This window comes from Aeribacillus sp. FSL W8-0870, from assembly GCF_037963755.1.
GTDB classification, from domain to species: domain Bacteria; phylum Bacillota; class Bacilli; order Bacillales; family Aeribacillaceae; genus Aeribacillus; species Aeribacillus composti.
Genome location: NZ_CP150165.1, coordinates 3,657,103 through 3,714,773, shown reverse-complemented (window position 1 = coordinate 3,714,773; position 57,671 = coordinate 3,657,103). Strand labels below are relative to the sequence as shown.

44 protein-coding genes, 1 pseudogene and 3 riboswitches (2 of these 48 only partly in view) are annotated in these 57,671 nt (G+C 39.3%); of the genes and pseudogenes, 39 read left to right on the top strand and 6 right to left on the bottom strand.

The features are described from left to right. From NSU02_RS17900 to NSU02_RS17790, 23 genes are all read left to right on the top strand, one after another. Positions 1-480, top strand: partial view of a DUF58 domain-containing protein gene (locus NSU02_RS17900; RefSeq protein ID WP_339195845.1) — the final stretch only. It extends 723 nt beyond the left edge of the window; the window shows 480 of its 1,203 coding nt (coding positions 724-1,203); the start codon falls outside the window, past its left edge; the stop codon is at positions 478-480. After that, on the top strand, positions 480-2,645 hold the full coding sequence (locus NSU02_RS17895) for a DUF4129 domain-containing transglutaminase family protein (RefSeq protein WP_339193461.1): 2,166 nt from the start codon (positions 480-482) through the stop codon (positions 2,643-2,645). Before NSU02_RS17900 ends, NSU02_RS17895 begins: the two co-directional genes overlap by 1 nt. Before the next feature lie 33 nt (positions 2,646-2,678). Continuing rightward, positions 2,679-2,780: riboswitch (purine riboswitch) on the top strand. Positions 2,781-2,894: 114 nt separating this feature from the next. After that, positions 2,895-4,415 (top strand): glutamine-hydrolyzing GMP synthase, encoded by a 1,521-nt coding sequence (gene guaA, locus NSU02_RS17890; protein ID WP_063388832.1) that lies wholly within the window; start codon positions 2,895-2,897, stop codon positions 4,413-4,415. Positions 4,416-4,453: 38 nt separating this feature from the next. Continuing rightward, a riboswitch (purine riboswitch) is annotated at positions 4,454-4,555 on the top strand. A gap of 137 nt (positions 4,556-4,692) precedes the next feature. Next, positions 4,693-6,018, top strand: coding sequence for an NCS2 family permease (locus NSU02_RS17885; RefSeq protein ID WP_063388831.1), 1,326 nt, complete (start codon positions 4,693-4,695; stop codon positions 6,016-6,018). Positions 6,019-6,841: 823 nt separating this feature from the next. Next, positions 6,842-6,943, top strand: a riboswitch (purine riboswitch). A gap of 164 nt (positions 6,944-7,107) precedes the next feature. Further along, entirely contained in the window at positions 7,108-7,596 is a 489-nt protein-coding gene (gene purE, locus NSU02_RS17880) for a 5-(carboxyamino)imidazole ribonucleotide mutase (RefSeq protein WP_066252098.1), read from the top strand. Further along, positions 7,589-8,710, top strand: a complete 1,122-nt coding sequence (gene purK, locus NSU02_RS17875) for a 5-(carboxyamino)imidazole ribonucleotide synthase (protein WP_186439341.1) — start codon at positions 7,589-7,591, stop codon at positions 8,708-8,710. Before purE ends, purK begins: the two co-directional genes overlap by 8 nt. 47 nt (positions 8,711-8,757) lie before the next feature. Beyond that, positions 8,758-10,056: an adenylosuccinate lyase gene (gene purB, locus NSU02_RS17870; RefSeq protein ID WP_063388828.1), complete on the top strand. Its 1,299-nt coding sequence runs from the start codon at positions 8,758-8,760 to the stop codon at positions 10,054-10,056. A gap of 90 nt (positions 10,057-10,146) precedes the next feature. Further along, entirely contained in the window at positions 10,147-10,878 is a 732-nt protein-coding gene (purC, locus tag NSU02_RS17865; protein WP_339193458.1) for a phosphoribosylaminoimidazolesuccinocarboxamide synthase, read from the top strand. Further along, positions 10,866-11,120: a phosphoribosylformylglycinamidine synthase subunit PurS gene (gene purS / locus NSU02_RS17860; protein WP_063388826.1), complete on the top strand. Its 255-nt coding sequence runs from the start codon at positions 10,866-10,868 to the stop codon at positions 11,118-11,120. The genes purC and purS overlap by 13 nt, the downstream gene beginning before the upstream one ends. Further along, a complete protein-coding gene (purQ, locus tag NSU02_RS17855; RefSeq protein WP_063388825.1) occupies positions 11,117-11,800 on the top strand; it encodes a phosphoribosylformylglycinamidine synthase subunit PurQ in 684 nt (227 codons plus the stop codon). Before purS ends, purQ begins: the two co-directional genes overlap by 4 nt. Further along, on the top strand, positions 11,784-14,000 hold the full coding sequence (gene purL / locus NSU02_RS17850; protein ID WP_339193457.1) for a phosphoribosylformylglycinamidine synthase subunit PurL: 2,217 nt from the start codon (positions 11,784-11,786) through the stop codon (positions 13,998-14,000). The genes purQ and purL overlap by 17 nt, the downstream gene beginning before the upstream one ends. Beyond that, a complete protein-coding gene (purF, locus tag NSU02_RS17845) occupies positions 13,985-15,394 on the top strand; it encodes an amidophosphoribosyltransferase (protein ID WP_063388823.1) in 1,410 nt (469 codons plus the stop codon). The genes purL and purF overlap by 16 nt, the downstream gene beginning before the upstream one ends. 26 nt (positions 15,395-15,420) lie before the next feature. Next, on the top strand, positions 15,421-16,461 hold the full coding sequence (purM, locus tag NSU02_RS17840; protein ID WP_311066580.1) for a phosphoribosylformylglycinamidine cyclo-ligase: 1,041 nt from the start codon (positions 15,421-15,423) through the stop codon (positions 16,459-16,461). Next, a complete protein-coding gene (gene purN / locus NSU02_RS17835) occupies positions 16,458-17,039 on the top strand; it encodes a phosphoribosylglycinamide formyltransferase (protein WP_066252087.1) in 582 nt (193 codons plus the stop codon). Before purM ends, purN begins: the two co-directional genes overlap by 4 nt. Then, complete coding sequence (gene purH / locus NSU02_RS17830; protein ID WP_339193456.1) at positions 17,036-18,574, top strand: bifunctional phosphoribosylaminoimidazolecarboxamide formyltransferase/IMP cyclohydrolase; 1,539 nt, start codon at positions 17,036-17,038, stop codon at positions 18,572-18,574. Before purN ends, purH begins: the two co-directional genes overlap by 4 nt. Positions 18,575-18,592: 18 nt before the next feature. Continuing rightward, positions 18,593-19,843, top strand: a complete 1,251-nt coding sequence (purD, locus tag NSU02_RS17825) for a phosphoribosylamine--glycine ligase (protein WP_339195842.1) — start codon at positions 18,593-18,595, stop codon at positions 19,841-19,843. 372 nt (positions 19,844-20,215) lie between these two features. Beyond that, entirely contained in the window at positions 20,216-21,955 is a 1,740-nt protein-coding gene (locus NSU02_RS17820) for an adenine deaminase C-terminal domain-containing protein (protein WP_339193455.1), read from the top strand. A 37-nt stretch (positions 21,956-21,992) separates the two neighbouring features. Beyond that, on the top strand, positions 21,993-23,030 hold the full coding sequence (locus NSU02_RS17815) for a DUF3048 domain-containing protein (protein WP_066250766.1): 1,038 nt from the start codon (positions 21,993-21,995) through the stop codon (positions 23,028-23,030). 3 nt (positions 23,031-23,033) lie between these two features. Next, complete coding sequence (locus NSU02_RS17810) at positions 23,034-23,339, top strand: YerC/YecD family TrpR-related protein (RefSeq protein ID WP_063388817.1); 306 nt, start codon at positions 23,034-23,036, stop codon at positions 23,337-23,339. A 211-nt stretch (positions 23,340-23,550) separates the two neighbouring features. Next, complete coding sequence (locus NSU02_RS17805; protein WP_066250770.1) at positions 23,551-24,237, top strand: heptaprenylglyceryl phosphate synthase; 687 nt, start codon at positions 23,551-23,553, stop codon at positions 24,235-24,237. 27 nt (positions 24,238-24,264) lie between these two features. Continuing rightward, on the top strand, positions 24,265-26,445 hold the full coding sequence (pcrA, locus tag NSU02_RS17800) for a DNA helicase PcrA (protein ID WP_339193452.1): 2,181 nt from the start codon (positions 24,265-24,267) through the stop codon (positions 26,443-26,445). 26 nt (positions 26,446-26,471) lie between these two features. Then, positions 26,472-28,475 (top strand): NAD-dependent DNA ligase LigA, encoded by a 2,004-nt coding sequence (gene ligA, locus NSU02_RS17795; protein WP_339193451.1) that lies wholly within the window; start codon positions 26,472-26,474, stop codon positions 28,473-28,475. Between the two features lie 15 nt (positions 28,476-28,490). Next, positions 28,491-29,642 (top strand): CamS family sex pheromone protein, encoded by a 1,152-nt coding sequence (locus tag NSU02_RS17790; protein ID WP_339193449.1) that lies wholly within the window; start codon positions 28,491-28,493, stop codon positions 29,640-29,642. Positions 29,643-29,726: 84 nt separating this feature from the next. Here NSU02_RS17790 and NSU02_RS17785 read toward each other — a convergent pair whose 3' ends face one another. After that, on the bottom strand, positions 29,727-29,885 hold the full coding sequence (locus NSU02_RS17785) for a YjcZ family sporulation protein (protein ID WP_082829587.1): 159 nt from the start codon (positions 29,883-29,885) through the stop codon (positions 29,727-29,729). Between the two features lie 272 nt (positions 29,886-30,157). Between NSU02_RS17785 and gatC the strand changes: the two genes are divergently transcribed. The 4 genes from gatC (at position 30,158) to NSU02_RS17765 (ending at position 34,565) form a co-directional block, all read left to right on the top strand. After that, entirely contained in the window at positions 30,158-30,448 is a 291-nt protein-coding gene (gene gatC / locus NSU02_RS17780) for an Asp-tRNA(Asn)/Glu-tRNA(Gln) amidotransferase subunit GatC (RefSeq protein WP_063388808.1), read from the top strand. 16 nt (positions 30,449-30,464) lie between these two features. After that, a complete protein-coding gene (gene gatA, locus NSU02_RS17775; protein ID WP_094244375.1) occupies positions 30,465-31,922 on the top strand; it encodes an Asp-tRNA(Asn)/Glu-tRNA(Gln) amidotransferase subunit GatA in 1,458 nt (485 codons plus the stop codon). Between the two features lie 13 nt (positions 31,923-31,935). Then, positions 31,936-33,366 carry an Asp-tRNA(Asn)/Glu-tRNA(Gln) amidotransferase subunit GatB gene (gatB, locus tag NSU02_RS17770; protein WP_063388806.1) on the top strand — a complete coding sequence of 477 codons (1,431 nt, stop codon included), beginning with the start codon at positions 31,936-31,938 and terminating at the stop codon, positions 33,364-33,366. Between the two features lie 269 nt (positions 33,367-33,635). Further along, entirely contained in the window at positions 33,636-34,565 is a 930-nt protein-coding gene (locus NSU02_RS17765; RefSeq protein ID WP_063388805.1) for a diacylglycerol kinase, read from the top strand. A 196-nt stretch (positions 34,566-34,761) separates the two neighbouring features. Here NSU02_RS17765 and NSU02_RS17760 read toward each other — a convergent pair whose 3' ends face one another. Continuing rightward, positions 34,762-34,917 carry a Fur-regulated basic protein FbpA gene (locus tag NSU02_RS17760; RefSeq protein ID WP_082829588.1) on the bottom strand — a complete coding sequence of 52 codons (156 nt, stop codon included), beginning with the start codon at positions 34,915-34,917 and terminating at the stop codon, positions 34,762-34,764. Between the two features lie 180 nt (positions 34,918-35,097). On the opposite strand from NSU02_RS17760, the gene rlmD reads away from it, so the two are divergent. The 10 genes and pseudogenes from rlmD to NSU02_RS17710 all read left to right on the top strand — a co-directional run bounded on the left by rlmD (position 35,098) and on the right by NSU02_RS17710 (position 49,760). After that, entirely contained in the window at positions 35,098-36,471 is a 1,374-nt protein-coding gene (gene rlmD, locus NSU02_RS17755) for a 23S rRNA (uracil(1939)-C(5))-methyltransferase RlmD (RefSeq protein ID WP_339193446.1), read from the top strand. Between the two features lie 391 nt (positions 36,472-36,862). Next, positions 36,863-38,170, top strand: a complete 1,308-nt coding sequence (locus tag NSU02_RS17750; protein WP_339193444.1) for a DNA methyltransferase — start codon at positions 36,863-36,865, stop codon at positions 38,168-38,170. Between the two features lie 3 nt (positions 38,171-38,173). After that, complete coding sequence (locus NSU02_RS17745) at positions 38,174-39,310, top strand: DUF262 domain-containing protein (protein ID WP_339193443.1); 1,137 nt, start codon at positions 38,174-38,176, stop codon at positions 39,308-39,310. Continuing rightward, on the top strand, positions 39,297-40,007 hold the full coding sequence (locus NSU02_RS17740) for an MAE_28990/MAE_18760 family HEPN-like nuclease (RefSeq protein WP_339193441.1): 711 nt from the start codon (positions 39,297-39,299) through the stop codon (positions 40,005-40,007). The genes NSU02_RS17745 and NSU02_RS17740 overlap by 14 nt, the downstream gene beginning before the upstream one ends. Positions 40,008-40,674: 667 nt before the next feature. Beyond that, on the top strand, positions 40,675-42,132 hold the full coding sequence (locus tag NSU02_RS17735) for a class I SAM-dependent DNA methyltransferase (RefSeq protein ID WP_339193439.1): 1,458 nt from the start codon (positions 40,675-40,677) through the stop codon (positions 42,130-42,132). 7 nt (positions 42,133-42,139) lie between these two features. Then, a complete protein-coding gene (locus NSU02_RS17730) occupies positions 42,140-43,297 on the top strand; it encodes a restriction endonuclease subunit S (protein ID WP_339193437.1) in 1,158 nt (385 codons plus the stop codon). A gap of 48 nt (positions 43,298-43,345) precedes the next feature. After that, positions 43,346-46,687, top strand: coding sequence for a DEAD/DEAH box helicase family protein (locus tag NSU02_RS17725; protein ID WP_339193436.1), 3,342 nt, complete (start codon positions 43,346-43,348; stop codon positions 46,685-46,687). A gap of 177 nt (positions 46,688-46,864) precedes the next feature. After that, positions 46,865-47,120 (top strand): annotated as a pseudogene (locus NSU02_RS17720) (transposase); the annotation flags it as partial. A gap of 261 nt (positions 47,121-47,381) precedes the next feature. Next, positions 47,382-48,659: a HEPN domain-containing protein gene (locus tag NSU02_RS17715; protein WP_339193434.1), complete on the top strand. Its 1,278-nt coding sequence runs from the start codon at positions 47,382-47,384 to the stop codon at positions 48,657-48,659. Positions 48,660-49,205: 546 nt separating this feature from the next. Further along, positions 49,206-49,760 (top strand): hypothetical protein, encoded by a 555-nt coding sequence (locus NSU02_RS17710; RefSeq protein WP_339193432.1) that lies wholly within the window; start codon positions 49,206-49,208, stop codon positions 49,758-49,760. 291 nt (positions 49,761-50,051) lie between these two features. On the opposite strand, the gene NSU02_RS17705 is transcribed toward NSU02_RS17710, so the two are convergent. After that, positions 50,052-51,198 (bottom strand): IS3 family transposase gene (locus NSU02_RS17705; RefSeq protein WP_339193430.1). Its coding sequence is split into 2 segments (ribosomal slippage): positions 50,052-50,927 and positions 50,929-51,198, totalling 1,146 coding nucleotides; the frame shifts between segments, so codons are not numbered across the junction. 195 nt (positions 51,199-51,393) lie between these two features. Between NSU02_RS17705 and NSU02_RS17700 the strand changes: the two genes are divergently transcribed. Both NSU02_RS17700 and NSU02_RS17695 read left to right on the top strand, forming a co-directional pair. After that, positions 51,394-53,439 carry an AAA family ATPase gene (locus NSU02_RS17700; RefSeq protein WP_339193428.1) on the top strand — a complete coding sequence of 682 codons (2,046 nt, stop codon included), beginning with the start codon at positions 51,394-51,396 and terminating at the stop codon, positions 53,437-53,439. Continuing rightward, positions 53,436-55,181, top strand: a complete 1,746-nt coding sequence (locus NSU02_RS17695) for an ATP-dependent helicase (RefSeq protein ID WP_339193427.1) — start codon at positions 53,436-53,438, stop codon at positions 55,179-55,181. The genes NSU02_RS17700 and NSU02_RS17695 overlap by 4 nt, the downstream gene beginning before the upstream one ends. Before the next feature lie 561 nt (positions 55,182-55,742). Here NSU02_RS17695 and NSU02_RS17690 read toward each other — a convergent pair. The 3 genes from NSU02_RS17690 to NSU02_RS17680 all read right to left on the bottom strand — a co-directional run. Beyond that, positions 55,743-56,498, bottom strand: coding sequence for a hypothetical protein (locus NSU02_RS17690; RefSeq protein ID WP_339193425.1), 756 nt, complete (start codon positions 56,496-56,498; stop codon positions 55,743-55,745). 121 nt (positions 56,499-56,619) lie between these two features. Then, positions 56,620-57,432: an ImmA/IrrE family metallo-endopeptidase gene (locus tag NSU02_RS17685; RefSeq protein ID WP_339193424.1), complete on the bottom strand. Its 813-nt coding sequence runs from the start codon at positions 57,430-57,432 to the stop codon at positions 56,620-56,622. Further along, positions 57,422-57,671: the 3' portion of a hypothetical protein gene (locus tag NSU02_RS17680; RefSeq protein ID WP_339193423.1), read on the bottom strand. 191 nt of this gene lie beyond the right edge of the window; 250 of the gene's 441 nt are visible here — the last part of the coding sequence; the start codon falls outside the window, past its right edge; the stop codon is at positions 57,422-57,424. The genes NSU02_RS17685 and NSU02_RS17680 overlap by 11 nt, the downstream gene beginning before the upstream one ends.

Genomic DNA, 57,671 nt, shown 5'->3' with positions numbered 1-57,671 from the left:
TGTTTCATCGATCGAACAAAGTCATCGTCATTTGAAGAGCTTATCTCATTTACAGCTTCGTTCTCTAAAGCAGTGCTCAAAAACGGTTCCAAGCTCGGGGTAGTTTCGGTTGGGAAAACGAAGAAAGTTTTTCCTATATCAAATCATGAGCATCATTGGAAGCATATCCTGTATCATTTGGCAGTGGCGGATTGCGATGGTGAGGACGAGTTTATCAACCAGCTTTTAGAGGAATTGAACAAATGGGGACAGCATTCATTTATCATGATTATGACAAGTCATTTACACCCTTCCTTGATTGACAAGCTTCTAGCGTTTCCGAAGCCGCGTCATGTCACCATTTGGCATGTGACAAAAGCGGTTGAAAAGCCGAGAAGAGATCAAGAACTAATAGATAAATTGCGGCGGCATTCGATAACTGTCCGCACTGTTGACGCCGGCATGTTCCGAGATGCAGCGCAAAGGGTGGGAAGCCGATAATGAAACAGCAAATCGTTAACTTTTGTTTATATTTGCTATCGTTTATTTTGCTGTGGGAATGGCTGCGGCCGCTTGAATATTCGACTGATTCTATCTATACCGTTATTTTCGTTATATTTATCGGAATTTCTCTCTTTTTTACATTTATGCAGCTAAAATGGTATATCTCGTATCCGGTTAAATTATGTTATATTTTCTTTTTTATTCATCAGCTGTTTTACAACGGCTCTGTTTTTGAAATAGGATGGATATTAGAATTTATTCATGATCTTCGCTATAACTTAAACTTGATCACCGAAAGGTATTTCGGCGGAATGACTCCTCCATTCCGGACGTTTCTTTTCTTTGTATTATTGTGGCTGCTTGTCTATTTATTAAACTATTGGATTATTCAGAGAAAAAGAATTTTATTATTTTTAATTTTAACTATTACGTATGTGGCAGTATTAGATACGTTTTCGCCATATGATGCAACTTATGCGATTATACGGTTAGCGGTGGTTGGATTTTTCCTTTTAGGTCTTCTGTATTTTGAAAGGATGATTTTTACGGAGAAAATTCCGTTTAGGTCTATTTTGTATTGGAAATGGATTGTGCCGCTTTTGGCAATGATTGTTGTTTCCGCTGCGATCGGGTGGCTCGCTCCGAAAGCGGCCCCCCAATGGCCAGACCCTTTACCGTATTTTTCGAAGTATAAACAGGACGGAGAAGGGGAGCATTTGTCAAATTCGGTTGTCAAAAAAATCGGTTATGGTACTAATGATGAGCAATTGGGCGGTCCGTTCATTCCAAACGATGCACCTGCTTTTCGGGCGTATGTAGAAAGACAGCATTATTGGCGAGTTGAAACAAAAGATGTTTATACAGGAAAAGGCTGGATTACAAGCGACAGACAATTTTCCATTGCAAATGGATTTATCGGTCCGTATTTAAACTTGGCGAGTAGTCAGGTTCAAACGGAACAGCTTGTTTCGACTGTAGAAATTGAGCGCGAATATCCATATCAGCATATTATTTATCCGCTTGGATTGCAGGAAATTTCAAGTGATGCTGATCAATACCGCATCGATCATGTTACGGAGAATATATTCCCAATGTTTAATGAATCGGGGGAACGGCTTTCCAGTTATTCTTTGAAATATTCTTATCCCTTGTTTGAAATTGAAAAATTGCAGGCTGTTCACTCGAATGAAGGTGCTCCAAAAGAATTGGTTGAACGATATACGCAGCTTCCCGCAAGCCTTCCGGAACGCGTGAAAAATCTCGCTGTGGAGATTACAAAAGATAAAAACAACTTTTATGATAAAGCCAAGGCGGTTGAACAGTATTTTTTGAAAGAACCGTTTGTATATGAAACGAATGATGTGGCTGTCCCGGAATTGGATGAAGATTATGTCGATCAGTTTTTATTTGAAACGAAGAAAGGATATTGCGACAATTTTTCAACATCTATGGTTGTTCTTCTTCGGTCTGTCGGAATTCCGGCGCGCTGGGTAAAGGGATATACCCCAGGGCAGTTTGTGGAAACGACAAGCGAAGGATTGGAAGTGTATGAAGTAACTAGCAACAATGCCCATTCGTGGGTAGAGGTTTATTTTTCTGGAATTGGCTGGGTCCCTTTTGAACCGACGATCGGTTTTTCCAATCCGCAGGAATTTGCACATCAATCAAATGAAAATCAACAAGATTCATCCGCTGCCGAACAGGAACAAAGTCAGCCGCTTGAGGAAGAAAGTCAAGAACAAATCGATACGGATGATGCTAAGCAGCCAAAGGAATTCCCTTTTTCGCTATCACCAGCTGTTATTGTCTCCATCGGTTTCATCTTGTTTATAGCGGCATGTGTGTTAATACTTTTCAAAACGAGAAATAAATGGATGACCAGTTGGATGACTAGCTTCTATAAATGGAATCATGATGAAAAAGATTTTTTGAAAGCATACAGGCTTTTGCTTAAATCTCTGGAAAGATGTGGCTACAAACGGGAAAACGGGCAAACGTTAAGAGAATATGCAAAACAGATTGATCAAATGTTTGGAACAAATAGTATGTCGCAATTAACTTACATTTATGAGCGGGCGCTGTATCGGGGCGATGATCCAAGCAAGGAATGGGAGCAATCGAAAGAATTATGGGAAGATTTAATCAAAAAAACAACTTCTTGACCGGGTCTTGATCACTTGGTATGATAAGAAAAAATTCATAGCGGGAAGCTCCTTCGTATATCCTCGATAATATGGTTCGAGAGTCTCTACCGGGTTACCGTAAATAACCCGACTATGAAGGCAGAAGTTAGTAGATGTACTAGAATTCTGCCTTTTTTTCGGTAGAATTCTTTTTTTTGAAGTCAGATGTGAAACAATATATTGATCCATCAAAATAATGAGGTGAACACGTTGGAGAACATCCAAGACATGATCTTAGTGTTAGATTTCGGCAGCCAATACAATCAATTAATTACGCGCAGAATTCGCGAATTTGGTGTTTACAGCGAGCTTCATCCGCATACGCTGTCGATAGAAGATATCAAAAAAATGAATCCGAAAGGAATTATTTTGTCAGGGGGTCCAAACAGCGTATATGACGAAAAGTCTTTTCGCTGCGACGAGCGGATTTTTGAACTCGGGGTTCCAGTGCTCGGAATTTGCTATGGCATGCAATTAATGACCTATTTGCTCGGGGGAAAAGTGGAAAAGGCGAAGCACCGGGAATATGGGAAAGCAGCTTTACAAGTAAAGGAAAAATCGCCGTTGTTTGAAGGCTTGCCTGATGATCAAATCGTTTGGATGAGTCACGGGGATCTTGTGGCCGATATTCCGAACGGCTTTAAAGTAGACGCCACTAGCCCATCATGTCCATTTGCCGCAATCAGCAATGATGAGCGGAACATGTACGGGGTTCAATTTCATCCCGAAGTGCGCCATACAGAATTTGGAAACGACCTATTGAAAAATTTCGTTTTCCGCATTTGCGGGTGCACAAATTCGTGGACGATGGAAAACTTTATTGAAATGCAAATAGAGAACATCCGCAAAACTGTCGGAAATAAGAAAGTGCTGTGCGCGCTAAGCGGCGGGGTGGACTCATCTGTTGTAGCCGTTTTAATCCATAAAGCGATCGGCAATCAATTAACGTGCATTTTTGTTGACCACGGACTCCTTCGCAAAGGGGAAGCGGAAAGCGTCATGAAGACGTTTAGCGAAGGGTTTAACATGAATGTCATTAAAGTAGATGCAAAAGACCGCTTTTTAGAAAAATTGAAGGGTGTTACTGACCCGGAAAAGAAAAGAAAAATCATCGGCAACGAGTTTATCTATGTTTTTGATGATGAAGCGGCAAAATTGGAGGGCATTGAGTTTCTTGCTCAAGGAACACTTTATACAGACATTATCGAAAGCGGTACGCAGACGGCGCAAACGATCAAATCGCATCACAATGTCGGCGGACTTCCGGAGGATATGAAATTTCAACTGATTGAACCATTGAATACACTCTTTAAAGACGAAGTTCGCGCACTTGGAACAGAGCTTGGTATTCCAGATGAAATCGTTTGGCGCCAGCCGTTCCCGGGACCAGGATTAGCCATTCGGGTTTTAGGAGAAGTAACGGAAGAAAAGCTAGAGATTGTTCGGGAATCCGATGCTATTTTACGAGAGGAAATTAAAAAAGCCGGATTAGAGCGGGACATTTGGCAATATTTCACCGTTTTGCCTAACATCCGCAGCGTAGGTGTGATGGGCGATGCCCGCACGTACGATCATACAATTGGAATCCGTGCTGTCACTTCAATTGACGGCATGACTTCAGATTGGGCTCGTATTCCGTGGGAAGTGCTGGAAGTGATCTCTACGCGGATTGTCAATGAAGTACCGCACGTGAACCGAGTTGTCTACGATATTACAAGCAAGCCGCCGGCAACAATTGAATGGGAATAAATCTGACCAACTTGTATAAATCGGAATTATCATTTTTATATAATAAATATAAACATTCTCGTATAATTTCGGGAATATGGCCCGAAAGTTTCTACCAAGCTACCGTAAATAGCTTGACTACGAGGTGTTGACGGTTCGATGGCTGAAGGAGGAGAGGATCCTTTTCCTTTCTCACATTGGGCTTTCAGCAACCTCATGGTCAAGCGCATCCTTGGAATGGAGCGCTTATTTTTTTGCTTAAAGTTTTTTATACAGCCAATTGTAGGAGGACTTTATAATGAAAAAATATTTTCAATTTGATGAACTTGGCACTAATTACCGCAGGGAAATTATTGGCGGAATTACAACATTTCTTTCAATGGCCTATATTTTGTTTGTCAATCCAGCAACGCTTTCATTAAGCTCTGTTGCTGATTTTCCCAATGAATTGAGAATGGATCAAGGAGCTGTCTTCACTGCGACCGCGTTGGCTGCAGCCATCGGGACACTCATCATGGGTATTGTGGCACGGTATCCGGTAGCTCTTGCTCCCGGTATGGGATTGAACGCGTTCTTTGCTTTTACTGTCGTTTTGACGTACGGCATCCCTTGGCAAACAGCCCTTTCAGGTGTTCTTGTTTCAGGTCTCTTTCTTGTCTTGCTGACGCTTAGCGGATTGCGGGAAAAAATTATTGATTCCATTCCGCCGGAGCTGAAGCATGCAGTCGGTGCGGGAATCGGATTGTTTATCACATTTATCGGTTTTCAAAATGCAGGCATAATTGTTAATGATGACGCTGTTCTTGTCGGCTTGGGAGACTTGCGGAATGGAAATACTCTTCTATCTATTTTTGGATTAACTATTACGATTATTTTAATGGTTCGGCAAGTGAAAGGCGGCGTGTTTTACGGCATGGTGATTACGGCCGTTGTCGGAATGATTTTTGGCCTTGTACCAAAACCGGATAAAATTATTGGGGAAATTCCGAGCTTGGCTCCGACGTTTGGAGTAGCTTTAGGACATTTAGGAGATATTTTTTCTTTACAAATGCTTGTCGTAATCTTAACGTTTATGTTTGTTGACTTTTTTGATACGGCAGGAACGCTGGTTGCGGTTGCCAATCAAGCAGGGTTATTGAAAAACAATAAACTTCCGCGAATCGGCAGAGCTTTAGTATCTGATTCAATGGGAACAGTTGTCGGAGCGATTTTAGGAACATCTTCAACCACTTCTTATGTAGAATCATCAGCAGGGGTTGCGGCAGGCGCGCGGACAGGTTTTGCTTCCATTATAACAGCAGGATGTTTCCTATTAGCTTTATTTTTCTCGCCGCTATTGAGCGTTATTACATCTTCTGTTACGGCTCCAGCGCTCATTATTGTCGGAGTTTTAATGGTATCATCTTTAGGGCATATAAAATGGGATCAGTTTGAAATTGCTGTTCCGGCGTTTTTAATCTTGATTACAATGCCATTAACGTACAGCATCGCAACCGGTATTGCTATCGGCTTTATTTTCTACCCGATCACGATGCTTCTGAAAGGAAGAGGAAAAGAGATTCATCCGATTTTGTATGGTTTATCTATTGTATTTCTGCTTTATTTCATCTTTCTTGTCAATTAATAAGAAGTCGAAGGATCAGACTGAAATGCTGTCTGATCCTTTTCTTGTGCGCCCGGCATGGGTGTAATCTATAGGGTGAAAGTCCCGAGCTGCGAAGGCAGAAGTAGCAGTTAGCTTAACGCAAGGGTGTCCGTGGTGACGCGGAATCTGAAGGAAGCGAGCGGCAAACTTCCGGTCTGAGGAACACGAACTTCATATGAGGCTAGGTATCACTGGGTGAGTTTGCAAGACAAAACAAAGCCCTTTCTGCCGAAGGTGATACAGAGTAAATGAAGCAGATGGATGGAAGGAAAGATTACACTCTTACCCGGGGAGGTCTGGCTGGCACGCCAAGTAACCTTGGTAACCTATCTAGTGATAGATAGCTGAACAGTCAGAAGTCAGCAGAGGTCATAGTATTAGTTGGTCTAGAACAACTAAGAAGGACCGAACAATTAAGAGAGAATAGCCCTTGGCATTCAGTGAGTCATGATGAACACAGAAAACGTAGTACCTCACTTGAGGGAGGAAGCGGTGAATCCCGTGGGAGATCTCTTGGAGGGTGGAGTGACCACTGGCATAAAGAGAACAGCTATTCACGGAAGTTATAAAGACTTGCGTCAATTATCTTAATTGAACCGCCGTATACCGAACGGTACGTACGGTGGTGTGAGAGGTCGGGGGTTAGTCACCCCCTCCTACTCGATTGTTTCAAAAGGCAGCAAAACGGCACAGATCATGATCAAGGTTCATCAAAATCCGAACATTCGATGTTTAAAGAAAAATAATGTTCGATTTTATCGTTGACATAATGATTTTTCATTGTTAAGATGGAGTCGAAAACAGCATATGAAAACTAAAACCTCATATAATCTTGGGAATATGGCCCAAAAGTTTCTACCCAACAACCGTAAATTGTTGGACTATGAGGGAAAGTAATCGGCAAGATTTTTCAACTGAGCATACATATTGCTTATGCCCGGTTTGTGTTACTTTCCCTTATTGATAGGGAAAATGCAGAAGCGGGCTTTTTTTATGCCTTTCAATTATTGTCAAGATTTTTAACGAAGATGGCAACCTATAATTAAAAATAAAGAGGGGAGCATCGCCATGAATCCTGTCGTTGGAGTGATAATGGGAAGCACTTCAGATTGGGAAACGATGAAGCATGCCTGTGAAATATTAGATGAGCTGAATATTCCTTATGAAAAAAAGGTTGTTTCTGCCCATCGCACACCTGATTGGATGTTTCAATATGCAAGCACTGCCAGGGATCGCGGAATTCAAGTGATCATTGCAGGCGCAGGCGGAGCAGCACACTTGCCGGGAATGGTTGCAGCGAAAACAACTCTCCCTGTCATCGGAGTTCCGGTTAAAACAAACGCGTTAAACGGACTGGATTCGCTGCTCTCGATCGTGCAAATGCCCGGCGGCGTGCCTGTTGCAACAGTGGCGATAGGAAAAGCGGGCGCGGTGAACGCTGGTCTGTTAGCGGCGCAAATTTTGTCAATCAATGATGCTGATGTTCAGCAAAAGCTTGAACAACGGCGAGAATATATAAGAAAAAACGTCATGGAAAGCAGTGATCAGCTTGTATAAAAAACTTTTGCCTCAAAGTACAATTGGAATCATTGGAGGCGGTCAACTAGGCAAATTTATGGCTATCGCTGCCAAAAATATGGGATATCGTGTGGCGGTGCTTGATCCAACACCGAATTCTCCATGCGGCCAAGTGAGCGACATGGAAATCACAGCCCGTTACGATGATTTGGATGCAATCAAAGAGCTTGCGAAGGTGAGCGATTGTATAACGTATGAATTTGAAAATATTGATTACGAGGCGTTAACTTGGCTTGAGCAAAACGCCTACTTGCCTCAAGGAAGCAGACTGCTCGCCATTACACAAGATCGCCAGACGGAAAAGGAAGCTGTGGCGAACGCTGGTGTGAAAGTTGCGCCGTATGAAGTCGTTGAATCAGAAGATGATTTTTATCAAGCCGTATCCAACATAGGCATCCCGAGTGTTTTAAAGACATGCCGCGGAGGATATGATGGGAAAGGCCAATTTGTACTAAAGCAAGAAGAAGATATAGAAGAAGCAAAAGCTTTGTTGAAGAACGGACGCTGTGTATTGGAAAAATGGATCGCGTTCGACAAAGAAATTTCGGTTATTGTCACTAGAAGCGTGACAGGTGAAGTCAGCACATTGCCTGTTGCCGAAAACATTCATGTTAACAATATTTTGCACGAAAGCATTGTACCTGCAAGAATTTCTGATTCGTTGAAGGAACAGGCGGAGGAAACAGCAAAAACATTGGCGGCGAAGCTTGGGCTGATTGGAACGCTGGCAGTTGAAATGTTTGTGGCAAACGATGAAATTTATATAAATGAGCTCGCCCCCCGGCCTCATAATTCAGGTCATTATTCATTAAATTTATGTGAAACATCGCAGTTTGAACAGCATATTCGCGCGATTTGCGGATTGCCTCTCGGAAACACGAAGCTCATTCATCAAGGAATTATGGTGAATATACTGGGCCAGCATCTAGAGCCTGTGTTGAAAAACGAAGAGCTGCTGAAAAAAGGGAAATTATTTTTATATGGAAAAGCGGAGGCAAAAATCAACAGAAAAATGGGACATATTACGTTCTTCAGTGATGAAATTGAGGAACTATTGACATATATCGAATCGACTCAAATTTGGAATGTTTGACAAGCTATTCATAAACAAGACGGAGAGATCAATAGGAGGTTGCAGGAATGATTGAACGATACACACGTCCTGAAATGGGCGCGATTTGGACGGAAGAAAACCGCTTTAAAGCTTGGCTTGAAGTGGAGATTTTAGCATGTGAAGCGTGGGCGGAGCTTGGTGTGATCCCGAAGGAAGATGTAAAAAAACTGCGTGAACGTGCTTCATTTGATGTGAACCGAATTAAGCAAATTGAAGAGGAAACAAGGCACGACGTAGTGGCGTTTACCCGTGCTGTATCAGAAACGCTTGGCGACGAACGAAAATGGGTGCATTACGGATTGACCTCCACTGATGTCGTGGATACCGCTTTATCTTATTTGCTAAAGCAAGCGAACGAAATTTTACAAAAAGACTTGGAAAATTTCATCGCTATTTTAAGAGATAAAGCGTTGGAGCATAAATACACCGTCATGATGGGGCGTACGCACGGGGTGCATGCAGAACCGACAACGTTTGGTTTGAAATTGGCGCTATGGTATGAAGAAATGAAGCGAAATCTAGAGCGGTTTAAACGCGCAAGAGAAGAGATTGAAGTCGGCAAAATTTCCGGAGCAGTCGGCACTTATGCCAACATTGATCCGTTCGTGGAGCAGTATGTGTGTGAAAAACTCGGTTTAAAGCCGGCGCCGATTTCGACGCAAACATTGCAGCGTGATCGACATGCCGAGTACATGGCTACGCTTGCTTTAATTGCTACATCGATTGAAAAGTTTGCAGTTGAGATTCGCGGCTTGCAAAAGAGCGAAACTCGCGAGGTGGAGGAGTTTTTTGCCAAAGGACAGAAAGGTTCATCTGCGATGCCGCATAAGCGCAATCCGATCGGATCGGAAAACATGACAGGAATGGCAAGGGTCATTCGCGGAATGATGCTGACGGCTTACGAAAATGTTCCATTGTGGCATGAGCGCGACATCTCTCATTCTTCGGCAGAGCGCATCATTTTGCCAGATGCTACGATCGCGTTGAACTACATGTTAAATCGATTTGGCAATATTGTGAAAAACTTGACGGTCTTCCCTGAAAATATGAAGCGCAATATGGAGAAAACGCTGGGATTGATTTACTCACAGCGGGTTTTGCTTGCGCTGATCAATAAAGGTATGACACGTGAAGAAGCATACGATTTAGTTCAGCCGAAAGCGATGGAAGCGTGGGAGCGCCAAGTTCCGTTTAGAGAGCTGATCGAAGCGGAAAAACAAATTACAACAAAGCTTTCGAAAGAAGAAATCGATGACTGCTTCGATTACAATTACCATTTGAAAAATGTGGATTACATTTTTAAACGCTGCGGGTTAGAACAGTAGATGTCCAAATGGGGCGCGGCAAATCGCAAAAACTGCCCTGCCCCTTGACATAAAATGGAAGGCCAATATTCCGCATTAGGAGGCATGATCATGACCGTTCAAAAGGGCTCATTGCTGTACGAAGGAAAAGCGAAAAAAATTTATGAAACAGACGATCCCAACATTTTTCTTGTTTATTATAAAGATTCCGCTACCGCGTTTAATGGGGAGAAAAAAGCTGAGATTGTAGGCAAAGGACAGCTAAACAATGAAATTTCAAGTTTGCTGTTTGAAAAGTTAAATGAACACGGCATTCCGACCCACTTTGTTCAAAAAATTTCGTCAAATGAACAGCTTGTCAAACGGGTGACAATCATTCCGATTGAAGTAGTTGTACGAAATATTGTGTCAGGAAGCTTATCCAAAAGATTGGGCATTGCCGAAGGAACTGAGATTAAAAAGCCGATCATTGAGTTCTACTATAAAAATGATGACCTGGGAGACCCTTTAATTAACAGTTTCCATATTGAACTACTAGAGCTTGCGGATAAAGAGCAGCTGGATGAAATAAAAACATTAGCTTTCAAAGTAAACGATATTTTATTGAAGCATTTTCATGAAAGAAACGTGAGACTAGTAGATTTTAAGCTTGAATTTGGCTTGCTAAACGACGGAACGCTTGTTGTTGCAGATGAAATTTCCCCTGATACGTGCCGACTTTGGGACAAACATACAAATGAAAAGCTTGATAAAGATGTGTTCCGCCGGGATATCGGCAATTTGACGGATGCTTATAAAGAGATTTTAAAACGTTTAGGAGGTACAGTTCCATGTACAGAGTAAAAGTATATGTTACATTGCGTGAAAGTGTGCTTGATCCTCAAGGAAATGCGGTGAAAAATGCTTTACATTCAATGAATTTCAATGAAGTGGAAGATGTTCGGATTGGGAAGTACATGGAGCTAGCAATCGGAAAAACGGATCGAAATGTCGAAGAGATTGTAGACGAAATGTGTAAAAAGCTTTTAGCAAATCCTGTGATTGAAGACTACCGTTATGAAATAGAGGAGGTAGCCGTCAAGTGAAATTTGCCGTGATCGTTTTTCCGGGTTCCAATTGTGACGTTGACATGTACCATGCCATTAAAGACGAACTGGGAGAGGAAGTCGAATACGTTTGGCATGACGCTCAAGATTTAAGTGGCTTCGATGGCATTCTCCTTCCTGGCGGCTTCTCATACGGCGATTATTTACGCAGCGGAGCCATTGCCCGTTTTGCCAATGTTATGAAGGAAGTTGTGAAAGCTGCAGATGAAGGGAAGCCTGTGCTTGGCGTTTGCAATGGGTTTCAGATTTTGCTTGAGGCTGGTCTTCTTCCGGGTGCCATGAGACGGAACGAGAAGCTGAAATTTATTTGCCGCCCTGTGAAATTAAAGGTGGAAAACAACGAAACGATGTTTTCGAACAAATATGATAAGGGCGAGATTATCACCATTCCGATCGCACATGGGGAAGGAAATTATTATTGTGATGAAAAAACTCTTGAAGAGTTAATCGCAAACAAGCAAATTGTTTTTACGTATCAAGATAATCCGAACGGAAGCTTAAATAACATTGCAGGCATCGTAAATAAACGCGGCAATGTCCTTGGAATGATGCCGCATCCGGAACGGGCAGTCAGCGAACTTTTAGGAAATACAGACGGGTTGAAATTGTTTCAATCGATTGTAAGAAGTTGGAGGGAAGCTCATGTCACAAATTCTTGAACCAAGTCCAGAAATGATAAAAAACGACAAAATTTATAAGCAAATGGGAGTTAGTGATGAGGAGTTTGCCCTCATTGAAAAAATATTAGGACGATTGCCGAATTACACGGAAATTGGAATTTTTTCTGTTATGTGGTCAGAGCATTGCAGCTACAAAAATTCAAAACCTGTATTAAAAAAGTTTCCAACAAAAGGAGAACGTGTGCTGCAAGGACCTGGTGAAGGAGCAGGGATTGTTGATATCGGCGACAATCAAGCCGTCGTCTTTAAAATAGAAAGCCATAACCACCCTTCTGCAATCGAACCGTATCAAGGTGCAGCAACAGGAGTCGGAGGCATTATTCGCGATGTTTTCTCGATGGGAGCCAGACCAATCGCTCTCCTTAACTCTCTTCGCTTTGGGGAACTTACAAGCCCGCGTGTCAAATATTTGTTTGAAGAAGTTGTCGCTGGCATTGCCGGATACGGTAACTGTATCGGAATTCCAACCGTTGGAGGAGAAGTGCAGTTTGACGCTTCCTATGAAGGAAATCCGCTGGTCAATGCGATGTGTGTCGGACTCATAAACCATGAAGATATCAAAAAAGGGCAAGCAACTGGTGTCGGCAATACAGTGATGTACGTCGGAGCCAAAACCGGAAGAGACGGCATTCACGGTGCTACATTTGCTTCCGAAGAATTGTCGGAAGCTTCCGAAGAAAAGCGTCCGGCTGTTCAAGTTGGAGATCCTTTCATGGAAAAACTGCTTTTGGAAGCTTGCCTTGAAGTAATCAAATCTGATGCACTTGTCGGCATTCAAGATATGGGAGCAGCGGGGCTTACAAGCTCATCGGCAGAAATGGCGAGCAAGGCGGGCTCAGGAATTGAAATGAACTTGGATCTTGTTCCTCAGCGGGAAGCAGGAATGACTCCTTATGAGATGATGTTATCCGAATCGCAAGAAAGAATGCTTCTCGTAATTAAAAAAGGGCGGGAGCAGGAAATCATTGATCTGTTTAAAAAATATGATCTGGAGGCTGCACCGATTGGTAAAGTTACAGATGACAAGATGCTGCGCCTTATTCATAAAGGAGAAATCGTTGCGGAAATTCCTGTTGATGCGCTTGCGGAAGATGCGCCTGTTTACTATAAACCGTCTAAAGAACCAGAATATTATCGCCAGTTTCAAAGCATGCCGCCCTATGTTCCAAAAGTTGACGATTACAAAGAAACGCTTCTTGCATTGCTGAAACAGCCAACGATAGCCAGCAAGGAGTGGGTATATGACCAATACGATTATATGGTGCGGACGAACACTGTCGTGGCGCCCGGTTCTGATGCGGCTGTCCTAAGAATCAGAGGGACGAAAAAAGCTTTGGCGATGACAACCGATTGCAACTCACGCTATTTATATTTAGATCCAGAAGTCGGCGGAAAAATTGCAGTTAGTGAAGCAGCAAGAAACATCGTATGTTCAGGAGCGGTGCCGCTCGCTATTACAGACTGTTTAAACTTCGGCAGTCCGGAAAAACCGGAGATTTTTTGGCAGCTTGAAAAAGCGGTGGACGGCATGAGCGAAGCGTGCTTAGCTTTAAATACACCTGTCATTGGCGGAAATGTTTCCTTGTACAATGAAACGAACGGAACAGCTATTTATCCAACTCCGGTTGTCGGGATGGTCGGACTTATTGAAGATACAGATCATATTACAACGCAATCATTTAAAGAGACGGGCAGCATCGTTTATTTGCTCGGTGAGACAAAACCGGAATTTTCCGGAAGTGAATTGCAAAAAATGCTTGAAGGCAAGATCTTTGGCAAAGCGCCGGAAATTGACCTGGAAGAAGAGAAGCAACGTTTAGATCAGCTGTTAGCTGCCATTCGCGAAGGGCTTGTCCAGTCGGCTCATGACGTTGCCGAAGGAGGCCTGGCCGTTGCGCTAAGTGAATGCTTAATCGGAACGGGCCTTGGGGCGGAAATAACGATCAACGGTGATGCATTGGCAGGGCTGTTCAGCGAATCCCAGTCCCGCATCGTCGTTTCCGTAAAACCGGAAAACAAAGAGGCGTTTGAAAAGATTGTTCAAGCTGAAGCTATCGGAACGGTCACAAACAGCGGAATTCTTAAAATTGTCAACGGCAATGGAGAAACATTGATTCAAGCATCAGTGGAAGAGTTAGAACAAGCTTGGAAAGGAGCTATCCCATGCTTGCTGAAATAAAGGGGCTAAATGAAGAATGCGGTGTATTCGGCATATGGGGTCATAAGGACGCTGCTCAAATCACTTATTACGGTCTGCACAGCCTTCAGCATCGCGGACAAGAGGGGGCAGGGATTGTCGTAACAGACGGCGAAAAACTGACAGGGTTTAAAGGGGAAGGACTTGTCACAGAAGTGTTTGCCAATGGGGTAGACAATTTAAAAGGAACAGGAGCTATTGGCCATGTTCGCTATGCGACGGCTGGAGGAGGCGGTTATGAAAACGTCCAGCCGTTCCTTTTTCGATCGGAGCAAGGCGGTCTCGCATTAGCTCACAACGGAAATTTAGTGAATGCTTCCGGATTGAAGCATCAGCTTGAAAATCAAGGAAGCATCTTTCAAACAACGTCAGATACAGAAGTTCTTGCTCATTTAATTAAAAGAAGCGGCTATTTAGAGCTAAAAGATAAAGTGAAAAACGCGCTTACGATGATTAAAGGGGCATACGCCTTTTTAATCATGACGGAAACAGAGCTGATGATTGCCCTTGATCCGAACGGACTCCGTCCTTTATCTATCGGACGTCTAGGTGATGCATATGTTGTCGCTTCGGAAACCTGCGCTTTTGATGCTGTTGGAGCTCAGCTAGAAAGGGACGTTGAGCCTGGCGAGCTTATCATCATCAATGGTGAAGGACTGAAAAGCGAACGTTTTTCCAAAACGATTAACCGTGCGATTTGTACGATGGAATACGTTTATTTTTCACGCCCTGACAGCAATGTGGAAGGAATAAATGTTCATACTGCAAGAAAAAATCTCGGCAAACGGCTTGCGATAGAAGCGCCTGTAGAGGCGGACGTAGTGACTGGAGTTCCGGATTCCAGCATATCTGCGGCGATCGGCTATGCCGAGGCATCCGGTATACCGTACGAGCTCGGTTTAATTAAAAACCGATATGTCGGCCGTACGTTTATTCAGCCGTCCCAATCATTGCGGGAGCAAGGAGTGAAAATGAAGCTTTCCCCTGTCCGCGGGGTAGTGGAAGGCAAACGGGTTGTCATGGTGGATGACTCAATCGTAAGAGGAACGACATCGAAGCGTATTGTCAAGATGCTGCGGGAAGCAGGGGCAACGGAAGTGCATGTCCGCATCAGTTCACCGCCGATTGCCAACCCTTGCTATTACGGTATTGACACCTCCACTCATGAGGAGCTGATCGCTTCCTCTCATACTGTAGAAGAAATTCGCAGCATCATTGGCGCCGATAGTCTTGCTTTCTTAAGCACAGAAGGGATGCTGGATGCGATCGGAAGGAAATATGAAGGTGAATTTCGCGGGCAATGTATGGCATGTTTTACAGGAAAATATCCGACAGACATTTATGAAGATACGATTCTTCCTCATGAGAAAGGCTAATATGACAGACCGAAGGAGGATAATTCATGTCCAAAGCGTATAGAGAAGCAGGTGTGGACATTCATGCGGGCTATGAAGCAGTTCGCCGCATGAAAAAGCATGTGGAAAAAACGAAGCGTCCCGGTGTTTTAGGAGGGATCGGCAGTTTTGGCGGAATGTTTGATCTGGCAAGCTTAGGATATAAGGAGCCGGTGCTTGTTTCCGGAACAGACGGAGTGGGAACGAAGCTGAAGCTTGCCTTTATGGCGAATAAACACGATACGATTGGAATAGACGCTGTGGCTATGTGTGTAAACGACATTTTGGCACAAGGTGCGGAGCCGCTTTTTTTCCTGGACTATTTGGGGCTCGGGAAAGCAGACCCTGAAAAAATTGAAAAAATTGTTAAAGGTGTTGCCGATGGCTGCCTGCAGGCGGGTTGTGCGCTCATCGGTGGTGAAACAGCGGAAATGCCCGGCGTATATGATGAAGATGAATACGACATTGCCGGCTTTGCTGTCGGTGTTGTCGAGAAAGAAAACATTGTCACAGGCGAACGGATCAAGCCTGGGCACTTTCTCATCGGCCTTTCATCAAACGGCATCCATTCAAACGGTTATTCACTCGTTCGCAAAGTGCTTTTGGAAGAAAATAAGCTTGATTTACATGAAATATACGAGCCTCTAACCGAAACGCTCGGAGAAGAATTGCTAAAGCCGACAAAAATTTATGTTTCTTCCGTCCTGCCGCTTGTGAAAGCATATAAAGTTGACGGCATGGCCCATATTACCGGAGGAGGGTTTATTGAAAACATCCCGAGAATGCTTCCGGAAGGGCTTGGAGCAGAAATCGATTTCGGTTCATGGCCGATTCATCCGATTTTTACCTTTATTCAACAGCAAGGAAATATCGATTTGTCTGAAATGTTTGAAGTGTTCAATATGGGAATCGGCTTTGTTCTGGCGGTCGAAGAAGATGTTGTTCAGCAGTGCCTCAATGAGCTTGAAAAGCTGGGAGAAAAGGCTTTTCTCATCGGCCGGGTAAAAGAAGGAAGCGGAATTCGGCTGAAAGGAGGGCCTTTTTCATGAAGCGGATCGCGGTGTTTGCATCCGGGAGCGGCTCTAATTTCCAAGCGATTGTAGACCATGTAAAGAGCGGGAAGCTAAAAGCAAATGTGATGCTTTTAGTCTGTGATAAACCCGGTGCTAAAGTAGTGGAGCGGGCAGAAAAGGAGCAGATTCCTGCTTTTGTTTTTGATCCGAAGCAATATGAGTCGAAGGAACAGTTTGAAGAAGATATTTTACAGCAATTGAGGCACTATCAAGTGGACTTTATCGTGCTGGCCGGCTACATGCGTTTAATCGGCCACACTCTTCTTGACGCTTTTGCGGGGAGAATTGTGAATATACATCCTTCCTTGCTTCCTGCATTTCCGGGAAAACATGCAATTGAACAAGCGCTCCGTGCCGGCGTAAAAATTACGGGTGTCACCATCCATTATGTTGATGAAGGAATGGATACAGGCCCGATCATCGCTCAGCGTGCGGTTGAAATCAGCGAAGATGATGATGCTAATACACTTGCAGAGAAAATCCATAAAATCGAGCATTCATTTTATCCTGAAACAATAGGAAAAATTTTAGAAAAATTAGAGGTGAAAGCATGACAATCAGACGGGCAATTGTCAGTGTATCTAATAAAGCAAACATCATTCCGTTTGTGCAAGAGCTTGTCAATCTTGGGATCGAAGTAATCTCCACTGGCGGAACGAAAAAGCTTCTTGAGGAAAATGGAATAGATGTCATTGGAATTCAGGAAGTAACCGGTTTTCCGGAAATTATGGACGGAAGAGTTAAAACGCTGCATCCTGTTATTCACGGGGGGCTGCTAGCGGTTCGCAGCAATGATATCCATATGAAGCAGATGGAGGAAAACGGTATTCAACCGATTGACTTAGTCGTTGTGAATTTATATCCGTTTAAAGAGACAATTGCCAAAGATGGCGTGACTTTTGAGGAAGCGATCGAGAACATTGACATCGGCGGGCCGACGATGCTTCGGGCTGCTGCAAAAAATCACCAAGATGTAGTGGTTGTCGTTGATCCTGAAGATTATCCCGTCATTTTAGCCGAACTGAAAGAGAACGGAGAAGTAAGCATAGAAACAAAACGGAAGTTGGCTGCCAAAGTATTCCGTCATACTGCTGCATACGATGCACTGATTGCGGAATATTTAACAGAGCAGGCAGGGGAAGAAGAGCCTGAATCGATTACTGTGACATTTGAAAGGAAGCAATCCCTTCGTTATGGGGAAAATCCTCACCAACAGGCAACGTTCTATAAAAAGCCGATCACGCCTCCATCATCTATTGCCGAAGCCATCCAGCTCCATGGAAAGGAATTGTCGTATAACAACATTAAAGATGCGGATGCGGCACTTAGCATTGTCAAAGAATTTGATGGACCGGCAGCGGTCGCTGTTAAGCATATGAATCCGTGCGGCGTCGGCGCAGGTGAAACCATTTTTGAAGCTTATTATCGGGCATATGAGGCGGACCCGACTTCAATTTTCGGCGGCATTGTTGCACTGAATCGTGAAGTTGATCAGAAAACGGCTGAAAAAATGAGCGAAATTTTTTTGGAAATTATCATTGCCCCTTCGTTTAGCCAAGAAGCTCTTGAAATATTAACGAAAAAGAAAAATATTCGATTGTTAACGATCGACTTTTCGAAAAAATTCCAACCGGAGAAGCAGCTGACATCTGTTTACGGCGGCCTTCTTGTTCAAGATCAAGATATTTATACGCTCGATGACGCGAACATTTCAATCCCAACAAAAAGACAGCCGACTGAACAAGAATGGAAGGACTTAAAGCTTGGCTGGAAAGTCGTGAAGCACGTCAAGTCAAATGCGATTGTTTTGGCAAAAGATGAAATGACCGTTGGTGTTGGTGCAGGCCAAATGAACCGGGTTGGTGCTGCAAAAATTGCGATTGCACAGGCTGGCGAGAAAGCGAAAGGCAGTGCACTTGCATCAGATGCGTTCTTCCCAATGCCTGACACCGTTGAAGAAGCAGCGAAAGCAGGGGTTACAGCAATCATACAACCAGGCGGATCCATTCGCGATGAAGATTCGATAAAAAAAGCGGATGAATACGGAATTGCAATGGTCTTTACTGGAGTCCGTCATTTCAAACATTAAGAAAGGGGATGACTGATGATGAAAGTACTTGTTATTGGAAAAGGGGGCCGTGAGCATGCGATCGCTTGGAAGGCGGCCAAAAGCCCTCTCGTTGAAAAAGTGTATGTCGCGCCTGGCAATGATGGTATGAAAGACGTTGCAATAAGAGTTCCGATTTCAGAAGAACAAACAGACGAATTAATCCAATTTGCCAAAACAAACAACATTGATTTAACCATTGTCGGTCCTGAAATTCCTTTAATGAACGGTATTGTCAACGAATTTGAAGACGCTGGATTAACTGTATTCGGACCGAGGAAAGAAGCGGCAATTATTGAAGGAAGCAAATCATTTGCAAAAAATTTAATGAAAAAATATAACATTCCGACTGCCAATTATGAAACGTTCTCTGATTTTGCCAAAGCGAAGCAATATGTAGAAGAAAAAGGCGCCCCGATTGTGATTAAAGCGGATGGGCTTGCGGCGGGAAAAGGTGTCGTTGTTGCGACGACAAATGAAGAAGCAATTGACACGCTGTCCGGCTATTTAAAGGAAAATAAGCTGGGAGAAGCAGGAAAATCTGTTGTAATTGAAGAATTTTTGACAGGTGAAGAGTTTTCCCTTATGGCTTTTGTAAACGGAGAAAACATTTACCCGATGGTGATTGCGCAGGATCATAAGCGGGCCTTTGACGGAGACAAAGGACCGAATACAGGTGGAATGGGGGCTTATTCTCCTGTCCCGCAAATTTCTGATGATGTTGTTCATGAGTCTGTAGAGAAAATTTTAAAGCCGGTAGCGAAAGCTTTGAAAAATGAAGGAGCGGCATTTACCGGTATTCTTTATGCCGGTCTCATGCTGACAAAAGACGGCCCGAAGGTGATTGAATTCAATGCGCGTTTTGGAGATCCAGAAACACAGGTAGTTCTTCCTCGGCTAAAATCAGACCTTATCGATGTGATGTTGAAAGTGTTAAAAGGAGAATCGGTTGAACTTGAATGGACAGATCAAGCGGTGTTGGGAGTCGTTGTGGCGGCGGAAGGCTATCCGGGCAGCTATAAGAAAGGAACACCGATCGGTTTGTTAAAGGTTGGTGCGGATGCCCTTTTATTCCATGCCGGAACAAAAGAGGAAGGCGGCCAATTTGTAACAGACGGGGGTCGTGTATACCTTGTGGCGTCATTTGGAGATAATTTAAAAAATGCGCAAGAAAAAGTGTACAAGCAATTAAAAGAGCTTGAGACGGAAGGTTTGTTTTATCGTAAAGACATCGGCTATCGCGCACTATAACGAATTTGGCTTTCAATATTCCGAACCGATGAATACTAATAAATAAAAGACATATCTACCACATATTTTATAAACCTTTCCAATGGGACAGGAGGTTGTTCCTGTCCTTTTCATTTTATAAAGGAATGTAATCGGCATTTTTGACATAGCTTCTTCTTAAACAACTTCCTATTTTGACCGCTCATTATTAAAAATAAACCAGCGTTTCTTCTATTAGGAAACGATCAATCAAGAAAGCCTCTGCACCGTTATCCCAAGTTCAAAATTTTGTAAGAAACTTTAGTGCTTTAATATTTTTCATATGTTAATATATAAAGTAACAGAGTCACTATTTTGAGTAATTACTTTTAATTGAGGAGGACTGAGCAGATCATGCGATCTGGTGCTTTTTGGAAAGCCCATGAAATTCGTGAACATATAGATGTCGTTTCAAATAGATTAGCACCAACCTTGTGGTTGAAAAATGCAGTATTTTTACATCCATATTTAAACCAGTGGGTGAAGTCAAATATTTGGATTTATAAAGACCGCATTATTTATGTCGGCAATGAGGAGCCGGAAAAAACAGCAAATACGGAAATATTTGATTGCAAAGGACTTTATTTAGTTCCTGGCTATATTGAACCGCACGCCCATCCGTTTCAATTATATAATCCTCATTCGCTTGCACAACATGTATCGCAAACGGGAACTACAACACTAATATGCGATAACCTATTTTTGCTATTACAATTCCCAAAAAAGAAAGCGTTTTCTTTTGTTGAAGATATGCAATCTTCTCCAGTTCAGTTTTTTTGGTGGGCCCGCTATGACTTGCAAACGGAATGCAGAGAAGAAGATCAACTCATTCCGCCAGATGTCGTGAAACAATGGATCGAGCATCCAGCCGTTATTCAAGGAGGAGAATTGACAGGCTGGCCAAAGCTTCTTTTAGGGGACGACTTGTTTTTACACTGGATTCATGAGACAAAAAAGGTCGGGAAGCGTGTAGAAGGCCATTTTCCAGGGGCTTCTCGAAAAACATTGACAAAAATGAAATTATTTGGTGTCGATTCCGATCACGAATCTATTAGCGGAGAAGAAGTATACAATCGATTGTTATGCGGATACAGCGTGCCGCTCCGCTATTCTTCAATACGGCCGGATTTGCCGAAATTGTTGGAAGAGCTGCTTGCATTTGGAGTTAATCGTTTTGACGAAATGTTTTTTACAACGGATGGTTCAACGCCTGCTTTTTATGAAAATGGAATGATTAATCAGACCATTCAAATAGCGCTGGAGGCCGGAATTCCAGAGTTTGAGGCTTATAAAATGGCAACGTACAATGTTGCTAGATATTATATGCTTGATTCAAAATTGGGAGTAATCGGTCCTGGCAGGTTAGCCTCCATAAATTTTCTGGAAGCGAAAAATAACCCGAACCCAGTGGCTGTTTTGGCGAAAGGGAAATGGATTCATAAGGACGGTCAGGTGTTTGATCATTTCCCTCAAGCAGACTGGAACAAATATGAAGTTGCACCGCTTGAAATTGATTGGGATTTGACAATGGATGATCTTCAATTTTCTATGCCGATGGGATTAAAAATGAGAAACACGGTTATTATTGAGCCGTATTCCATCACTATTGACAACTTCGTTGATGAACTTCCGCTAGATCATGACGAAAGCTTCCTCGCTGTCATCGATAAAAAAGGGAAATGGCGGATCAATACAATGTTAAAAGGCTTCGTAAAGGGGATAAAAGGCTTTGCAAGCACTTATTCAACGACTGGAGATGTGGTGTTGATAGGGAAAAACAAACAAGATATGATGCATGCATTTTCCAGATTGAAAGAAATCGGCGGGGGAATAGTAATAACGGAAAATGGCCAAGTGATTTATGAAATGCCTCTTAACATTAACGGCGCTGCGTCATCGAAAAAATTTAAAGATCTCATTAAGGAGGAAAATGGTTTAGTCCAAATTATGCGAGAAAAGGGCTATAAATTTTTAGACCCGATTCACAGCCTGCTCTTTTTATCCTGCACACATTTACCATATATCCGGGTTACACAGGAAGGAATTTATGATGTTATGAAAAAAACAATACTCTTTCCGACAATAATACGTTAAAATATAAAAGGGATAAATTAGTTAAGGTTGTGAATGAATGAAAAGAACATTGATTTTATTTACGATGCTTTTCTTTGTCTTTATAACAGCTTGCACAAATGAAAAAGAAAAAGAGAAAACAAATGACGAACCGTCATCATCTGAAAATCAGCCAGTTGAAAAAGAAACAGCCGTAAGCCCTTTGACAGGAAATGCTGCGACCGGAAGCATTGACAGCCGCCCAATTGCTGTCACGATTAACAACCATCCGAAAGCGAGGCCTCAATCAGGATTAAATAAAGCGGATATTGTTTACGAGGCTTTAGCTGAAGGCACGATCACGCGCTTTTTAGCCATTTATCAAAGCGAGAAGCCAAAAATTATCGGTCCAGTCAGAAGTGCGCGGGAATATTTTGTCGATTTGAGTAAAGGGTATGAAGCAATTTATATCAGCCACGGCTGGAGTCCCACTGCTAAAGAAATGCTGGAGTCAGAGCATCTAGACTATTTAAACGGTCTGTTTTATGATGGTACGCTGTTTTGGCGGGATTCAACCCGGAAAGCTCCTCATAACTCGTATATTTCTTTTGAAAATGTCGTAAAAGGAGCAAAAGAAAACGGGTATTCAATGACAAAGGAAGTTGCCCCGTTGCCTTTTCTTTCAGATGAAGAAATAAGCGGCATTTCTGGAGAAGAAATGTTAGAAGCTGTTGTTTCCTATGGTTCTAAACCGGAATGGCGCATTAAATATGTATTCGATCAGCAGCTAGGCCGGTATAAGCGGTATTCCGGGGACGAACTGACAGTCGATCGCGAAACGGAAGAACCTGTTCTTTTAGACAACATTTTTATTGTCCAAACGGATCATCGTTTTCTTGATGATTACGGTCGCAGAACGATTGATTTAAACTCTGGGGGCGAGGGAATTCTTTTGCAAAAAGGTATGATGAAAAGGGTCGATTGGAAAAATGTGAACGGACGCATCCTTCCTTATGAAAATGAAGAACAAGTAAAATTAGTTCCCGGCCATACTTGGATCAATATCGTGCCAGATTTGGATAAGGCTTTTCAAAATTCAGCTGAGAAAGGAGAATGATGCATGCAAATTGACAAGCTGCGGGGGAGAGAGTTAGACCAATTGTTCCGGGCTATCCTTTCTTTAAGAGATTTGGAGGAATGCTACCGTTTTTTTGATGACCTTTGCACCGTCAATGAAATCCAATCGCTTGCCCAACGGTTTGAAGTTGCAAGAATGCTTCAGGAAGGCTATACGTATCATAAAATTGAAACAGAAACAGGTGCATCGACAGCGACAATCTCCCGGGTAAAGCGGTGCTTGAATTACGGAAATGATGCTTATGCAATGGCGCTTGAAAGAATTAAAGATGACAACGCTTCGTCATAAATTTGGGCTGCTGGGTGAAATCAGCAGCTCTTTTTTAGTTTAGAACTTTTAAAACTCTGAAAGGCTTCTTCAACATAGCTTAAAAAAAACCCCCTCTCATATTAAAAAAACTCTTTCTAATACATCTACAGACTTTCATTGATTCACCATTTTTTTGTCCTATTATAATTTGATATAATAATGAAATGGTATATGAAATGGAGGATTATGTATGTATGATGTGAACGAGTGGAGACATGTGTTTAAGCTCGATCCGGATAAAGCCATTTCCGATGAACAGCTTGAAAAAATTTGTGAATCAAAAACGGACGCTGTTATCATTGGAGGAAGCGACAATGTAACGGAAGATAATGTTCTTTCTTTGCTTTCGCGGGTGCGGCGTTTTCTCGTTCCATGCGTGCTGGAAGTATCGAATTTAGAATCGATTGTTCCAGGATTTGATTTGTATTTTATTCCGACGGTTTTAAACAGCCGAAATACTACATGGATTACGGAGCTGCATCACCAAGCAATGAAAGAGTTTGGTGACATTATGAACTGGAATGATATTTTAATGGAAGGTTATTGCATTTTAAATGGAGAGTGTAAAGCGGCAAAATTGACCGAAGCAAAGACGGAGCTTAATTTGGATGATATTAAAGCGTATGCGAGAATGGCGGAAAACATGTTTCATCTTCCGCTCTTTTATTTAGAATATAGCGGAACGTACGGCAATGTTGAAGCAGTAAAAGCAGCGAAATCGGTTTTAACGAATACTAGGCTTATTTATGGGGGCGGCATTCAAAATGCTGCGCAAGCAAAAGAAATGGCCGAGCACGCTGACATCATCGTTGTCGGGAATGCCATTTATGAAAATTTACAATCAGCGCTTGAAACTGTCCGCGCTGTTAAAGGGTAAAGAAAGTGAAAATGAGGTGAGTGTTGAATGCATTTTTTGACTGAGCAGCTCCTCTCAGGTTTGAATGAACAGCAGCAAAAAGCGACGAAACATACGGAAGGTCCTCTTTTAATAATGGCGGGTGCAGGCAGCGGCAAGACGAGGGTTCTCACCCACCGGATCGCTTATTTAATGGCAGAAAAAGGGGTAGCACCTTGGAATATTCTTGCTATTACCTTCACAAATAAAGCAGCGAGGGAAATGAAAGACCGGATTGAACAACTGCTTGGCCCTGGCGCTGAGGAAATATGGATTTCCACTTTTCACTCGATGTGCGTGCGAATCCTTCGCCGAGATATTGACCGGATCGGCGTCAATCGCAATTTTACGATATTGGATACATCAGACCAATTGTCTGTCATCAAAGGGATTTTAAAAGAACGAAACATTGATCCTAAAAAATATGATCCTCGAGCCATTCTCGGCACTATCAGCAGCGCGAAAAACGATCTCATTTCCCCGGAGGAATTTGCTCGTCAAGCAGGAGATGTGTGGGAGCAAATTGTCAGCGATATCTATATCGACTACCAAAAAAAATTGTTGAAAAACCAAGCTCTTGATTTTGATGACCTCATTATGTCAACGATACTGCTTTTTCAACGTGTTCCAGAAGTACTTGAATATTATCAGCGGAAATTTCAATACATTCATGTTGATGAATATCAAGATACAAACCGCGCACAATACACGCTTGTAAAGATGCTGGCATCCCGTTTTCAAAATATTTGTGTTGTCGGCGATTCGGATCAATCGATTTATCGCTGGCGAGGGGCGGACATCGGAAACATTTTATCGTTTGAAAAAGATTATCCGAACGCTAAAGTGATTTTGCTTGAACAAAATTATCGTTCTACCAAGCGTATTTTGCATGCGGCCAATGAAGTCATTAAAAATAATATGAACAGAAAGCCGAAAAATTTATGGACGGAAAACCCTGAAGGGAAAAAAATTGTTTACTACCGGGCCGATCACGAAATTGGGGAGGCCCAGTTTGTCGCCAAGCAAATTCAAGAGCTCGTCCAATCAGGCAAAAGAAAACTTTCCGATATTGCTGTATTGTATCGTACAAATGCACAGTCCCGTGTCATAGAGGAAGTGCTGTTAAAATCGAATATTGATTATAAAATTGTCGGCGGCATTAAGTTCTATGACCGGAAAGAAATCAAGGATATTCTTGCATACATGCGTCTAGTGGCAAACCAGAATGATGATATTAGTTTGGTGCGAATCATCAATGTTCCGAAACGGGGCATCGGTGCATCAACCGTTGAAAAAATAATGAATTATGCAGCCCAGCAAGGCATCTCGATGTTTGCTGCTTTAGAAGAAATGGAACATATCGGAGTCAGCACTCGTGCTATGAAAGTGTTGACGGAATTCCGTGAATTGATCCAGCAGCTGTCACAAATACAAGACTATGTGTCCGTCACTGAGCTTGTGGAAGAGATTCTTGACAGAACCGGCTACAGGGAGATGCTTAAGCAGGAAAAAACATTGGAAGCCCAAGGTCGTTTAGAGAACATTGATGAATTTTTATCTGTAACTCAAAACTTTGAAAAACAAAATGAGGACAAAAGCCTTGTCGCCTTTTTAACGGATTTGGCCTTGATTGCGGACATTGACCGCATTGATGAAGAGCAATCGGAGCCGAAAGATTCCGTGTTATTGATGACGATCCATTCGGCAAAAGGTTTGGAGTTTCCGGTTGTATTTATGATCGGGATGGAAGAAGGTGTATTTCCTCACAGCCGAGCCTTGATGGAAGAGGCGGAAATGGAGGAAGAGCGCCGGCTGGCATACGTCGGGATAACGCGGGCAGAGGAAGAATTGTATGTAACAAATGCGAAAATGAGGACCCTTTTCGGAAGAACAAACATGAACCCGGAATCTCGTTTTATTGAAGAGATGCCGAAAGAGGTTTTAGAAGACTTAAATGAAAAGAAATCTCCAAAGCCGAAACTGAATAGAACAATCGGAGCCAAATCAACGGGAGGAGATGTAAAGGCTTGGTCAGTAGGTGATAAAGCCGTGCACGGAAAATGGGGTGTCGGTGTTGTCGTCCGAGTGAAAGGCGATGGGGAGGATCAAGAACTTGACGTGGCATTTCCAAGTCCTGTCGGCATTAAACGGTTGCTTGCTAAATTTGCACCAATTGAAAAAGTACAGTAACTATTTGAAGGAAGGAATTGACACATATGGATAAACGTACGGCAGAAAACCGTGTAAAAGAATTGCACAAGCTTTTGAATCAATATAATTATGAATATCACGTTCTTGACAATCCGTCTGTTCCTGACGCAGAGTATGACCGGCTCATGAGAGAACTTATTGAACTTGAGGAAAAATATCCTGAGCTGAAAACCCCTGATTCTCCCTCCCAGCGTGTGGGGGGCGCTGTTTTAGATGCTTTCCGAAAAGTGGAGCACCGCGTGCCGATGCTGAGTTTGGCAAACGCTTTTAATGAGCAGGACTTGCGTGACTTTGACAGGCGAGTCCGTCAAGCAGTTGGGGATGTCGAATATGTTGTGGAGCTGAAAATTGACGGACTGGCGGTTTCCCTTCGATATGAAAACGGCCTGTTTGTACAAGGATCAACACGAGGAGACGGCACGACCGGGGAAGATATCACGGAAAATTTAAAAACGATCCGCTCGATCCCTTTGAGACTAAAGAAAAATTTATCGATTGAAGTGCGCGGAGAAGCATTTATGCCGAAAGCATCATTTGAAAAATTAAATGAGGAGCGGATTGCAAAAGGGGAAGTCCCATTTGCCAATCCAAGAAACGCTGCTGCTGGTTCCTTGCGCCAGCTAGACCCAAAAATTGCCGCGAAACGAAACTTAGATATTTTCGTCTATAACATAGCAGAGCTTGGCGATACCGGAGTGTCTTCTCATAGTGAAGGATTGGACTTGCTTGATGAACTCGGCTTTAAAACAAATCATGAACGCAGAAAATGCAAAAACATCGACGAAGTGATCGAGCTGCTTGATCAATTGTTGGAAAAGCGGTCTCAGCTTCCGTATGATATTGACGGAGTTGTAATTAAGGTTGATAGTTTGCGTCAGCAGGAAGCGCTCGGGGCAACTGCGAAAAGCCCGAGATGGGCGATTGCCTATAAGTTTCCGGCAGAAGAGGTAGTGACGAAGCTGCTGGATATTGAACTCGCTGTCGGACGCACCGGCGTCATTACCCCAACAGCGATCTTAGAGCCTGTAAAGGTTGCCGGGACAACCGTCAAACGAGCTTCCCTTCATAATGAAGATTTGATTCGGGAAAAAGATATTAAACTTGGGGACTTCGTCGTCGTGAAAAAAGCCGGGGACATCATTCCTGAAATTGTAAATGTTCTTGTTGACAGAAGAACAGGCAATGAACAGGATTTTCGGATGCCTTCGCACTGTCCTGAATGCAATAGCGAGCTGGTCCGGTTAGAAGGAGAAGTTGCGCTTAGATGCATTAATCCAAAATGTCCGGCGCAAATTCGCGAAGGTCTCATCCATTTTGTTTCCCGAAATGCGATGAATATTGAAGGATTAGGGGAACGCGTCATCACCCAATTGTTTAAAGAAGGTTTGATTCAAGATGTAGCGGATTTATACAAATTAACAAAATCTCAATTGCTTCAGCTTGAACGGATGGGTGAAAAATCAACGGATAATTTGTTACATGCGATTGAACGGTCGAAGGAAAATTCGCTGGAGCGCCTTTTATTCGGGCTAGGCATTCGCTATGTCGGAGAAAAAGCCGCAAAAATTTTAGCAGAGCATTTTGAAACAATGGAGCGACTGCAAAGCGCAACAAGAGAACAATTAATCAGCATACCAGAAATTGGAGAAAAAATGGCTGATTCCATCGCTACTTTTTTTGAACAGCCTGAAGTAAAAGAATTGATTGAAGAATTAAAGTCATTCGGTGTCAATATGACGTATAAAGGTCCGAAACGGACAAATTCAGAAGAAAAAGATTCATACTTTGCCGGAAAGACAATCGTTTTAACAGGGAAGCTTGCTGAAATGTCCCGCAATGAAGCAAAAGAACAAATTGAAGCAAGAGGCGGAAAAGTTACTGGCAGTGTGAGCAAAAAAACAGATCTTGTGATCGCTGGTGAAGATGCCGGCAGCAAGCTCGCAAAAGCTCGCGAATTAAACATAGAAGTCTGGGATGAGTCTCGTTTGCTTGAAGAATTAAGGAAATAGGAGAGGGAAGGTACCTTGAAAAAACTTTTGATTATAGCGGCAGCGTGCATGGCTGTGCTCAGTGCATGCTCGCAGGACATTGGAGAACCGGAGCAAATTGTACAAGAGACGGAAGAATCAACGGAGGAAAAAGCAATTATTCCGAAATACAGAATTTCGGAAGATTATTATAAGATGCTCGTGCCTTTTAAAACGAGTGAAGCGCGGGGGCTTGTGGCAAGCAATCTCAATACAAGATTTGATATCGATGAATTTGAAACTGGTCTTATGCGGATGGCCAGCGACAAGTTTCCGACGGATAAATATGTGTTTCAAGAAGGACAATATTTAGACAAAAAAACTGTCCAAAACTGGCTTGGCCGCAAGCTGGAAGGAAAAGATTTGGAAGAAGCGAAAAGAAAGGATAAATCTTTCAAAAATGAAGGTTTAAATCCGCCAGAAAGCTCCGAAAAAAGCCCCATTTATGTAACGCATATACTTGAACATAATTACCTTGTAAAAAAAGATGAAAAAACACTTGAGCTTGGCGGAGTGTCGATCGGTTTGGCCTTGAATTCTGTTTATTATTACCGCACGGAAGACGGCATCCAAAAAGAAAATAAAATAGACAAGGCTACCGTTGAAAAGAAAGGGAAGGAAATTGCACAAGTGGTTGTGAAGAGGCTTCGAAATATAGAAGGATTAGAAAAAGTGCCGATTGTTGTTTCCCTTTACGAACAAGCGCCTAAATCTTCGATTGTTCCAGGACATTTTTTTGCAAGAACAATCGTTGATGGCGGAAGTGAAAATATTGGAAAATGGGAAAATATTAACGAAGAGTATTACTTTTTCCCATCTGAAGAGGGGACAAAGAAAAAACCGGACGATGCCAACACATTTAAACGTTTAAAAGGAGATATTGAAGACTTTTTCCCTAACTACACAGGCATCATTGGGAAAGCTTTTTATCAAGACGGTGAAATGAAGCAAATGAAAATAGAAATACCGGTTCAGTTTTACGGAAAAACAGAAGTCATCGCCTTTACACAATTTTTAACTGGGAAAGTTGTAGAATATTATAAAGACTATATTTCTCTTGAAGTGACCATCAACTCTTCAAGAGGTCCGGAAGCGCTCATCGTTAGAGAGCCAGGGCAGGAAAAACCGACAGTTCATGTTTTTCAATAAAAAAACAGGTGATTTCAAAAAGGGGGGATTTTGAAATCACCTTTATATTGATCGTTTTTTGGCGGGCATTTGGTTAAACGGTGTTCACCACTTTACAAAAGCAGTACCTACAATGATCAACAAAATGAACAATACTACTATAAGGGCAAATCCACCACCGTGTCCGAATCCACCACCGTACCCGAATCCACCGTCATATCCTCCGTAACCGTAGCCTTGACAAGAACCGAATCCAAAACTCATGTTTTTCACCTCCGAATAATGTACCGTACAATACTTTTATATTCACGAATGAATAAAACGTTTGGACGAATGTACCTATATTTGAATTTTTGGCTGAAGTCCTTCGACGTTTTGAAAATTACATGTGAAAAGAAAATCATCTGTAAAGGGGCTTTTTTCAGCCTGCCTTCGTGCAATATTGTTTCAACATTTCGGGGGTGTTGCTTTATCTGGCTAAAATTTGATATTATCAGAGTATTGCAGTGTGTTCGAAAAAGTGGAGGTGAATTGGGATGTCACGCATTTCGAAAGAACAAGTAAAACATGTTGCTCATCTTGCCCGCTTGGCAATTACGGAAGAGGAAGCAGAGATGTTTACCAATCAGCTTGACGCGATTATAACGTTTGCTGAGCAGTTAAATGAATTGGATACGGAGAACGTTCAACCAACTTCCCACGTTTTGGATATGAAAAATGTCATGCGCGAAGATCAACCTGAGCCGGGTCTTCCACGGGAAGTTGCGTTGAAAAATGCTCCTGACCAAAAAGACGGACAATTCCGCGTACCAGCCATTCTTGAGTAAGGAGGACGAAGCGAACATGGCTCTGTTTGATCATAAAATATCTGAATTAAAACAAATGCTGCACCGAAAAGAAATTTCCGTCTCCGATCTTGTCGATGAGTCTTACAAGCGCATTCAAGAAGTCGACGGAAAGGTAGAAGCTTTCTTAACCCTCGATGAAGAACGAGCCCGAGAAAAAGCAAAACAACTGGATAATGAAATAGGAAAAAAAGATACATACGGTTTATTGTTTGGCATGCCGATAGGAATTAAAGATAACATTGTGACAAAGGATTTACGCACAACCTGTGCAAGCAAAATTCTTGAAAACTTTGACCCAATTTATGATGCAACAGTTATGCGCAAGCTGGAAGAAGCTGAAGCGATTACGATCGGCAAATTAAACATGGATGAGTTTGCGATGGGATCATCCACTGAAACGTCCGCATTTAAAAAGACGAAAAACCCATGGAATTTAGAAGCGGTTCCAGGCGGTTCCAGCGGCGGCAGCGCAGCGGCTGTCAGCGCAGGAGAAGTTCCGTTTGCACTAGGCTCTGATACAGGCGGCTCGATTCGCCAGCCGGCAGCATTCTGCGGGGTTGTTGGCTTGAAGCCTACATATGGACGAGTCTCCCGTTTCGGATTAGTCGCATTCGCGTCTTCATTAGATCAAATCGGACCGATAACAAGAACTGTTGAAGACAACGCTTACCTTCTTCAAGTCATTTCAGGTCTTGATCCAATGGATTCCACAAGTGCAAATGTGGAAGTTCCTGATTATATATCCGCTTTAACTGGAGATATTAAAGGGCTGAAAATTGCGGTTCCAAAAGAGTATTTAGGTGAAGGGGTAAGCCGTGAGTCGCGCGAGGCCGTACTGGCTGCTTTAAAAGTACTCGAAGGATTGGGCGCAGAATGGGAAGAAGTATCTTTGCCGCATTCCAAATACGGTATTGCTACATATTATTTGCTTGCCTCATCCGAAGCATCTGCGAATCTCGCCCGTTTTGACGGAGTCCGCTACGGCTATCGCTCCGACAACGCTGAAACCTTGATCGATATGTATAAACAAACACGCGCGGAAGGCTTTGGAAATGAGGTAAAACGCCGCATTATGCTCGGTACATTTGCATTAAGCTCTGGATATTATGATGCATATTACAAAAAAGCGCAGCAAGTGCGCACGCTTATTAAGAAAGATTTTGAAGACGTTTTTGAAAAATATGACGTCATCATCGGACCGACAACCCCGACTCCAGCATTTAAAATCGGCGAAAAAATTGACGATCCACTCACGATGTATGCGAACGATATTTTAACAATCAATGTGAACCTTGCGGGAGTTCCTGCTATTTCCGTACCTTGCGGATTTGCCAACGGCCTGCCGCTGGGATTGCAAATCATCGGCAAGCATTTTGACGAGAGCACCGTTTATCGCGTTGCCCATGCATACGAACAAGCAACAGACTTCCATAAACAAAAACCGGAACTGTAAGGGGTGAGAACTAATGAACTTTGAAACGGTCATCGGACTTGAAGTACATGTGGAATTGAAAACGAAATCGAAAATCTTTTCCAGTGCACCAAACGCTTTCGGTGCTGAACCAAATACAAACACAACGGTCATTGACCTCGGATACCCGGGAGTTTTGCCCGTTTTAAATAAAGAAGCCGTTGAATTCGCAATGAAAGCTGCGATGGCATTGAACTGCGAAGTGGCTACTTATACAAAGTTTGACCGGAAAAACTATTTTTATCCGGACAACCCGAAAGCATATCAAATTTCCCAATATGATCAGCCGATCGGTCAAAACGGCTGGATTGAAATTGAAGTGAACGGAAAGAAAAAGAAAATCGGCATTACGCGCCTTCATTTAGAAGAGGATGCTGGCAAATTGACGCATACTGGCGACGGCTATTCTCTTGTAGACTTTAACCGTCAAGGAACACCGCTGATTGAAATTGTATCAGAGCCGGACATCCGCTCACCTGAAGAAGCCTATGCATATTTGGAAAAATTAAAATCGATTATTCAATATACTGGCGTATCCGACTGTAAAATGGAAGAAGGATCTCTTCGCTGCGACGCAAACATTTCGCTCCGCCCGATCGGACAAAAAGAATTTGGCACAAAAACAGAATTGAAAAACTTAAACTCATTTAACTTTGTGCGCAAAGGGCTCGAATATGAAGAAAAACGTCAGGCGGAAGTGCTTTTATCCGGCGGAGTCATTCAACAAGAAACACGCCGTTTTGATGAGGCTACAGGGAAAACGATTTTAATGCGCGTTAAAGAAGGATCAGACGATTATCGTTATTTTCCTGAACCTGATTTAGTCACTCTTTACATTGATGATGAGTGGAAAGAAAGAGTCCGGTCATCGATTCCGGAGCTGCCGGATGCGCGCCAAAAACGATATGTTGAAGAGCTTGGACTCCCAGCGTATGATGCTAAAGTGCTGACAATGACGAAAGAAATGTCTGATTTCTTTGAAGCAACAGTTAAAGCCGGAGCTGATGCGAAACAAGCTTCTAACTGGCTGATGGGAGAAGTATCAGCATATTTAAATGCAGAGCAAAAAGAGTTGTCTGAAGTGGCGCTCACCCCGGAAAGTCTTGCAGGAATGATCAAGCTGATCGAAAATGGAACCATCTCCTCCAAAATCGCGAAAAAAGTGTTCAAAGAGCTGATTGAAAAAGGTGGAGACCCTGAAAAAATCGTGAAAGAAAAAGGGCTTGTTCAAATTTCTGATGAAGGTGCCATCTTAAAGCTTGTAATCGAAACATTGGATGAAAATGAGCAATCGGTTACCGACTTTAAAAACGGAAAAGATAAAGCGATTGGCTTTCTAGTCGGTCAAATTATGAAAAAAACGAAGGGGCAAGCCAACCCGCAATTAGTAAACAAATTGTTATTACAAGAAATAAAGAAACGATAATTTTAATAGACGCTCAGCTTAGCAGCTGGGTGTTTTATTTATAGTAAAATGGAAATAAAACCCATCCGTGAATTTTTGAAGCTGGAATTTGAAAAAAGTGTTTAAATGGCGAACAGTTTTATCAAAATAAAAATAGAATAAACGTTTATTGACAAAAGTAGTATAAATGAACACAAATGATAGAAAAAACTTGTTTGTTTTGGCAAAAAGGAATAATCTATTAATGATTCTATTTTTACAATAGAAATGGATAGTATAGGATGATGTGAATGAAACGCGCAAGAATCATTTATAACCCCACATCTGGTCGAGAGGCTTTCAAAAAACAGCTCCCTGAAGTTCTTGCTAAATTTGAAGAGGCCGGCTATGAAACATCGTGCCATGCTACTACCGGTGAAGGAGATGCGACAAACGCAGCGAAACAGGCTGCTGAACGCGGGTTTGACCTCATTATCGCTGCGGGTGGAGACGGTACGGTGAACGAAGTTGTGAACGGGCTCGCAGTCATGGAAAATCGTCCGACGCTCGGAATCATCCCCGTCGGAACTACAAACGATTTTGCCCGTGCAATCGGCATTCCCCGCGACAATATTTTGCACGCAGTCGATACGCTGCTGAACGGCGTAAAAAGGAAAATAGACATTGGAAAAGTGAATAACCAATATTTTATTAATATTGCCGGCGGCGGAAAATTAACAGAGCTTACTTATGACGTTCCAAGCAAATTAAAGACCGTTTTAGGACAGCTTGCTTATTATTTAAAGGGCATTGAAATGCTCCCTTCCATCCATCCGACAGAGGTGGAAATTGAATATGATGGCAAGCTGTTTCAAGGAGAGATCATGCTGTTTTTAATCAGCTTGACAAATTCGGTCGGAGGGTTTGAAAAGCTGGCTCCAGACTCAATTTTAAATGATGGTATGTTTGATTTACTGATTTTGAAAAAAGTCAGCCTCGCAGAGTTTATTCGCCTTGCCAGCTTGGCATTAAAAGGCGAGCATATTCACAGTGAAAATGTAATTTATACAAAAGCCAATCGGATAAAAGTAAAGACAGAAGACAAAATGCAGTTAAACTTGGACGGCGAATACGGAGGACTCCTGCCTGCTGAATTTGAAAACCTGTATCAATATATTGAGATCATCATGTCGAAAGAAAAAGCAGAAAAAAACGCGCCAATTGAAAAGAGCAGCGAATAGGCTGCTCTTTACCGTTTTTGAATAGATGAAATGCGGCTCCCCGCGCTAATTTCAACGATTTATATGACTTGTCTGCAACATTTTGCTTAAAAAAACCACTGCAAAAGCTTTGCAGGCAGCTTGTTAAACAAAATGTAATGAAAGAAAGGTGCAGCTGTTTTTACAGCCTTGCTTTCAAGCTGGAAAAACGAAATTTTTATTTTCCATAATGGTAATGATCGCTTTCAATTTTATTGACAAGTTTTAACAACTCAATGACGTTCAATTCATATAATTGTTGTCCATCTTCCCCTTTGTAAACACCGTTGGCAATAAGCTGTTCGATGAGTGACTCTTTAAAACTTTGATCCATGTAAATTCACTCCTTCAGCTAATATAGACGATTTTTCATCAACCAATGTTACGTGCCGCCCTTTTATATTTTCATTACAATAGTATTTCCTATTATGACAATAATAAAATCACTTGGGTCATTTTTACGGTTGTGATACAATTTTTTCAGTTCATTCTGATCAAAAAGGAAGAAAACAACATGGAAGCACCAGTGAAGAAAAATGATTATTACGATGTAGTGTTTGAAGATTTAACACATGACGGGGCAGGAGTAGCCAAAATCAACGGCTTTCCTTTATTTGTCCCGAATGCTTTGCCTGGAGAAAAGGGAACAGTCAAAGTTGTCAAAGTAAAAAAAGGCTATGGATACGGACGTCTCATGAAATTATCGGAAACAAGCCCGGATCGGGCAGATGCGCCTTGTCCCATATATAAACAATGCGGAGGCTGCCAGCTTCAGCATGTAAGCTATGACGGCCAACTGCGCCATAAGCAAAAAATAGTAAAAGAAACGCTTGCCCGCATCGGAAAAGTGGATGTAGAAAAAGTCACGGTTCATCCAACGATCGGAATGAGCGATCCTTGGAATTATCGAAATAAAGCACAGGTTCCAATCGGGGAGCGGGAAGGCGCCCTGATTGCAGGCTTTTATCAGCAAAGAACGCACGAAATTATCGATATGGAGAGATGTCTCATTCAGCAGACGGAAAACGATCGAATTGTCCGAGAAGTTAAAGCGATATTGAACCGCTATCATATCCGGGCTTACAACGAACAAACCCATCAAGGATGGCTGCGCCATATCGTTGTCCGCTACGGGTATCAAACAAAGCAAGCGATGCTTGTTTTCGTTACCCGAACAGCTGATTTTCCACATAAAAAGAAAATTTTAGCTGAAATTACCGCTAAATTTCCAAACATTCGATCGATTGTCCAAAACATAAACCCGAAACGGACAAACGTCATATTTGGCGAAGAAACAAAGCTGCTTTCGGGTTTGGAATATATATATGATTACATCGGATCAATTAAGTTTGCCATTTCCGCACGATCTTTTTACCAAGTGAACCCTGAACAGACGAAGGCGCTTTACGAAAAAGCGTTAGAATACGCCGAACTTACAGGAGAAGAAACGGTCATCGACGCCTATTGCGGGATCGGAACGATTTCACTCTTCCTTGCGCAAAAAGCTAAAAAAGTGTACGGCGTGGAAATTGTGCCCGATGCCATTGAAGATGCCAAACGAAATGCAAAACTAAACGGCATCGAGAACGTTGAATTTGCCGTCGGTCAAGCAGAGGAGATCATGCCCAAATGGCATGCACAAGGAATTCGCGCAGACGTCATCGTCGTGGATCCTCCTCGAAAAGGCTGCGATCATTCACTGCTTCAAACAATTATAGTAATGAAACCAAAAAAAGTCGTCTACGTCTCCTGCAACCCGGCGACATTAGCGCGTGACATTGCCATCCTAGAACAAGGCGGCTACGAAACAAAAGAGGTCCAGCCAGTCGACATGTTCCCGCATACGGCGCATGTGGAGTGCTGTGCGTTGCTCGTAAAAAAGCTATAACTTTAAAATAAACATTTGTGATTGAAAATAAAATTTTGCGAAAAAACAGGAAGACAGGGGAGAAGGGGAAATCCTTCTCCTTCAAGCTTTGAACCCACTTTTTTTAGCAAGACTTTTATTTTTTATTTGCGAAAAAATCGAAGAATAGGTGTTATGGAAAGAATTGGTTTTTATATCAAACAGAAAATTTGGATTTAGCAAATTTTATCGAACAAAAAATTGAAGTATACATAGTGGATGAAGTGTCTTTAACAAGTATGATTAGGACTTTTTTATTTTAGGGTAAATTGATGAAGAACTTTATGATAAATATAATGAAGGAATCTTATGTTAATTACGCGTTATAATAGTGTAAACAATATTTTTATAGAAAAGACATAAGGATGAGGTTATGATGTTATTGGGAGTGTCTAACAATCCTAAGAGAGATTTTTTGTACAAATTTGGGAAAACAGCGTGGTATGAGTATTATGCAGGATATTCACCTCGATTTGTTAAAAATATTTTAGATATCCTTAATCTACAAGAAGGGGATATTATATTAGATCCTTGGAACGGAAGTGGAACAACAACTCAAGTTGCGGCAGAAAATAAATATTATTCGATAGGATTTGATATTAATCCTATTATGGTAATAGTTTCAAAGGCGAGGTGCGTTAATAGAAATTCTATACCAAAGTTATTAATGATATGTGAAAAAATAATAAAGAAAGCAAAATACTATTGGAAGTATCCTTGGATTTCGCCTGAACCACTAGAAATTTGGCTAACACCAAAGAGTGCAAAAGTGTTTAGAAATATTGAAAGAGCGATTCAACAGATTGCATGTGATAAAGATGAATATTTGATAATTTTTTATGAAGAGAGTTTGGAATCTATAAACAGTGTGGCTGCCTTTTTTTATGTTGCATTATTTAGAGCCTTGAAAAAATTTTTGGAAAAATTTAGATCATCTAACCCTACTTGGATTAAGAAACCAAAATCTCCAGAGGAAAGGGTTGATTTAAAAAAAGAGGATATTTTTAGGGAGTTCCAATATCAAGTTGAATTTATGATAAATCAATTTGAACATGAATCAGATTGTTATGTTGATTTAGAACGCTTAACGAAAATAGATATAGCATCATCGGATAATATTCCTCTTAAAGATAATGAAATAGATGCAGTCATTACCTCTCCACCATATTGTACAAGAATTGATTATGCTGTTTTAACTAGTTTAGAATTAGCTCTTATAGGATGTCCAATTGAGGAAATGGAGAAATTAAGGAAAAGAATGATTGGATCACCTGTCATTAATGAAAGTATTCCAACATTAAATAGTAATTGGGGAAAAACATGCCTTGAAACATTATCAAAAATTAGTAGCCATAATTCCAAAGCATCAAAAACTTATTATTACAAAACATATTTGCAATATTTTGATTCAATTTATAAGTCGATTGTAGAAATTAATCGTGTGTTGAAGCGAAATGGATATGGTGTCTTTGTTGTTCAAGACTCATATTATAAGGATGTACATGTTAACTTACCACAAATTATAATTGAAATGACAAAAGGTTTAGGATGGACTCAATATTGTAAAGAGGATTTTGAATCGAAAGTTTCAATGGCAGAAATAAATCCAAAAATCAGAAAATATAGAGTAAATACTAAAAGTGTGGAAAGTGTCATTATATTTAAAAAAACGAGGGGATGAAAAGTGGAAAAATCTCGAATTACAGATAATGAACTTATAGAAATTGTTGATTCTAAGATAAAAAAAGTCAGAACGAGAAGTTTAGATTTGTCATTTAATGAGTTGTTAGACATGTACGAAAATGGTGAACTTATAATAGACCCTGATTATCAGAGATTATTCCGTTGGTCTGAAGAAAAACAATCTCGCTTTATAGAATCTCTAATTTTAGAAATGCCTATCCCACCAATATATGTAATTGAGAGAGAAGAAGGAGTATATGAACTAATAGATGGTTTACAAAGGATATCTTCTTATTTACATTTTCGAGGTTCATTAAAAACTAAGAAAAACCAATATTTAACATTAACTGGGTGCGATATAGTTAATCAATTAGATGGCTACACATATAATGATTTGCCAAAGCCACTTCAAATAAAACTAAAAAGGAATTTTGTACGTGTTGAAATTATTAGAAGAGAAAGTGACCAGAGATTACGCTATTATATGTTTAAAAGGTTAAATACAGGTGGGGAACTTTTAAGTGAACAAGAAATAAGAAATTGTACTATTAGGTTGTTAGACGATAAATTTAATGAGTTTATTATTGAATTAAGCAAAAATGAAGATTTTGTAAATTGTATATCCAATTTATCTGATGAAAAGAAAGATCAAAAATATGATGAAGAATTAGTGTTACGATTTTTTGCCTTTAAAAATTATCGCCATAAATATCGACATGATGTCGGATCCTTTATGACGGATTATATGGAAGGGGTCTCTTATAAGAAAGGCGAAGAGGGACATATAGAATTTGACTATGATAAGGAAAGAGAAATTTTTAATAAAACTTTTAAAGTACTTAATTTAACTTTGGGAGAATATGTTTTTTCTAGAACGAATAACAATGGAAAATTTATATCTTCTTTTTCTCCTTATCATTTTGAAGCTTTTACTTTAGGAATACAAAAATATTTAGACCAAATTAATTATGATAATGAATTTATCGAAAAATTAAAAAATGAATTTATTGAAATAAAAAATGATAGTAATTTTAAAGCATTAACAACAGGAGGAGGTAAAAATACCCCTAATCAATTAGCGCAAAGAATTAAGTTTGTTGAGGATCGGGTAGGTGCACTAATAAATGAGAGAAATTGATTTAATTGATATCCGTTCTCAACTTGAAGAGGAAATGACATGGAGAAGTAATGAGATTAGATTATTACGTAATCAGCTTGCTTATATAGAAGATGATGAAGATAAAAAAAGATATAGAAAAGCATTAGTTGTTATGCTTTATTCACATTATGAAGGGTTTTGCAGAACAGCTTTTCTAATTTATGTAGATGCTATCAATAAAGCGAAAGTCCTACGCAAAGCAGCTAATGATTATATAGTTGCATGTTCTTTTGCAGAAGAATTTCAAGCTTATGAGGATGCTAGTAGAAAGCCTGAAATTTATAGGAAAATTTTTGGAAATAAATTACCTGACGATACAAAATTACATTCTTATGCCCGTCAAGTGGATTTTATTTCTAATATGCATTCTTTTTTAGATAAGCCGGTAACTATACCTGATACGGTTGTAGATACAGAATCTAATCTTTGGCCTGTTGTTTTAAAAAAGATATTATTTAGATTGGGTTTGCCATATGATGCTTTTAAAGAATATGAAGGCCAAATTTCAATGTTATTGAATAGGCGTAATGGAATTGCACATGGTCGTGATAAAGAAGGGTTTGATGAAAACACATATTCAGAAATTGAAAAGGCAACTTTTGAAGTAATGAAAGCAGTTATTGAAGTTATAATGAGTGCTTTAAAAGAAAAAAGATATTTAAAAGAAAGTTGCTAATTAAGTAAAGTGGCACTGGTAAATCGACAGAAGTAAAAAAGTTAATTAAGCATCCTGAGTATTGTATGTTCATAATCTATTTTTTTAATCAAATCCTAATATTATTAAAATTCCTTTTATTTAATTCCAACAGCCAGCTGGTCCGTTTGCATGTTTGGAGCATGAAGAATCCCGCGAATCTCCCTCAAGCAAAGCATCCTGTATATACTTTGGTGTGGCGGTGGAGAGCTCTCCATCTCTTGTGAGTGGAAAGATGTACGAGGTCAACGTCTTACTCGGGTCGTCAACTGACGTGGATACGAAGTTTCAATCGCCTTTTCGTTCTTCTATGTGTTCATAAGGTGCGTCTCTAGCTGCTCTTCTACTTGCGCCTCGAGAATTTGATTCAGGACTGGTTCCGGCGAATTGGTTAATCCCTCATCTCTGGTCATAACTCATACCAAAATTAACAATTTATAGTAATATGACATAGAGCCACTGTTACTTTCCTCTTTATGTTTGCTGTTTATTCTATACAAAGAGGGAACAACATGGCTCTTTTTCTATTTTCTTTTTTACACAATGACGAACTTAATTTTGACAGCAGGTTTAATTTCATTATATTGGAGTTTTTAATGCTGATAGAACAATGTATAATTAAATTCGGAAATAATAAGGAGGCTGCTATATGATTACTGGAGAATTAAAGAACAAAGTCGATAAAATATGGGAAACGTTTTGGACGGGCGGAATTACGAACCCGCTGACGGTCATTGAACAATTTACATACCTCTTATTTATTAAAGGACTCGATGAAGCTGAAACCCAAAGAGAACAAGAGGCTGCTTTATTAGGAATTGAGTTTGAACGAATCTTTCCTGAAGATAAACAACACTTGCGTTGGAGCAAGTTTAAAAATCTAGAAGCTTCCCAAATGTATGAAATTGTATCTGAGGAAGTATTTCCTTTTATTAAAAGCTTGCATGGCAATAAAAATTCCGCATATGCCAAGTATATGAGCGATGCGATTTTTATGATTCCTATGCCGCAAATGCTTTCCAAAATTGTGGACGGCATTGATAAGCTCCCAATGAAGGACCGCGATTTACAAGGGGATTTATATGAATATTTGCTATCCAAAATCGCGACAGCAGGTACGAACGGGCAATTCCGCACGCCGCGTCATATTATCAAGATGATGGTAGAGTTAGTCAAACCAACACCGGAAGATATTATTGTTGATCCGGCCGCCGGTTCCGCAGGGTTTTTAGTCGCAGCGGGCGAATATTTGCGCAAACATCGCAGCGACTTATTTTTGGTGCAAAGTTTAAAAGAGCATTTTAATAACCATATGTTCTACGGTTTTGATATGGACCGCACGATGTTGCGCATCGGTGCGATGAACATGATGCTCCATGGCATTGAAAATCCAAATATCGAATATCGCGACTCTTTATCGGAACAAAACAAAGATAAGGACAAATACACCCTTGTCCTTGCCAATCCGCCGTTTAAAGGCTCCTTGGATTACGAAGCCGTTTCTAGTGACCTATTAAAAATTGCAAAAACAAAGAAAACAGAGCTTTTATTCTTGGCGTTATTCTTACGCATCTTAAAAACGGGCGGACGCTGTGCGTGCATCGTGCCAGATGGGGTATTGTTCGGCAGCTCGAAGGCGCATAAAGACATCCGCAAAGAAATTGTGGAAAATCATAAATTAGAAGCGATTATTTCCATGCCAAGCGGCGTATTTAAACCATACGCCGGCGTTTCAACAGCGGTTATGATTTTTACGAAAACAGGCGTAGGCGGAACGGATCAAGTATGGTTCTATGACATGAAAGCCGATGGCTACTCGTTGGATGACAAGCGTACCCCGATTGAGGAAAATGACATTCCGGACATCATTGCGCGCTTCCATAACCGTGAAGCGGAAAAAGACCGGAAACGTACGGAGCAGTCGTTCTTCGTGCCGGTGGAAGAAATCCGGGAAAATGACTATGACCTTTCGATTAACAAATATAAAGAAATTGAGTATGAAGAAGTACAGTATGAAGCGCCAAGTGTGATACTTGAAAGAGTGGAAACGTTGGAAAAAGAGATTATGCAAGGATTACAAGAGTTGAAACAAATGATTAGAGGGTAGGGGTCTTATGACAGTAACTTTAAAGAGACTTGGTGACATAGCCACTTATGTTAATGGTTATGCTTTTAAGCCTACTGACTGGAAAAACAAAGGTTTGCCTATAATAAGAATTCAAAACTTGACAAACCCAGATAGCCCATTTAACTATTATCAAGGGGAAATTGATGATAAATATATTGTAAATAAAGGAGATATACTCATATCTTGGTCCGCTAGTCTAGGTGTATTTGAATGGTTGGGAGAGAAAGCAGTACTAAATCAACATATCTTCAAAGTTATTTTCGACAAAGAGGATATTGATAAAAGTTATTTTAAATATATAGTACAAAGGTCTTTAGAAAGAGCATTAAAATATTTACATGGTTCTACCATGAAACACATTACTAAAAAATACTTTGATAATATTCTTGTCCCTATTCCAGATTTAGTAACACAGAAAAAAATAGCTAAAGTACTAGACAAAGCCCAAGAACTCATCGACAAACGAAAAGCCCAAATTGAAGCGTTGGACCAGTTAACGCAAAGTGTGTTTTTGGAGATGTTTGGGGATCCAATCAAAAATACAAATCAATACAAGAAAGAAAAGTTAGCTAATTTGTGTATTAAAATAACGGATGGTACTCATCACTCGCCACCTACTGTAAAAGAAGGTATCCCGTACATTACTGCTAAACACTTGAACAAGGGAGGCCTAGATTTCTTCAAAGACCCTACTTACGTCTCGCTAGAAGATCATCAAAAAATTTATGAAAGATGTAACCCAGAGAAAGGGGACGTTCTATATATAAAAGATGGAGCTACAACAGGCATTGCTGCAATAAATCATTATGATTTCGAATTTAGTATGCTATCTAGTTTGGCACTTATTAAAGTCGATTTTAATAAATTGAATAATTACTATTTAACCCATTTTCTTAATAACGAGAGAGTTTTCAGAAAAATAACAAGTGGTATGAACGGTGGAGCAATTAAGAGACTAACATTAAAAAAAATTAACAATATTGAGGTAGTTGTTCCTCCTATTGAATTACAAAATCAATTTGCTGAAATTATTAAAAAAATTGAAATTCAAAAAGAATTATTGCAGAAAAGTTTAGAAGAACTCGAAAATAACTTCAATTCCCTCATGCAACGTGTATTTAAGGGAGAACTATTCAACGATTAATAAATGTGAAGGAAATTCATGTTGGTTTGGTCGAGGGAGGGGGATTTGTTGTTATCCAACTTTCATTTTTTAATAGGAAAACCTCATTATGAGAGCTTTACAAATGCTTGTTTAGAGGCGGAGAAAAGTTTGGTTGTGAGTCCGGCGACGTGCGCGATTTTGACGCGCCGTGCGCTGGAGCTTGCCGTTAAGTGGGTGTACAGCTTTGACAGCGCTTTGAAAGTTCCGTATCAAGATAATCTTTCCAGTTTGATTCATGACAACGTCTTTTTGTCCATTATTGATGAAGACTTGTTGCCGTTGTTGCGTTACATTGTCAAACTGGGAAATGTCGCGGTTCATACGAACTCGATGATTACGAGGGAAGAAGCGATTCTTTCCCTGCATAATCTTCATCAGTTCGTCTCTTGGATTGATTATTGTTATTCGGATGAATATACGGCTACGGACTTTGACGAATCATTGCTGCCAATCGGAGAGGAAAAGCGCGAGCGTCCGGAAGAATTGAAAGATTTATACGAACGGCTAAGTTCCAAAGACAAGCGTCTTGAAGAGATGATGAAAGAAAACGAACAGCTTCGCGCTCTTCTCACCGCCAAACGGGAAGCGAATACAAAAGAATATCACTTCCAAGTCGATGAACTAAGCGAATGGGAAACAAGAAAGAAATATATTGATTTAGATTTGAAGCTGGCGGGTTGGGAATTTAAAAAGGACGTTATTGTGGAATACCCTGTCGTTGGCATGCCGAATGAGGAAGGAGTCGGCTATGTCGATTACGTTCTTTTTGGCGATAACGGAAAGCCGCTGGCGGTCATCGAAGCGAAACGGACAACCGCTGACCCGAACAAAGGAAAGCAACAAGCCAAGCTATACGCCGACTGCATTGAGAAAATGCATGGCCAACGTCCGATTATTTTTTACACAAACGGTTTTGAAACGTATATTTGGGACGACCTTAACTATCCGGCGCGGAGAGTTTCCGGCTTTTACAATAAGGAAGAATTAAGCTTGCTTATTGATCGTCGGACGATGAAGAAGCCGCTAAAAAATGTGCAAATCAATGACAACATAACGAATCGCTATTACCAAAAAGAAGCGGTTTTAGCCGTATGTGACGCGCTTGAGAACAAACGGCGCAAAGCGTTGCTTGTCATGGCGACGGGGAGCGGCAAAACCCGGACGGCGATTTCGATTGTCGATGTTCTTACCCGTCATAATTGGGTAAAAAATATTTTGTTTTTAGCGGACCGCAAAACTCTGGTAACGCAAGCCAAAAACAGCTTTAGCCATTTGTTGCCGAACTTGACACTTTGTAATTTGCTCGATAACAAAGATAATCCAGAGGAAAGCCGCATGGTGTTTTCGACGTACCCGACAATGATGAACGCGATTGACGAAGCGAAACGAAAAGACGGCAAACGCCTCTTTACCGTCGGGCATTTTGATTTAATTATCGTCGATGAATCCCACCGCAGTATTTATAAGAAGTACCGAGCAATTTTTGACTATTTTGACGCAATATTGCTTGGGCTTACCGCCACACCAAAGGACGAAATTGACCGCAATACGTATGAAGTGTTTGATCTGGAAAACGGTGTGCCGACCTATGCCTATGAGTTAGATCAAGCAGTTCAAGATGGATATTTAGTGGATTATCGTACCATTGAAACAAAGCTTAAATTTCTTGAAGAGGGCATTCATTACGATGAGTTATCTGATGAAGAAAAAGAACGATATGAAGAAACATTTGATGATGAAGTAGGCGAGGATATTGACAGTGCAGCGTTAAACGAATGGTTGTTTAATGACGATACGATTGATACGGTACTCAGAGATTTAATGGAAAAAGGAATTCGCGTCGAAGGCGGAGACAAACTCGGCAAAACGATTATTTTTGCGAAAAATCATCGTCATGCGGAACGGATTGTGGAGCGCTTTGATCAATTGTTCCCTGAATACAAGGGCGGCTTTGCACGAGTCATTGATTACAGCGTGAACTACTACCAAACATTAATCGATGATTTTTCCGACCGTAACAAATTGCCGCAAATTGCGGTATCGGTCGATATGCTCGATACTGGAGTGGATATTCCGGAAGTCGTCAACCTTGTGTTCTTTAAAAAGGTACGCTCCAAATCAAAGTTTTGGCAAATGATTGGACGCGGAACCCGTTTATGCAAAGACTTATTCGGAGTCGGACAAGATAAAACGCATTTCCTTATTTTTGACTATTGCGGCAACTTTGAGTTTTTCCGGGAAAATCCGAAAGGAATCGAAGGAAAAGCGGTGGAAAGCTTAACGGAGCGTCTATTTAATGCCAAAATCGAAATCATTAAAGAACTGCAGCATTTACAATACCAAGAAGAAGAGTATATTGCCTATCGCAATGAATTGATTGACGAGGTGCTAGCGGAAATCAATAAGTTAAACGAAGAAAACTTCCTCGTACGCCAACATATTCAATACGTACACAAGTTTAAAAACCGGACTAAATGGGACTCCTTAACAGCGATAGATGTTAATGAAATCAAAGAACATATTTCGCCGCTGATTGTTCCGCTAAACGATGATGAATTGGCGAAACGTTTTGATTTGCTTATGTACACGATTGAGTTGGCAAAACTGCAAACGAAAAATGCGACGAGGCCGATTCGGAGTGTGATTCGTACTGCAGAGGCATTGTCGAAACTCGGTTCGATTCCTCAAGTGATGGAGCAAAAATACATCATCGAAAAGGTGCAAACGGAAGAGTTTTGGAGCGAAGCCGATATTTTCGAATTGGAAGCTGTTCGCGAAGCGTTGCGTGACTTAGTTAAATTCCTTGAAAAAGAAACGCAAAAAATTTACTATACGAACTTTAAAGACCAAGTTTTAGAGGTCAAAGAAAACGGTCCGATGTTTACTGTCAATGATCTGAAAAATTATCGGAAAAAGGTGGAACATTATCTGCACGAACACCGCGACCAGATGGCCATTTATAAGCTGCGAAATAATAAAAAGCTAACAGTCCAAGACTTAAAAACGTTGGAGCATATTCTTTGGAATGAGCTTGGCACACAGGAAGATTATAAAAGAGAATTCGGAGACACACCGATTACAAAACTTGTCCGCCAAATCGTCGGCCTTGACCCACAGGCCGCCAACGAAGCGTTTTCCGAATTTTTATCAAGCGAACTATTGAACATCCAACAAAGCCGTTTTGTCAAATTGATCGTCGATTACTTTGTGAAAAACGGAGTCATGGACAAGCGGGTGCTGCAGGAAGAACCGTTTAAAACCATCGGCAGCATTGTTGAACTCTTTAAAGACAACATGGATGACGCGCGGAAGATTATTAGTATTATCGATGAGATTAACCGGAATTCGGAAGATATTGTGGGGGCGTAGCAAAAGCGTTCTTTGTGATATCTGGTTAGCCGTTGGGGTTGTTGCTAACGTTTCAATATATTTTGTTTTTCTTCGGTGTTAAGGCATCTTTGAGGCTGGAAACGTCTTGAAGATGCCTTATATTTCTTATACATATAGAACGAAACGAGTATAAATGTTGTGTAGATAGCCCATATTGAGTCGAAATGGTCCGGCAAATATCCAAGAGAAGTTCAATCTTGGGCCAATGAGTTGGATGTTCTCCTTACATTTATGGATGATCCAAGCTGTATTCGAAATGTGATTTACACAACCAATACTATCGAACGAACGATCAAGGAGATTCGGAAACGTCTAAAGCCGATGAACAGTTTAAGCAGTTTAGAGTCTGCAGAAAAAGTCGTGTATTAACCATCTAGGACTTTAATGAGAAAGGGCAGGACGAAAGTTGTGAGGATTTGCCGAAGCGCAGGAAGCCCTCCAACGCATGTTTGAAGAACGTTACAATTAACCAAATAATGTAAATGTATATGATAAGGGGATTCTCCTTTTCTACAAAGGGTACTGAATATTCAGTCTTATGTGTGGAGGAAACGAGTCCACTATCCATTCCAAATCTATTTCAGAGATACCCATCTTGCATTACACAAAATTCTTGACGGTACCAATATTTTTTTAATCAATATCACAAATTAATAGGAGAGGGAGGGTTTAAATGGGGACTAAAATATTGATTAATTCATCAATTTTTCCTGTGATAATGAGTATTCAAGAAAAAGACATTAATGGTGAATACACAAAAGTTTATCATTTACCTAGAAGCGTTAATTCATTATATCTAGAAAATATTAAAGATAAAAATGAAATAAACCTTCTTATAAAATATGCGAATAAGGAAAAATTTAGTGATAAAGAATTTGAAACCATGTTCAAGTTCTTCCTTAACAATATAAAAAAGCCAGATATTAATAGTGAAAGTAAAACTATGGATTTTTTGACAAACTTTGGCGTAGAAATGATCAATAATAATGGTATTACAGAATTACAACTTATTGAGGATTATGTTCCTTATATTAAAAAGGAAACTTGGGAATGCATTGTACTTGATATTTTAAAAGATTTATACACCAATATTATAAGACAATATGATTTTGGAGATATTCAGATTTATTTGGGTCCTTGGAAGACAGACTTTAACGAAGAAAATCAATCACTATTAAATTCTTTTAGAAGTGCTTTTCTTTTTACGCTTGTCAGCTTTCTCTATGGAGATAACAGACATTTATATAACTCGTTTTATGAATTTTTTAACAGTGAATTTTCAAAACGTATAGCTTTTGTGTATGGAATTTGGAAAACCAAAAAAGCTGGGGAAAAAGTTAAGTACATACCTATATATGATAGTTTTTTTAATATGAAAGGTTTACAAGTTGATGAATTAATAGAAATAATACTTGCTGTATTGGAAAATAACGAGCTATCTATGAATGATAAGGATATGATCAAAAATGCAATTATTAATGGTGCAGAGACTTTCCATAAAAACGTAGATGCACAAACACTACAATTAGAAAAAACACTAATTAAACCAGTAGTAAATTATATAATGGAAATACAATCAGCTGCTGATGACTTGAAGGCTGCTCAAACCTTACATGGAGAACAGTTGTATAATCAGTCTGTTAATAGATCTTATTATTCAATGATGCATTCATTGAAAGCATTATTAGAAAAAGAAAAAATGCTTTCTGACTGGGAGCCAAGTGTTTTGAACGTTAAAGAAAATCATAAACAATTAGAGAATAAATTAATAACTTTGGTAAATAATGGTATAATATCGCAAAGTTATTTAAATTCATTTAGATATGTTAAACAAAAAAGATGGATAGCAGATTATAATATTGCAAAAATAGATGAACCAGAAAGCAAAGATTGTATAAATAAAGCGGATGAATTTTTATCAGAGGTCAAAAGAATTACGCAGATTGGTTAAGCTATTTAAATGATTGGGAGGCTCCTTTAAAAACAATTAGGTAAAGTGAGCAGAAAAAAATATTATTTTCGGTAAAATAAGCATCGAGGTATTCTTTGATGCTTGCTTTACCGAATTTTTATATTAAGAATCCCTTGATATCAAAGGATTTAAGTATTCTTTATTTTTATGTTACAAGCTAATTAAAAAGTCCTCGGTAAAACTTGCAAAAAAGCAGAGAATATGGCCAAAATTAAGAGGAAAACTGTATAGAATAACGGTGAGATTGTCCAAAGAGTTGATAGAGAAAGTATTACGAAGTTGCCTTAGTACGATTATAATTGTAGCGTCTGAAGTTTTGCACGTTATATTTCTTATTACCCTGTTTATCTCTATGAATGATTTTTGTGATTAACTGATTAATTTCTAACTGTGGCAATTCTTCATTGTCTGTCTTTCTATATAGAGAGAAGGTATTAATAAACAAAAATTTTGAAGTCTAGAAAAATTAAATTAAAATCCAAAGCAATTAAAGTATCAACCTAATCATTTGTTAGGAGAATGTATATGAGGGTAGGTCTTATGTATATTGATAGTATCTTTAATAATGAAGAAATTAAAGAATTAAAAAGTTTTTTAGATATAGAAGGAGTGAATTTTAAGGTCATTGATAAGGGAAGAAGAATTACTGCAAATATTGATGAGTTAAATCCAGTAATAACTATTTTTATTGACTTTGTAATTAGTAGCGGTCTCCTTGTATCTTTAGGTGCGAGTGTGGTGTGGGATGGATTTAAAACAATGGTTAAATATGTTGTTTTAAAAACAAAAGGTAAAAAATTTTATAAAGTGACATCTAAGAAAGTTGAAGAACGCGACCGAACTATAAGTATCGTAACACGTATTAACAATAATGAAATATTTTTTAAGTTGGAAGGCCTTGAGAGTGTAGAGGAGTTAGATTTAGCGCTTGAAAAATTACTTCCTATGATTGAAAAACAACTTAATGAAATGAAAAGCAATAATCAAATTTATATTGCTAGTTTCGATAAAATACTAAATGAGTGGGTTACTGATAATTTTATAGAGAAAATAAGAAGGGAAAATGGCTTAAAAAGATAAGCCATGCTGATAGTTAAAGGCAAACACTCCTACATCAAAATTGTTTGCGATTACCACTCAAGGCATGTGGAGAGTTGTAATGCACCCCTTTGTCAAGACACAAATTGATAATATTTAAGTTATCCATTCTCTCCTTTCGCTATGAATGTGGTGCGTGTGCGATAAAGGCTTGACATGGAGCCTCTACGGGCACGATTTTTTGCGCTGGAGCGATGGACAGATAACATCGCATGGCTAAAACAGCCTATCATGCCCGTCTCTCCATATAAAGCCTCTCATCACGTTCGATGGTTAGGATGCTTGAGCCATCTTAGGTTGCTTGTACACTGTTGCTGGCGTCAAATAGTCCAAGGATTGGTGAGGTCGGTCTGTATTATAGAACGTAACATAGCGTCGAATGCCTTTTCGCAACTCTTTAGGATTATCGAATTCATTGAGATAGATACATTCATACTTTAAAGCTCTAAAGAAGCGTTCCGTACGACTATTGTCTGTTGCTCGTCCTTTGCCATCCATTGATACCTGGATGCCATACTCTTTCAACAGCCCGAGATAGTCAGCGTTTGTAAAATGGCTGCCCTGGTCACTATTGATGATGGTCGGCTTACCATGACGCAATGCCCGCTTAAGACAGTTGATGACAAATCCTTTCTCCAGCGTACTAGATAACTCGTAATCGATCACTTTGCGGCTGAACCAGTCGATGATGGTAAACAGATACATAAAGCCCCGTCCCATACGAAGGTAGGTGATATCCACTCCCCACACATGGTTCGGATGGGTGATCTCCAATCCACGGAGCAGGTAAGGTCGGCAGTACTTGGCATGTAGCCTCTTACTAATGTTGGGTTTAGGGTAAATAGCTTGTATACCCATAAGGCGCATGAGACGGCGTACGCGTTTACGATTCACATCAAATCCTTTCTCACGAAGTTTCGCAGTCATGCGCCTGTAGCCAAAGTAGGGATGAACTGTATAAAGCATATCCATTTCGTGCATGAGCATGATGTTTTCTGAGCTTTCTGTTTGCCCCTTTGATTGGCGATACACGCTAGTACGATGAATACCTAATAACTGTGCCTGACGCTTGATGCTGATCGATGGGTGATTGAATTCGACCATAGCCTTTCGTTCGTCAACAGACTTATTTGAGTCCAGATTTTTTTTTCAGCCAGTCAACTTCAACCGTTAACTGACCTACCAATTTCTCTAAATTTTCTTGTTTGGCCTCATATTCTTTACGGATTTTATCCACTTCGCTTGAGCCTTTTTCAAAGACCATCGAGGATCGTTCTAGAAATTCTGCTTTCCAACGACTGACCATGACTGGGCTTAATTCATATTTGGCGGCTATTTCATTGACGGTTTGCTCTTCACGCAACACCTCAAGAACCACCTTAGCTTTAAATTCTGCGGTATATCGGTTTCTTTTTTTCATGGTATCATTATAACTTATTTATCACGCTCATGTGTCTCACCTTATGGGAGCATTATAAGTTGTGCGTTGCTTATAAAAAAATAAATATTTGGAAAAGCTCGTTTCTGAAAATCAATGAAACGGGCTTTTTCGAGGAACATATATTTTTTAATGTACTATATTCAAATTAATTATCGTGTAAAGGGGATTTAAGAAATGTATATTTCGAGCATAGAACTAAATAATTATAGAAATTTTAGGTCAAATATTATTGAATTTAACAAAGGAATTAACGTAATTATTGGCTCTAATAATTCAGGTAAATCTAATTTATTAAGAGCTATGGCATTAATATTTAACCCTTCTGAAAAAAAGAATTTATCTATTGATGATTTTAATAAGACTATTTCACTTGAAGAACTAAAATTGCAACCACCTAAAATTAATATTTCAGTAACTTTTAGTCAAGATGATAAAGAAAATTTAATGGGAGATGATTTGGTTATAGTAAGTCAATGGTTGACTAAATTGGAGGAGCCATACGAAGCAAAATTACATTATGAATTTTGCTTGCCATTAAAACACCATGAAGATTATAAAAGAATGTTATCTTCAGCAAAATCTGAAGTAGAGGCTTGGGAAATTATTGATAGAAATTTTTTAAGGCTATATACATACAAAATTTATGGTGGTAATTTAGAAAATCAAATTATAGCAGATGGAGAGTATTTAAAGAAATTTGATTATCAGTTTTTAGATGCTATTCGAGATGTGGAAAGGGACATGTTTAGCGGGAAGAATACACTTTTAAAAAATGTTTTAGATTTCTTTATGGACTATGATATTAAGTCTAAAAATATAGATGATAGTGAAAAAGAACAACTAATAAAAAATAAAAAAATGCAATTTGAAGAAAAGGCTAAATTATTACTGGATTTATTGAATGAAAGGATGCTAGAAGGCAAGAAACAAATTTTATCGTATTCAAAAGATATAGGTGCTTCTTTTGATAATACTGTACCCAATTTTGCAGGCAGCATTACAGATATTGAACTTTATTCAGCACTTCGATTAATTATAGAAAATAAAACTGGAATTCAATTGCCTATAACACATAATGGCCTTGGCTATAATAATTTGATTTTTATGTCTTTATTATTGGCAAAAATGCAAGTAAATGCGAATGAAACGTATCTAGGAAGCAATGCGAAAGTATATCCAATGCTTATTATTGAAGAACCAGAAGCACATTTACATCCTACGATGCAAGGACAACTATTAAAGTTTTTAAAACAAAATTTAAAACAAAAAAAGGTGCGACAAATATTTATAACTACACATTCCACTCATATAACAGGATCATTAAGGTTAGATGAATTGATTTGTTTATATAAGGTTAAAAATGAAACACACGTTAGTTATCCAGGTAGAGTTTTTGAAAATAATGAAGATAGTAAGAAATATGTGGAAAGATTTTTAGATGCTACAAAATCCAATATGCTCTTTGCAGAAAAAATAATTTTAGTAGAAGGAATGGCAGAACAATTGCTTATGTCTGTTTTTGCTGAGTATTTAGAAAAGTTGTTAGAAGATAACCATGTAGCAGTTATCAATGTAGGTGGAAGATACTTCGATCATTTTTTATATTTATTTAATACTAAAAATAAATATGCAATTAATAGAAAAGTTGCATGTATTACAGATAGAGATCCAGAAAGAAAAAATCTTTCAGTAGAAAAAACTTCCTATAAAAAATGCTACCCTTTTGAAATGCAAATTGAACCGACACAATATGAATATAAATGTAATAAACGAAAAGCAGACTATTCATCAAACATTGAATTTTTCTTACAGGATGAGGTTTATGGAAAAACTTTAGAGTATGATTTAATTCGTTTTAACCCTACTGCTGAAATTTTAATAACAAATTCAATGTCGAATAAAGAAGAAATAAAAGAACTCATGGATTTGTATAAGAAAGGTAAAGATCTAAATAAAATGTTTGAACGAATAAGTAAATCTGAAGAAAATAATAGAATTATTGAGGCACTTCAAAACCCAAATTTGAAATGGGCTGAAAATGACAAAAAAATAGCATTAATAGCTGCTAGATATTTAAATTCAGTGGGCAAAGGTGTTAATGCTTTGGAATTAGCTCATGTTTTGCAAGAAAATTTAACAAAAAAAGGTACGAAAGAATATGTGGATTTTGTTGTACCTGATTATATAAAGGAAGCTATAGAATGGGTGTGTGAAAATTGATTACTATAACTTCTAGCGATTTAATTCCTATAGAGCAACATTTTAAAGTCATAGCTGGGCCAGGTGCAGGAAAAACACATTGGTTAGTTAACCATATAAAAAATGTTGTTAAAAATTCAGTGAGATTAGAAAAGACACGGAAGATAGCATGTATCACATACACAAATATTGCTGTAGAAACTATTATGAAAAGGTTAGGTACTAGCATAGCTAACAGAGTAGAAGTATCTACTATTCATAGTTTTTTATATAGGCATGTTGTAAAACCCTATCTTTTTATAATAGCTGATGAATTTGAAGTGAACTTTAAAAAAGTTAATGGTCATGAAAGTATAAGTCCCCGATACTCTATTATAAGAAAATGGTTAGAGAGTCATAAACGAGTAGATGATTTAGTAGCTCCTAATACTTGGAAGCAATTACTCCGTGAAGAAAAGTTCGATTCTTTGCTAAGGTGGCTTGAAAATTTGCAATATAGGTATGATCCAGAAGAAAATTTAAAGTTAGTAGGGAATCCCGAAAAAGCAGGCGCAATTAAAAAGGTGGCTGAAATTTTAGAAGATGATTTGATAAGTTATAAAAAATTATTTTGGTCAAATGGAAAAATTGATCATGATGATGTTTTATTTTTTAGTTATGTATTAATTACAAAGTATCCATTTATATTAAAAGTTTTAAGATCAAAATTTCCATATTTTTTCTTGGATGAATTTCAAGATACCAATCCGATTCAAGCAAAAATTATTAAATTAATAGGAGAAGAAGAAACTATTATTGGCATAATAGGGGATCCTGCACAGTCCATTTATTCCTTTCAAGGGGCAAGTCTAAAAGATTTTAATAATTTTCAATTAGAAAACATGGTCCAATATCAAATTCTTGAAAATAGACGAAGTTCAAATCAGATTATTAATTTATTAAATAGTGTTCGAATGGATATTGTACAAAATAAATATAAAAATATTGATAATGATGTACCTATATTATTTATTGGAAAACCTATAGATGCTTTTAATAGAATAAAGCAATTATATGGGGAAGATATTATTATTCATACATTGTCTAGGGATAATCTTACAGCTAATGCGATGAAGTCAATGATTACTTTAGATGGAATGAATACAAACTTATTAACAATATTTAAAGAGGCGGATACTGATCCAAAGAGATATAAAATAATTTTAAACTCGGTTGAATCCGTTGAATTTGCACGAATTGGTGATTATAAAAATGCATTGGAAAAAATGAAAGAGTTGTTTAGTGATTATTCAAATAAAGAAAAAATAAACAACTCTATTATATTACTTCAAGAGTTATTACGTAACTATAGTAATTATAAAGATAAACCTATTATGGATTTTTATAATATTTTAAAACCATACTTTAAATTTATGGCTGGATTTAGAAAAGGAGCTGCTAAAGATTTTTATAATAGAAATTTATATAAGCACATTGCGATTTGTATAAATTATAAAGATGATATTAGTCATCATCGTACTATTCACAAAGCAAAAGGTGATGAATTTGAAAATGTTTTATTAATTTCGGAATCTGCTGAATTTTTAATTAGTCCTGATTTAGAAAATGAAGAGGAACATCGGATTTATTATGTTGGTATGAGTAGAGCGATAAGTCTGTTATTCATTGTAGTTCCTAAGTTATTAAAGAAGGAACAGAAGTTTATAAAAGAAAAATATAGTATTCGGATAGAAGATCTGTCGGACATTCCACAACTTAATTGAATTCAAATATAAACTTATTAATATTTTTTTAGAAATTGATTCCAGCCTTTCTTATATGAGAGCAATGTTGCCGAAAGCGATTTTTTATCTAGGATAGTAAGTTTTTCAAACTAAATAAGTAGATAAGGAGATCTTTTAGAGATGCAAACTGATTTTTATGAGTTAAAAAAAGAATTAATATATAAGAAAGTAGCTGATTCAATTCAATTTTTGGATAACGTTTTATTTAATTTTGAAACACTAAAATATTGAAGGAATTTTATAAACAAGTTGACAGAAGAATATGACCGAAGAATCAAGGAGTATCATTCAAGAATTAATAATAAATTGCGAGATAGAGGTAGTGCCTCTATAACTAGTGGTTTCAGGCAAACACTGCTACATCAATATGTCTGCGATTACCACCCAAGCCATGTGGAGTGTGTGGCGAAGATGGTTTTGAGGGAAAATTAAGCTGAGGGAGCTGGAAATCCGTAAAGATTTTCGGAGCTCCATCTGCTTTTATTTCGATTTAGTCAATGAAGAAAATTCAGGGATTGCCTCATGGAAGGACAGGAACTTTTAAAATTGTATTTTGATTATTTGTTGGCTAATCCATTCAACCAATTTTTGGTTGGAAATGGGTGTGTGAAAAGAGGTTCCGTTCAAACTATATAGAATATTTCTTGATTGATCACGATTGCTTTTTTCAATCAAATCGAACAATTCTTCTTTACTTAAATCAGCTTGATGAAAAAGAGAAAGAATTAAGGATTCATAGGACATGAATTGATAAAGTTGAATAAGGTCAAAAGTATGATCGATATTAATTAATTCCATTAACCTCTCATTGTTTAAAAATGTCCTAAAAGGTCCATAAATTCCCTTTTCATCTTCACTGACGATATAAACAGGACCGAAATACAAGCTCAATAATGCGAGGGAAAAAATAGTGATAAAACGTTCGCCGGCATTTTTTCCATTGGCAATAATACAACCAATTAATGTTTCTAGAGCAGCTTCAGAATGAGAATCGATTTCTTTAATGGAATCACGTATTGTTTGATTCGTTCTGACAGCTTCTAAAGATATGTTTTTCAATATATTGAATGCAGCTTCTTTTGTGCCAATCATATCCCTTAATAATTCAAATATGATTTCTAAATCTACTACATATATTTCATGCTCTGTAGAAAGAATTCGAAATAATTCATAATAGTATTGTTCAAATGCCTTTTCATCTGGTAAGTTTTTGGAGGCTCCCTCAAGGATGATGTCTGGAATAAGAATAAGTTTAGAAAATTGAAATCCCTTTTGTATTATGAAAGGATTACACACAGCATCCTTCCTTAGCTTTGACAGCATCATATTATCCATAATGTAAAGTGCTTGATTAGCGTATAGAGACTTTTTTAGGCTATCCAAATGAAATTGGATAAAAGGTTTTATGGGACGGATCTTAGGATTTTCGATAGCCTTCATTTTCACTTTCACCCGCTGACTCTTTTCGCCAATCTAGCACTAATTGATATAATTTTTTATATTTATTGATGATGGATTGGTAATCTTCTTCATTTAGGTTATTTTCCGCTTTTGATATCAAGTTTTTATAATCGTCAATTTTAATTTTATTGCTGGCTGCAAATAAGGTACGGTCTATTTCATCAGGCAGGTTATTTTTATAATCATAATCAATAATATCTTTCGCTTCATCTATGGTAATGAATTGATTTTGAACCAGTTTTATTACGATTGCCTTATAAGGAACTTCAAAAACAGGAATTAAATGAACTGCAATATCGGCTAAACTAAGACTGTTATCCTTTTTCAAAAATGCATATTTCCGATTTAAAATATGATCATTAATAAGAATTTCACCTGCAAAAAGATTTGGCAGTCTCTCCTTTTCATCAAAAATACTATCTACCATAACAAAATTTTCTTCTTTTTTCTTAACTCTATCTTTATCAAAATAACAGTGGTAGAACTCATGCGCCCACATAAAGTTCTCATAAATTTTAGGCTGTGCTGTATTGATTTGTATATAAAAATCCTGATTGTAATAAAAAACTAAACCGCCATAATCAGAATTTTTAATGGGAAATTCTAATACGCGTGCATTTTCATATAAATAATTTTTAATGAATTCTAAAGGCTTAGAGGCAATAAGAGGATCACCGGAAGACTTTAACATCTCAATTTTTGATTTCACTTCAGGCAAATAATCTCGGTTAAAATTGACTACTTGTTCTATATTCTCTTTATTGATCACGATGTTCTCCCCCAAACATAACTGGTGAATGAGACAAAGGTTTGAGAACATCAATCAATTCTACAAATTCTCTAAAAACTTTCATACCTTCTTTAAATGCTTCATTCACTTCTCCATTTAAAGAAAGTGCAGCAAAATCCATAAAATTTTGTTCTTCAATTTTTTCATTGACACCTTTAGGCAAATCCATTTCTTTACGATGAAAATAAAACGGATCTTTAATTCTAAACAGCTTTAAC

What these genes read in the sequence shown, in the direction of transcription:
- purE (WP_066252098.1), top strand. Translation starts at nt 7,108, where the DNA reads ATGAATCCTGTCGTTGGAGTGATAATGGGAAGCACTTCAGATTGGGAA.
- rlmD (WP_339193446.1), top strand. Translation starts at nt 35,098, where the DNA reads ATGGAAGCACCAGTGAAGAAAAATGATTATTACGATGTAGTGTTTGAA.
- NSU02_RS17750 (WP_339193444.1), top strand. Translation starts at nt 36,863, where the DNA reads ATGATGTTATTGGGAGTGTCTAACAATCCTAAGAGAGATTTTTTGTAC.
- NSU02_RS17805 (WP_066250770.1), top strand. Translation starts at nt 23,551, where the DNA reads ATGTATGATGTGAACGAGTGGAGACATGTGTTTAAGCTCGATCCGGAT.
- purS (WP_063388826.1), top strand. Translation starts at nt 10,866, where the DNA reads ATGTACAGAGTAAAAGTATATGTTACATTGCGTGAAAGTGTGCTTGAT.
- purB (WP_063388828.1), top strand. Translation starts at nt 8,758, where the DNA reads ATGATTGAACGATACACACGTCCTGAAATGGGCGCGATTTGGACGGAA.
- purL (WP_339193457.1), top strand. Translation starts at nt 11,784, where the DNA reads ATGTCACAAATTCTTGAACCAAGTCCAGAAATGATAAAAAACGACAAA.
- NSU02_RS17740 (WP_339193441.1), top strand. Translation starts at nt 39,297, where the DNA reads ATGAGAGAAATTGATTTAATTGATATCCGTTCTCAACTTGAAGAGGAA.
- gatC (WP_063388808.1), top strand. Translation starts at nt 30,158, where the DNA reads ATGTCACGCATTTCGAAAGAACAAGTAAAACATGTTGCTCATCTTGCC.
- gatB (WP_063388806.1), top strand. Translation starts at nt 31,936, where the DNA reads ATGAACTTTGAAACGGTCATCGGACTTGAAGTACATGTGGAATTGAAA.
- NSU02_RS17730 (WP_339193437.1), top strand. Translation starts at nt 42,140, where the DNA reads ATGACAGTAACTTTAAAGAGACTTGGTGACATAGCCACTTATGTTAAT.
- NSU02_RS17710 (WP_339193432.1), top strand. Translation starts at nt 49,206, where the DNA reads ATGAGGGTAGGTCTTATGTATATTGATAGTATCTTTAATAATGAAGAA.
- NSU02_RS17760 (WP_082829588.1), bottom strand. Translation starts at nt 34,917, where the DNA reads ATGGATCAAAGTTTTAAAGAGTCACTCATCGAACAGCTTATTGCCAAC.
- guaA (WP_063388832.1), top strand. Translation starts at nt 2,895, where the DNA reads ATGATCTTAGTGTTAGATTTCGGCAGCCAATACAATCAATTAATTACG.
- NSU02_RS17700 (WP_339193428.1), top strand. Translation starts at nt 51,394, where the DNA reads ATGTATATTTCGAGCATAGAACTAAATAATTATAGAAATTTTAGGTCA.
- purC (WP_339193458.1), top strand. Translation starts at nt 10,147, where the DNA reads ATGACCGTTCAAAAGGGCTCATTGCTGTACGAAGGAAAAGCGAAAAAA.
- pcrA (WP_339193452.1), top strand. Translation starts at nt 24,265, where the DNA reads ATGCATTTTTTGACTGAGCAGCTCCTCTCAGGTTTGAATGAACAGCAG.
- NSU02_RS17885 (WP_063388831.1), top strand. Translation starts at nt 4,693, where the DNA reads ATGAAAAAATATTTTCAATTTGATGAACTTGGCACTAATTACCGCAGG.
- NSU02_RS17765 (WP_063388805.1), top strand. Translation starts at nt 33,636, where the DNA reads ATGAAACGCGCAAGAATCATTTATAACCCCACATCTGGTCGAGAGGCT.
- purN (WP_066252087.1), top strand. Translation starts at nt 16,458, where the DNA reads ATGAAGCGGATCGCGGTGTTTGCATCCGGGAGCGGCTCTAATTTCCAA.
- gatA (WP_094244375.1), top strand. Translation starts at nt 30,465, where the DNA reads ATGGCTCTGTTTGATCATAAAATATCTGAATTAAAACAAATGCTGCAC.
- NSU02_RS17735 (WP_339193439.1), top strand. Translation starts at nt 40,675, where the DNA reads ATGATTACTGGAGAATTAAAGAACAAAGTCGATAAAATATGGGAAACG.
- ligA (WP_339193451.1), top strand. Translation starts at nt 26,472, where the DNA reads ATGGATAAACGTACGGCAGAAAACCGTGTAAAAGAATTGCACAAGCTT.
- NSU02_RS17785 (WP_082829587.1), bottom strand. Translation starts at nt 29,885, where the DNA reads ATGAGTTTTGGATTCGGTTCTTGTCAAGGCTACGGTTACGGAGGATAT.
- NSU02_RS17820 (WP_339193455.1), top strand. Translation starts at nt 20,216, where the DNA reads ATGCGATCTGGTGCTTTTTGGAAAGCCCATGAAATTCGTGAACATATA.
- purD (WP_339195842.1), top strand. Translation starts at nt 18,593, where the DNA reads ATGAAAGTACTTGTTATTGGAAAAGGGGGCCGTGAGCATGCGATCGCT.
- NSU02_RS17715 (WP_339193434.1), top strand. Translation starts at nt 47,382, where the DNA reads ATGGGGACTAAAATATTGATTAATTCATCAATTTTTCCTGTGATAATG.
- purH (WP_339193456.1), top strand. Translation starts at nt 17,036, where the DNA reads ATGACAATCAGACGGGCAATTGTCAGTGTATCTAATAAAGCAAACATC.
- NSU02_RS17810 (WP_063388817.1), top strand. Translation starts at nt 23,034, where the DNA reads ATGCAAATTGACAAGCTGCGGGGGAGAGAGTTAGACCAATTGTTCCGG.
- NSU02_RS17815 (WP_066250766.1), top strand. Translation starts at nt 21,993, where the DNA reads ATGAAAAGAACATTGATTTTATTTACGATGCTTTTCTTTGTCTTTATA.
- purF (WP_063388823.1), top strand. Translation starts at nt 13,985, where the DNA reads ATGCTTGCTGAAATAAAGGGGCTAAATGAAGAATGCGGTGTATTCGGC.
- NSU02_RS17895 (WP_339193461.1), top strand. Translation starts at nt 480, where the DNA reads ATGAAACAGCAAATCGTTAACTTTTGTTTATATTTGCTATCGTTTATT.
- purM (WP_311066580.1), top strand. Translation starts at nt 15,421, where the DNA reads ATGTCCAAAGCGTATAGAGAAGCAGGTGTGGACATTCATGCGGGCTAT.